This is a genomic window from Deinococcus sp. (assembly GCF_030523985.1).
Taxonomy (GTDB): Bacteria; Deinococcota; Deinococci; order Deinococcales; family Deinococcaceae; genus Deinococcus.
This window is the reverse complement of record NZ_JAUNHK010000005.1, coordinates 3843-58716: the sequence shown is the minus strand read 5'-3', so window position 1 is coordinate 58716 and position 54874 is coordinate 3843. Positions and strand designations below refer to the sequence as shown.

At 65.8% G+C, this 54874-nt stretch carries 51 protein-coding genes, 2 tRNA genes and 1 other RNA gene; 19 read left to right on the top strand and 35 right to left on the bottom strand.

Features of this window, described 5'->3' with window-relative positions:
- Positions 1-224 precede the first annotated feature (224 nt).
- The 3 genes from Q4C89_RS01940 to Q4C89_RS01930 all read right to left on the bottom strand — a co-directional run bounded on the left by Q4C89_RS01940 (position 225) and on the right by Q4C89_RS01930 (position 4100).
- Positions 225-1205, bottom strand: a complete 981-nt coding sequence (locus Q4C89_RS01940; RefSeq protein ID WP_303100922.1) for a metallophosphoesterase — start codon at positions 1203-1205, stop codon at positions 225-227.
- Positions 1206-1283: 78 nt separating this feature from the next.
- Positions 1284-2015 carry a heat shock protein transcriptional repressor HspR, fused homodimer type gene (locus Q4C89_RS01935; RefSeq protein ID WP_303100921.1) on the bottom strand — a complete coding sequence of 244 codons (732 nt, stop codon included), beginning with the start codon at positions 2013-2015 and terminating at the stop codon, positions 1284-1286.
- 162 nt (positions 2016-2177) lie between these two features.
- Complete coding sequence (locus tag Q4C89_RS01930) at positions 2178-4100, bottom strand: alpha-amylase family protein (protein WP_303100920.1); 1923 nt, start codon at positions 4098-4100, stop codon at positions 2178-2180.
- 137 nt (positions 4101-4237) lie between these two features.
- Here Q4C89_RS01930 and Q4C89_RS01925 point away from each other — a divergent pair, with 137 nt between their 5' ends.
- Entirely contained in the window at positions 4238-4726 is a 489-nt protein-coding gene (locus Q4C89_RS01925) for a hypothetical protein (RefSeq protein WP_303100919.1), read from the top strand.
- 105 nt (positions 4727-4831) lie between these two features.
- Here Q4C89_RS01925 and Q4C89_RS01920 read toward each other — a convergent pair whose 3' ends face one another.
- A complete protein-coding gene (locus tag Q4C89_RS01920) occupies positions 4832-5836 on the bottom strand; it encodes a polyprenyl synthetase family protein (RefSeq protein WP_303100918.1) in 1005 nt (334 codons plus the stop codon).
- 112 nt (positions 5837-5948) lie between these two features.
- On the opposite strand from Q4C89_RS01920, the gene Q4C89_RS01915 reads away from it, so the two are divergent.
- Positions 5949-6548 carry a hypothetical protein gene (locus Q4C89_RS01915; RefSeq protein WP_303100917.1) on the top strand — a complete coding sequence of 200 codons (600 nt, stop codon included), beginning with the start codon at positions 5949-5951 and terminating at the stop codon, positions 6546-6548.
- Positions 6549-6612: 64 nt separating this feature from the next.
- Here Q4C89_RS01915 and Q4C89_RS01910 read toward each other — a convergent pair whose 3' ends face one another.
- Positions 6613-7584 carry a phosphotriesterase gene (locus Q4C89_RS01910; protein ID WP_303100916.1) on the bottom strand — a complete coding sequence of 324 codons (972 nt, stop codon included), beginning with the start codon at positions 7582-7584 and terminating at the stop codon, positions 6613-6615.
- Positions 7585-7657: 73 nt separating this feature from the next.
- On the opposite strand from Q4C89_RS01910, the gene Q4C89_RS01905 reads away from it, so the two are divergent.
- Positions 7658-7924 (top strand): acylphosphatase, encoded by a 267-nt coding sequence (locus tag Q4C89_RS01905; protein ID WP_303100915.1) that lies wholly within the window; start codon positions 7658-7660, stop codon positions 7922-7924.
- Here Q4C89_RS01905 and nth read toward each other — a convergent pair.
- A complete protein-coding gene (nth, locus tag Q4C89_RS01900; RefSeq protein WP_303100914.1) occupies positions 7915-8688 on the bottom strand; it encodes an endonuclease III in 774 nt (257 codons plus the stop codon). The two genes, Q4C89_RS01905 and nth, sit on opposite strands and share 10 nt — an antisense overlap.
- 75 nt (positions 8689-8763) lie before the next feature.
- On the opposite strand from nth, the gene Q4C89_RS01895 reads away from it, so the two are divergent.
- Both Q4C89_RS01895 and Q4C89_RS01890 read left to right on the top strand, forming a co-directional pair.
- Entirely contained in the window at positions 8764-9498 is a 735-nt protein-coding gene (locus tag Q4C89_RS01895) for an ATP-binding cassette domain-containing protein (protein WP_303100913.1), read from the top strand.
- 34 nt (positions 9499-9532) lie between these two features.
- On the top strand, positions 9533-10765 hold the full coding sequence (locus tag Q4C89_RS01890) for an ABC transporter permease (protein WP_303100923.1): 1233 nt from the start codon (positions 9533-9535) through the stop codon (positions 10763-10765).
- A 241-nt stretch (positions 10766-11006) separates the two neighbouring features.
- On the opposite strand, the gene Q4C89_RS01885 is transcribed toward Q4C89_RS01890, so the two are convergent.
- Positions 11007-12152: an acyl-CoA dehydrogenase family protein gene (locus tag Q4C89_RS01885; protein ID WP_303100912.1), complete on the bottom strand. Its 1146-nt coding sequence runs from the start codon at positions 12150-12152 to the stop codon at positions 11007-11009.
- 106 nt (positions 12153-12258) lie between these two features.
- Here Q4C89_RS01885 and Q4C89_RS01880 point away from each other — a divergent pair.
- Positions 12259-12335 (top strand) — tRNA-His (locus Q4C89_RS01880).
- 43 nt (positions 12336-12378) lie between these two features.
- Positions 12379-12464 (top strand) — tRNA-Leu (locus Q4C89_RS01875).
- A 157-nt stretch (positions 12465-12621) separates the two neighbouring features.
- On the opposite strand, the gene ppk2 is transcribed toward Q4C89_RS01875, so the two are convergent.
- From ppk2 to Q4C89_RS01840, 7 genes are all read right to left on the bottom strand, one after another.
- Positions 12622-13794, bottom strand: coding sequence for a polyphosphate kinase 2 (gene ppk2, locus Q4C89_RS01870; RefSeq protein ID WP_303100911.1), 1173 nt, complete (start codon positions 13792-13794; stop codon positions 12622-12624).
- A gap of 119 nt (positions 13795-13913) precedes the next feature.
- Positions 13914-14180, bottom strand: a complete 267-nt coding sequence (locus Q4C89_RS01865; protein WP_303100910.1) for an M-like protein — start codon at positions 14178-14180, stop codon at positions 13914-13916.
- 137 nt (positions 14181-14317) lie between these two features.
- Positions 14318-15439 carry a DUF58 domain-containing protein gene (locus Q4C89_RS01860; protein WP_303100909.1) on the bottom strand — a complete coding sequence of 374 codons (1122 nt, stop codon included), beginning with the start codon at positions 15437-15439 and terminating at the stop codon, positions 14318-14320.
- Positions 15436-16407, bottom strand: coding sequence for a MoxR family ATPase (locus Q4C89_RS01855; RefSeq protein WP_303100908.1), 972 nt, complete (start codon positions 16405-16407; stop codon positions 15436-15438). Before Q4C89_RS01855 ends, Q4C89_RS01860 begins: the two co-directional genes overlap by 4 nt.
- A gap of 24 nt (positions 16408-16431) precedes the next feature.
- Positions 16432-17883, bottom strand: coding sequence for a DUF4129 domain-containing protein (locus Q4C89_RS01850; protein ID WP_303100907.1), 1452 nt, complete (start codon positions 17881-17883; stop codon positions 16432-16434).
- 130 nt (positions 17884-18013) lie between these two features.
- Complete coding sequence (gene rpoD / locus Q4C89_RS01845; RefSeq protein WP_303100906.1) at positions 18014-19762, bottom strand: RNA polymerase sigma factor RpoD; 1749 nt, start codon at positions 19760-19762, stop codon at positions 18014-18016.
- A gap of 119 nt (positions 19763-19881) precedes the next feature.
- On the bottom strand, positions 19882-21060 hold the full coding sequence (locus Q4C89_RS01840) for a class I SAM-dependent methyltransferase (protein ID WP_303100905.1): 1179 nt from the start codon (positions 21058-21060) through the stop codon (positions 19882-19884).
- A 331-nt stretch (positions 21061-21391) separates the two neighbouring features.
- On the opposite strand from Q4C89_RS01840, the gene Q4C89_RS01835 reads away from it, so the two are divergent.
- Entirely contained in the window at positions 21392-24871 is a 3480-nt protein-coding gene (locus tag Q4C89_RS01835) for a DNA-directed RNA polymerase subunit beta (RefSeq protein WP_303100904.1), read from the top strand.
- 117 nt (positions 24872-24988) lie between these two features.
- Entirely contained in the window at positions 24989-29611 is a 4623-nt protein-coding gene (gene rpoC, locus Q4C89_RS01830) for a DNA-directed RNA polymerase subunit beta' (RefSeq protein WP_303100903.1), read from the top strand.
- A gap of 75 nt (positions 29612-29686) precedes the next feature.
- On the opposite strand, the gene Q4C89_RS01825 is transcribed toward rpoC, so the two are convergent.
- Both Q4C89_RS01825 and Q4C89_RS01820 read right to left on the bottom strand, forming a co-directional pair.
- The gene (locus Q4C89_RS01825) at positions 29687-31318 is read right to left on the bottom strand and encodes a LysM peptidoglycan-binding domain-containing protein (protein ID WP_303100902.1); all 1632 of its coding nucleotides are present in this window, start codon (positions 31316-31318) and stop codon (positions 29687-29689) included.
- A 44-nt stretch (positions 31319-31362) separates the two neighbouring features.
- Positions 31363-31860, bottom strand: coding sequence for a hypothetical protein (locus Q4C89_RS01820; RefSeq protein ID WP_303100901.1), 498 nt, complete (start codon positions 31858-31860; stop codon positions 31363-31365).
- Between the two features lie 57 nt (positions 31861-31917).
- Between Q4C89_RS01820 and Q4C89_RS01815 the strand changes: the two genes are divergently transcribed.
- Together Q4C89_RS01815 and Q4C89_RS01810 are read left to right on the top strand one after the other, a co-directional pair.
- Positions 31918-32709 carry a hypothetical protein gene (locus Q4C89_RS01815; protein WP_303100900.1) on the top strand — a complete coding sequence of 264 codons (792 nt, stop codon included), beginning with the start codon at positions 31918-31920 and terminating at the stop codon, positions 32707-32709.
- Between the two features lie 62 nt (positions 32710-32771).
- On the top strand, positions 32772-33203 hold the full coding sequence (locus tag Q4C89_RS01810; RefSeq protein ID WP_303100899.1) for a hypothetical protein: 432 nt from the start codon (positions 32772-32774) through the stop codon (positions 33201-33203).
- Positions 33204-33273: 70 nt separating this feature from the next.
- Here the strand turns inward: Q4C89_RS01810 and pprM are convergent, their stop codons facing one another.
- Complete coding sequence (gene pprM / locus Q4C89_RS01805) at positions 33274-33540, bottom strand: DNA damage response modulator PprM (protein ID WP_303100898.1); 267 nt, start codon at positions 33538-33540, stop codon at positions 33274-33276.
- Between the two features lie 280 nt (positions 33541-33820).
- Complete coding sequence (locus Q4C89_RS01800) at positions 33821-35881, bottom strand: DNA topoisomerase subunit B (RefSeq protein ID WP_303100897.1); 2061 nt, start codon at positions 35879-35881, stop codon at positions 33821-33823.
- Between the two features lie 281 nt (positions 35882-36162).
- On the opposite strand from Q4C89_RS01800, the gene Q4C89_RS01795 reads away from it, so the two are divergent.
- Positions 36163-38802 carry a vWA domain-containing protein gene (locus Q4C89_RS01795; protein ID WP_303100896.1) on the top strand — a complete coding sequence of 880 codons (2640 nt, stop codon included), beginning with the start codon at positions 36163-36165 and terminating at the stop codon, positions 38800-38802.
- 78 nt (positions 38803-38880) lie between these two features.
- Here the strand turns inward: Q4C89_RS01795 and Q4C89_RS01790 are convergent, their stop codons facing one another.
- The gene (locus tag Q4C89_RS01790; RefSeq protein ID WP_303100895.1) at positions 38881-39294 is read right to left on the bottom strand and encodes a thioesterase family protein; all 414 of its coding nucleotides are present in this window, start codon (positions 39292-39294) and stop codon (positions 38881-38883) included.
- A complete protein-coding gene (locus Q4C89_RS01785) occupies positions 39291-39599 on the bottom strand; it encodes a ribosome-binding factor A (protein WP_303100894.1) in 309 nt (102 codons plus the stop codon). The genes Q4C89_RS01790 and Q4C89_RS01785 overlap by 4 nt, the downstream gene beginning before the upstream one ends.
- 71 nt (positions 39600-39670) lie before the next feature.
- Between Q4C89_RS01785 and Q4C89_RS01780 the strand changes: the two genes are divergently transcribed.
- Complete coding sequence (locus Q4C89_RS01780) at positions 39671-40123, top strand: DUF3197 domain-containing protein (RefSeq protein ID WP_303100893.1); 453 nt, start codon at positions 39671-39673, stop codon at positions 40121-40123.
- Between the two features lie 33 nt (positions 40124-40156).
- Here the strand turns inward: Q4C89_RS01780 and rnhA are convergent, their stop codons facing one another.
- Positions 40157-40693 carry a ribonuclease HI gene (rnhA, locus tag Q4C89_RS01775; protein ID WP_303100892.1) on the bottom strand — a complete coding sequence of 179 codons (537 nt, stop codon included), beginning with the start codon at positions 40691-40693 and terminating at the stop codon, positions 40157-40159.
- Between the two features lie 52 nt (positions 40694-40745).
- The gene (locus Q4C89_RS01770) at positions 40746-41942 is read right to left on the bottom strand and encodes an AI-2E family transporter (protein ID WP_303100891.1); all 1197 of its coding nucleotides are present in this window, start codon (positions 41940-41942) and stop codon (positions 40746-40748) included.
- A gap of 77 nt (positions 41943-42019) precedes the next feature.
- Between Q4C89_RS01770 and Q4C89_RS01765 the strand changes: the two genes are divergently transcribed.
- Positions 42020-42571, top strand: coding sequence for a DUF2721 domain-containing protein (locus tag Q4C89_RS01765; protein WP_303100890.1), 552 nt, complete (start codon positions 42020-42022; stop codon positions 42569-42571).
- Here Q4C89_RS01765 and rnpB read toward each other — a convergent pair.
- The 3 genes from rnpB to Q4C89_RS01750 all read right to left on the bottom strand — a co-directional run bounded on the left by rnpB (position 42571) and on the right by Q4C89_RS01750 (position 44227).
- Positions 42571-43010, bottom strand: an RNA gene (rnpB, locus tag Q4C89_RS01760) — RNase P RNA component class A. The genes Q4C89_RS01765 and rnpB overlap by 1 nt on opposite strands.
- Before the next feature lie 37 nt (positions 43011-43047).
- The gene (locus tag Q4C89_RS01755) at positions 43048-43836 is read right to left on the bottom strand and encodes a pseudouridine synthase (RefSeq protein WP_303100889.1); all 789 of its coding nucleotides are present in this window, start codon (positions 43834-43836) and stop codon (positions 43048-43050) included.
- A complete protein-coding gene (locus Q4C89_RS01750) occupies positions 43826-44227 on the bottom strand; it encodes a hypothetical protein (RefSeq protein ID WP_303100888.1) in 402 nt (133 codons plus the stop codon). Before Q4C89_RS01750 ends, Q4C89_RS01755 begins: the two co-directional genes overlap by 11 nt.
- A 157-nt stretch (positions 44228-44384) precedes the next feature.
- Here Q4C89_RS01750 and Q4C89_RS01745 point away from each other — a divergent pair, with 157 nt between their 5' ends.
- The 4 genes from Q4C89_RS01745 (at position 44385) to Q4C89_RS01730 (ending at position 48612) form a co-directional block, all read left to right on the top strand.
- The gene (locus Q4C89_RS01745) at positions 44385-46004 is read left to right on the top strand and encodes a PRC-barrel domain-containing protein (protein WP_303100887.1); all 1620 of its coding nucleotides are present in this window, start codon (positions 44385-44387) and stop codon (positions 46002-46004) included.
- A gap of 64 nt (positions 46005-46068) precedes the next feature.
- Positions 46069-46758, top strand: coding sequence for a Bax inhibitor-1/YccA family protein (locus Q4C89_RS01740; protein WP_303100886.1), 690 nt, complete (start codon positions 46069-46071; stop codon positions 46756-46758).
- Between the two features lie 169 nt (positions 46759-46927).
- Complete coding sequence (locus tag Q4C89_RS01735) at positions 46928-48031, top strand: sensor histidine kinase KdpD (protein ID WP_303100885.1); 1104 nt, start codon at positions 46928-46930, stop codon at positions 48029-48031.
- On the top strand, positions 48028-48612 hold the full coding sequence (locus tag Q4C89_RS01730) for a response regulator transcription factor (RefSeq protein ID WP_303100884.1): 585 nt from the start codon (positions 48028-48030) through the stop codon (positions 48610-48612). Before Q4C89_RS01735 ends, Q4C89_RS01730 begins: the two co-directional genes overlap by 4 nt.
- 73 nt (positions 48613-48685) lie before the next feature.
- Here the strand turns inward: Q4C89_RS01730 and dtd are convergent, their stop codons facing one another.
- From dtd to Q4C89_RS01715, 3 genes are all read right to left on the bottom strand, one after another.
- Entirely contained in the window at positions 48686-49123 is a 438-nt protein-coding gene (gene dtd, locus Q4C89_RS01725) for a D-aminoacyl-tRNA deacylase (protein WP_303100883.1), read from the bottom strand.
- Positions 49120-49380: a DUF1844 domain-containing protein gene (locus Q4C89_RS01720; protein WP_303100882.1), complete on the bottom strand. Its 261-nt coding sequence runs from the start codon at positions 49378-49380 to the stop codon at positions 49120-49122. The genes dtd and Q4C89_RS01720 overlap by 4 nt, the downstream gene beginning before the upstream one ends.
- A gap of 76 nt (positions 49381-49456) precedes the next feature.
- Positions 49457-50218, bottom strand: coding sequence for a LysM peptidoglycan-binding domain-containing protein (locus Q4C89_RS01715; protein WP_303100881.1), 762 nt, complete (start codon positions 50216-50218; stop codon positions 49457-49459).
- A 111-nt stretch (positions 50219-50329) separates the two neighbouring features.
- Here Q4C89_RS01715 and Q4C89_RS01710 point away from each other — a divergent pair, with 111 nt between their 5' ends.
- Positions 50330-50638 (top strand): hypothetical protein, encoded by a 309-nt coding sequence (locus tag Q4C89_RS01710; protein ID WP_303100880.1) that lies wholly within the window; start codon positions 50330-50332, stop codon positions 50636-50638.
- An 8-nt stretch (positions 50639-50646) separates the two neighbouring features.
- On the opposite strand, the gene mnhG is transcribed toward Q4C89_RS01710, so the two are convergent.
- The 7 genes from mnhG to mbhE form a co-directional block, all read right to left on the bottom strand.
- A complete protein-coding gene (gene mnhG, locus Q4C89_RS01705; protein ID WP_303100879.1) occupies positions 50647-51039 on the bottom strand; it encodes a monovalent cation/H(+) antiporter subunit G in 393 nt (130 codons plus the stop codon).
- Positions 51036-51296 (bottom strand): monovalent cation/H+ antiporter complex subunit F, encoded by a 261-nt coding sequence (locus Q4C89_RS01700; RefSeq protein WP_303100878.1) that lies wholly within the window; start codon positions 51294-51296, stop codon positions 51036-51038. The genes mnhG and Q4C89_RS01700 overlap by 4 nt, the downstream gene beginning before the upstream one ends.
- Positions 51293-51808, bottom strand: coding sequence for a Na+/H+ antiporter subunit E (locus Q4C89_RS01695; protein ID WP_303100877.1), 516 nt, complete (start codon positions 51806-51808; stop codon positions 51293-51295). The genes Q4C89_RS01700 and Q4C89_RS01695 overlap by 4 nt, the downstream gene beginning before the upstream one ends.
- Positions 51805-53388, bottom strand: coding sequence for a proton-conducting transporter membrane subunit (locus Q4C89_RS01690; protein ID WP_303100876.1), 1584 nt, complete (start codon positions 53386-53388; stop codon positions 51805-51807). The genes Q4C89_RS01695 and Q4C89_RS01690 overlap by 4 nt, the downstream gene beginning before the upstream one ends.
- Entirely contained in the window at positions 53385-53837 is a 453-nt protein-coding gene (locus Q4C89_RS01685) for an NADH-quinone oxidoreductase subunit K (protein WP_303100875.1), read from the bottom strand. Before Q4C89_RS01685 ends, Q4C89_RS01690 begins: the two co-directional genes overlap by 4 nt.
- Positions 53837-54415, bottom strand: a complete 579-nt coding sequence (locus Q4C89_RS01680; RefSeq protein ID WP_303100874.1) for a Na(+)/H(+) antiporter subunit B — start codon at positions 54413-54415, stop codon at positions 53837-53839. The genes Q4C89_RS01685 and Q4C89_RS01680 overlap by 1 nt, the downstream gene beginning before the upstream one ends.
- On the bottom strand, positions 54408-54874 hold a 467-nt coding region (mbhE, locus tag Q4C89_RS01675), incomplete at its 5' end, for a hydrogen gas-evolving membrane-bound hydrogenase subunit E (RefSeq protein WP_368493195.1). The genes Q4C89_RS01680 and mbhE, both read right to left, overlap by 8 nt.

Here is a 54874-nt window from a genome sequence, read left to right as displayed (position 1 = left end):
GTTTAGAGCATTTTGAATAAAATCTTTGTGGCCCCTTTCTGCCGAGTGGAACGGGTGAAAACCGAGGGTCATACGGATTCCGATTGAATCTGTTAGGTTCAGATTCAATCCGAGCGGATGCGAGTAGGAAAAGATACGGGTTTCGCGTTATGGCTGCACAGGCGGTGCCTTTCCGACTGTGCAGGAATTAAGCGGAATCCGTATCAGCAGGAAGAATCCTGAGTCTAGAGCACGGGCAAAAAGGACGCCGCCCCGAAAATCCCCGGAGGCAGCTTGACCACCTGCTGCACCTGCGGCTCGCCCCACTCGGGATAGCCGAGCTGGGCGATGAATCCGGCGTCGGGAAAATACGCCATGCCGCTGTCGGCCCCCACGCATAGTCCGGACGCGTAGCTGAGGGGAACCGTCGGGTCGTCTGACCGATAAAGAACGTTCTCGCACAGCAGCGCGGTGGGGGTATGCCCGTGCACGAGTTGCTGCCCGCCGTAGCGCTCCAGCAGATGGCGGGCGTTGGCGACCCCTGGGGCACCGACGAAGTTCATCCGGTCCACGAACGCGTTGGCGAAGGCTCCCCATACGCTGGGGTCACGGCTGCGCAGCATGTCGGCGGCGTGGCTGTTGACGTCTTCCAGGCTGCTGCCCAGGCTGCTGTAGAACACCGAATCGGCGTGCACCAGCAGCCAGTCGCTCGCCCGCGCCAGGAGGGGGCGCGACTGAATCCAGGTCACGTCCTCGGGCGCGAGCCGCTCCAAATCCCAGAGCTGCCCGCCGTTGCTCAGCCAGTACTCCATGAATCCCAGGCGGTCTTGGGGGTCGTGACTGCGAAAGAGCGCCGCCGCCAGAAACATGACTTCGTGGTTGCCGAGCAGCGCCGTGACTTGCCCCCCTCCTCCCCGGGCCTGCCGCTCCAGCTGCTGCACCAGCCGCAGCACGCCGACGCCGTCGGGGCCACGGTCCACATAGTCGCCCAGAAACACCAGATGGGCCCGCCCGCCCGTCCAGTTGCCTGCCCGGTCAATCAAGCCCGCCCGCATCAGCAGGGCGCGGAGCTTGTCGTGTGCGCCGTGAACGTCACCGACCACCCACAAGTCACGGGGCCGGGAAGGGTCGAAGCCCTCTCCCCCGCCTTCTTCACCGAACGGGCCTTGCCCCTCTCCAAGCGGTGGGAAGGGCGGGACATCGGTGGAGGAAAAGGCGGGAGACATAGAAGGGAGTGGCGCAAGCCAAGAGCCTGGCGGCTGGCAGTCTACAGGCCAAGCTCTTGCAGAGTTCTGACCGTCAATTCAGTCCTCGGTCTCGTCTTCGCCTGTCGGCACGTTTTCCGACCCACCCGGCGATGGCAGGGTGCGCCACTTGGTCATGCGCTCGGTGATGTCTTGCTGAAGGCGGCGCACGTTGCCCTCCAGATGAGAGCGGGAAGCATCGAGTTCGTGACGCAGGCGCATGATTTCTTCGACACCCGCGAGGTTGACGCCGAGTTCCTGGGTCAGCCGCCGGATTTCGCGCAGATGCTCGATGTCGCGCTCGGAGTACAGCCGCGTCTTGCCGCTGGAACGTCCCGGACGAATGAGCTGCTTGCGCTCGTACAGCCGCAGCGTCTGGGGGTGCATATCCACCAGCTCAGCGGCGATGGAGATGACGTAGACGGGTCGGTCACGCGGGTCGAGGGCCGCACCCGACGAAGGAAGCGCCTGGGGCCGGGCCTGTTCGCGCAGTTCGTCCTCGATGCGCTCGATTTCGGCCTCGAATTCCTGCTGCAAGTCGTCGAGCTGGTGCTGAAGGCGCATGACTTCCTCGACGCCCGCGAGGTTGACGCCGAGTTCCTGGGTCAGCCGTCGGATTTCGCGCAGATGCTCGATGTCGCGCTCGGAATACAGCCGCGTCTTGCCGCTGCTTCTCCCCGGACGAATCAGACCCTTGCGTTCGTACAGCCGCAGCGTCTGGGGATGCATGTCCACCAGTTCCGCCGCCACCGAGATGACGTACACAGGGCGATGTTTGGCGTCCGAACCCATAAGCGGAGTTGAGTATACCGCAATCAAGGTTGCTGCGCCGCTGATGGCAGGGGCTGCGCTTGCTGATGGCGGATGGCAAATGGCCTGGGGCGGGGAGCTGTCGCAAGCCTCCTTTTCCATCATCCATCAGCGAAGCGGAACCATCATCCATCATCAACGGCTCTAAGCCTCGGCCCCCACCAGCCACAGCGCCCGGAATGGGGCGAGGGTCAGCGTCGGGCGGGTAAGGTGAAAGTGACTGTCCGAGAGCAGATCACGCGCCCCGTCCCCCAACTGGTCACGCAGCACGTAGGCCGGAAACTGAATCTGGTGTTCGCTGAAGTTGTAGACCTGCACCATCACGCCCAGCGGATGCTCGCGCAGCAGCAGCAGCACGCAGGGGTCGGGACTGGGCAGCGGGCGACTCTCGATGCTGGCGTGCAGGTACGGGGTGCGGCGGCGCACGGCGAGCAGATGGCGCACCCCGGCATTCATGCGGGCGGCGGGCAGCGTGGGGTCGGCCTGAATCGCCTTTGCCAGCGCCCAGTCCATCCGTGGGCGGTGAACCCAGCGGTTGTCGGCGACGTGTTCGGGGGTGTCGGCAAAAGCGTAGTCGTTGAGCAGCGCCAACTCGTCGCCCATGTAGAGCAGCGGCACCCCGCCGAAGCCCAGCATCAGTGTGTGCAGCAGCAGCAGGCGGCCCAGGGCATCGTCTACCCGCGCCGGGTCGTCACTTTTGAGTGCCTGCTCCAGTCCGGCGAGACTGGCGGCGGTGCCGGAAATGCGGCGGTCGCCCGTCTGCGGGTTGTGCTGAAAGACCAGGCCCCGCGCAAAGCTGCCCGCAAAGTCGCCGCTGTAAAAGTCGGACAGAAAGCGCCGATGCTCTGGCCCGCTCAGGCCCACCCGCGCCGCGTCCTCGTCGGAAACGGCCCAGCCGATGTCGTCGTGGCAGCGGACGTAGCTGCCCCAGGTCGTGTTGGTCGGTTTGGGCGGAAAGGCCGCCAGCGCCGCCGCCAGCAGCCGCACGTCCCGCGAGGCGAGCGCACTCCACATCTGCACCATCAGCGAGTTGTGGTAGGCCATATCCGACACCCGCCCGTGGTGGTCACGCGAGCCGAGGTAATGAATCAGGTCGCCCGGCGCCACAATCGCCTCGGCCTTGAACGCCACCGCCGGAGCCACCACGCGGGTCGCCGCCCGCAGCGCGTGGGTGAGGTGATGAACTTCGGGCTGGTTCTGGCAGTCGGTGCCCAGCCGTTTCCACAGGAAGGCGATGGCGTCAAGGCGGAAGACCTCTACCCCCCGGTTCGCCAGCGTCAGGATGATGTCCAGATACTCGCGGAAGACGGCCGGGTTGCTCCAGTTCACGTCCCACTGGTAGCGGTTGAAGGTCGTCCAGACCCAGCCCTGCAATGCCTCGTCCCAGGTGAAGTTGCCCGGCGCGAAGTCGGGAAACACCTCGGGGAGTGTCTGCTCGAAGGCGTCGGGCTGCTCACGGTCAGGGTAGACATAGAAATAGTCGCGGTAGGCCGCTTCGCCTCCTCTAGCCCGCACCGCCCAGTCGTGCTCCTGCGCCACATGGTTGAGCACCAGATCGAGCACCAGGCTGATGCCCTGGCCGCGCAGGTCACGCGCCAGTGCCGAGAGGTCGTCGATGCTGCCGAGGTCTTCGCGCACCGCCCGGTAGTCCTGTACCGCGTAGCCGCCGTCGTTTTCGCCGTCGCGGGGGCGCAGCAGCGGCATCAGGTGCAGGTATTTGACCCCCAGGTCTTGCAGGTAGCCGACCTTTTCACCGACGCCCTTGAGGGTTCCGGCAAAGCGGTCGGCGTAGGCGACGTAGCCCACCATGTCGGGCGCTTGCAGCCAGTCGGGGCGCAGCAGCCGCGCCTCGTCCAGCCGCCGCAGGTCAGCGGGGCGGGCGTGGTAGGCGTGCAGCATGACTTCAAGGAGTTCCGCCAGCAGCGCCTCGGCCTGCTCGCCGTACACCGCCCGCAGGTTGTCGGCCAGTTCGGGGCCGTAGCGTTCCAGCCGCAGCAAAAAGGTATCGGCGTCGCGGTCGTCGTCGAAAGCGGGGCGCAGGCGTGAGACGAGTTCGGGGGTCAGCACCTCTTCAGCATACGGCGCAGGGCACGGAAGCGGTTCCAGCTTGCTTGTCCTTCCCGAAAGTGCCGAAACCCGTCCGGGTTAAGCCGCGTTAAGCCCTTGTGGAGGCCGGTCTAAGGAAGCGCCCCTAGCCTGGGTCTATGAAAAAGTTCTGGCTTTCGGCGCTCCTTTTCCTTCCCCTCACGGCCCTGGGCACGGCGCAGGCCGACGAGGTGCGTTGCAGTGGCGGCATCGGCGCACGCAGCATCGACGGTGACATCGTGGTGCCGCGTGGCGCGACCTGCACCCTCAGCGGCACGGTGGTCGACGGCAATGTCAAGGTAGAGCGTGGCGGCACCCTGGTCATGAACTCGGCACGGGTCGGCGGCAACGTCCAGTCCGAGGGGTTGCGCTCGGTCAGTGTGTCGGGAGGCAGCGTCGGCGGAAGCATTCAGCTCAAGGAAGGAGGCCGCGTGACCCTCCAGAACGTGAGGGTCAACGGTGACATTCAGCTCGAGAAGAACAGTGGGCCGGTACTCGTACGGAGCAACAATGTGGGCGGCAACCTGCAATGCCAGGGCAACAGCGGCATCAGCGGAAGCGGCAACCGGGTAGACGGGAACAAAGAAGACCAGTGCCGCTCGTTCTGAGCACCCGAACTCGGCCCTGACCAAGCAGCGGAGACGATGAGCCTTCCCATCGTCTCCGCTTTTTCTATGTGCTGCTTCCTTGTGCTGCTCAGCCCCTGGGCTGCTTCAGTGCGGCCGCTGAATCTCCCGCTGGGCCAGAGCCTCCAGCGCACGGCGGGCGGGCGAGGGCGGCAGCACGTCCAGCGCACGGATGGCGGCGGCAGCGCGGCGGCGGATTTCCTCGCGGGTCTGTTCGTCGGCGCGTTCCTGCCGGGCCAGGGTCAGCACCCGCTCCACGTCGCCGGGTTGCGCGGCGCGGCGTTCCAGAATCTCGCGCACCTCGGCGTCGTGCGGCCCGCCGAGCAGCAGCAGTGTGGGATACGTCGCCTTGCCCTCGTGCAGGTCGCCGCCCACCGGCTTGCCGATCTGGGCCTCGGTGCCGAACAGGTCGAGCAGGTCGTCTTGCATCTGAAACGCCATGCCGTACTCGTGCCCGAAGACCCGCAGCGCCTCGCACTCGGCCTCGCCCGCACCCAGCAGCAGTGCCGGAGCCTGGGCCGCGAGTTCGAGCAGCGCCGCCGTCTTGCCTTGAATGACCTGAAGGTAATTCTCGAAGGAATAGTCGGCGTAGGACGCCACCTGAAATTGCAGCACCTCGCCCTCGCAGATGACGCTGGCGGCCCGCCCGAACTCGCGGGTCAGCGCCGGACTGCGGGGCATGGTCGAGAGTTCGCCCAGCAGCCGCGCCAGCATGAAGTCGCCGCTCATGACGCTCACCACGTTGCCGAAGCGCCGGAACGCCGTTTCCTGACCGCGCCGCTTGTCCGAGTCGTCGATCAGGTCGTCGTGCAGCAGGCTGGCCGAGTGCAGCAGTTCCACACACACGCTCAGGCGCAGCACGTCGTTCCAGTGGGGGTCATCCGGCAAGGTGCCGAGTGATTGCGCCGCCAGCAGCGTGACGAGGGGCCGCACCCGCTTGCCACCCGCCGCCGCGAGGTCTTCCCCGATGATGGCGATAAATTCCACGTCCGAGCGCAGCACCTCGCGCAACTGGGCCTCGAACGCGGCGTCGGGCACCGCCAGCCCAGTCAGGGGCAGGTCTGGAACGCTCGGGGAAAACACGCCAGTCATGGGGGCAAGTATAGGAGGGCAGGGGAAGCGCCGTGCGGGGCAAATGTTGGCTGACCCTGGCAGTCTTTCTGTCCCTCGCGCCGCACCCCGCGAACATGGTAAAAAACAGGGTATGGAAAGCGTCGTCGCCCTTTTTCCCGAACCCGCGCAGGCCCGGCAAGCCCTGAACGCCCTGCAGGCACGCGGCTTTGCCCGTGAACACCTTGGTTTTGCTCTGGCCGACGTGGTCGCTGAAAACGAAATTGCCAGTGCCACGGGCGTTAGCCCCGAAGCCGGAGCGCCCGGCGGTGCGGGGACGGCCATCAAGGGCACGGTCTACGGCACACTCATCGGCGTCGCGCTGCTGATTCCGGTGTGGATTCTGTTGCGCCTGATTCCCGAAACCCAGATCTACAGCGACGGCGCACTGATGGCGATGCTGTTCGGGGCCATCGGCGGCGGCGGCATGGGCTTCCTGTTCGGGGCACTGGCAGGCAGCGACCACGGCGACCACGTCAAGCTGCTGCGTCAGATGGGCGTGCCTGCGGCCCAGGCCGAGCGCATTCAGGCCAGCGTGCGCGGCGGTCACACCATGGTGATTGCCCGTGACCCCAGCGGCAGCCGCACCGACGAAGCCCTCAGCATCATGCGCCGCAGCGGGGCCGTGCGCCTTGAGGACGTGGAAGGCGGCGGCAAGCTCCAGAGCGAACGCACCGGACAGGGCGGTCACTGAGCTTTTCGACAGCAGGAGCGGCACCGGGAAACATCTCCGGTGCCGCTTCCTTTTGCTGTTCGTTCTACCCGAACAACCGTGCCGGGTTGCCCACCGTCATCTGCTCTATCTGCTCGGCCGTGATGCCCCGCCTGTGCAACTCGGGCAGGATGTCAGCAGACAGGTGCAGCGGGTGCCAGTCCTTGACGGCGGGCAAGATGACCTCCGGCATGGGCAGCGGGCGCCCCAGCCAGTGCCAGATGCTGTCGTGCGAGAGCAGCAACCGACCGGCATGACCTTCAGCCAGCAGCGTGGTCAGGACTTCCAGCCGCTCGGCGTCGGTGGGGGTGCCGACCAGACCCTGAAGTCCCAGACGGTCAAAAGCGATGCTGACCCCGTAGCGCAGTGTGGCGCGGTGGTAGGCCGGATCGGTGTTGCCGTCCATGTGCCCAATCATGACGCGTTCGGGGTCGGCCCCCAGCGAGGTCAGCAGTTCGGCCTGCTGTGGCCCCTGCTGGCCTTCCTGCGTGTGGGTGATGATGGGTACCCCGGTTTCACGCTGCACCCTGGCTCCGGCCCGGAAAAACATCTGCTCGTAGGGGGTGATGGCGTCACGGCTGCTCGCCAGCTTGATGACCCCGGCGCGGATACCTGTTCCGGCGATGCCCTGGGTCACTTCGGTCTTCATCATCTCGTAGATTTCCGACTCGGCGTCACCCAGTGAGGCCCGGAACTTGAAGTAGGTCGTCGCCCCCTCGCCCTCGTAGTAAAAGCCCGTCGCACACAGAATCTGTAGCCCCGTTGCCTCACTGACTTCGCGCAGGAAAGCCGGATTGCGCCCGCATTCGTTCGGCGTGGCGTCCACCACCGTTCGGATGCCCCGCGAGAGCAGCGCCCGCGCCGTCTCCGTGCAGGCCGCGAGCGCCGCCGCGTGGTCGAAGCCCCCGAGCGTCACGTCGCCCGCGTAACCTGGGTAACCGAAAATCACGTGTTCGTGGGGCAAAGTCATGCCGAGTTCTGTCGCCGCGACTGGCCCCGTCACCGTCTGTGCCGTCATGTGTGCGCCTCCTGTGGTCTGCTTTGTGGATACCGCCATGCTAGCGCGTGGAGCGGGCCGCTAAGCTGCCTCCATGCGACTGACTGCACTTGTTTCCGGAACCGTTCAGGGCGTGGGCTACCGCCTGTACGCCCAGCGCCACGCCCGTGACCTGGGGCTGCATGGCTACGCCGAAAACCTCAGCGACGGCAAGGTCGAAGTGGTGGCCGAAGGCGACGAGGCGGCGCTGGAACGGCTGCTGCACTGGCTGCGGCGCGGCCCGCCCCATGCCCGCGTGCAGAACGTGGACACCCAGTACAGCGAGGCAACGGGCCTGCGCGAATTTCACATCTACGGCTGAGCCTCGCCCAGTTCGAACAGGGCCGCACTGGGGCAGAACTCACGCAGCACGCACTCTCCGCACAGGGGCCGCTGGCTGCGGCAGGTGTCGCGCCCATGCCGCACACCAGAAATGTGCAGCGCGTAGCGTGTCTCCCAGTCGGGCGGCACGGCCTCGCCGTACCAGCGCTCGACCTTGTGGCTGTTCCAGTTGACCGGGACAAGTTCCAGCCGCTTGGCGACGCGTTCCATGTTGCCGTCTACCGGCATGGCAGGGCGGATGAGGTCAAAGAGCAGCACCAGCGCCACCGTTTTGTGGCCTACCCCCGGCAGCGCAGCGAGGGCAGCGCGGGCCTGTTCGTGGCCTTCCGGTGTCTGCGGAAAGTCGCGCAAAAAGCGCAAGCTGAGTTCGCCCCGCGCTTCTTCGAGGTGCGCCAGCACGCCATAAATGTAGTCGGCCTTCATGCGTGACAGCCCGCCGCCCGCCGACTTCAGCGTGGTGGCGATTCCGTCGGGGCCGTCCATCAGAGCGGCCTCCCAGTGCGGGTAGACGGTGGTCAGCACTTCCCACTGGCGCTGGGCCACGCGGCGGGTATTTTGCTGCGCCAGGATGGTGCGAATGACCCCCCCCAGCGGTTCGGGAAAGCGGCGCGGTGCGGGCAGGTCGGGGGCGTAGGTTTCCCGCAGGCGGCGCAGGTATTCGGGAAACCAGGCGGGCGGCGGCACCTGCTCGGTCAGGGCGGGCGGGGTCTTGGGACGGGAAGCAGACCGGGAACGCGAAGGCACGGGACAGCGTAAGCCAAACTGACGCTGACCAATCCTGTATTTCCTCTCCATCCCACCCGCGTCAAAGGAAGTTCTATGCTCCATGTCCAGAATCTGTCCAAGTCCTACGGCACGTTTCAGGCGTTGCGGGACGTGAGTTTTTCGACCCCTGGCGGTGAAGTGTTCGGGCTGCTCGGCCCCAACGGTGCGGGCAAAACCACCCTGCTGCGCATTCTGGCGACGCTGCTGGCCCCCACGTCAGGCCGCGTCACAGTCAACGGTCTCGACACATTGCAGCAGGCCGAGGCCGTGCGCCGCTGCATCGGCGTGGTCAACGGGGGCATGGGCCTGCCGCAGTACCTCACCGGGCGCGAGGTGCTGCGTTCGTTCGCGGCGTTCTACGGCCTGACCCACGCGCAGACCGAGGCCCGTATCGCCGAACTCGACGCCCGACTGGACCTGGGCCGCACGCTGGACACGCGGGCCGGAGAGTATTCGACGGGCATGAAGCAAAAAGTCGTCATCGCCCGCGCCGTCATCCACGACCCCGCCGTGCTCGTGCTGGATGAGGCGGCAAGCGGACTGGATATTTTTGCGCGGCGCACGCTGCTCGACTTTGTGGCGCAGACCCGCGCTCCGGGCCGCCTGACGCTGTATTCCACCCATGTCATGAGCGAGGCCGAGGAAGTCTGCGACCGGGTCGCCATCTTGCACCAGGGGCAACTGGTCGCGCTGGACAGCATTCCTGCCATTTTGCAGCGCACAGGCGAGCGCAACCTCGAACGGGCCTTTTTCGCCCTGCTGCGCGGAGGCGAGGACCATGCGGTCTGAGGGGCGCTCTGAGCGCGGTGGCCTGCGCCCCGGCATGCTCTGGCAGGTGGCGCAGCGTGACTTGCTCTCGACGCTGCGTGACCGCCGCACCCTCGCCAACACCATCCTGATTCCGCTGCTGGTGCTGCCGCTGCTGACCCTGGGCATGCCGCTGCTGCTGGGCAAACTGATGGGCGGGCAGGTTTCCGAGCGGCAAAAAGTGGGCGTGGTCGGCACGCTGCCCGCCGAACTGCGTCAGATCCTCACCCAGAACCGTGCACTTGGGCCAGAGGAACAGGTACAGGGCGTAGAACTCGTCCCGGTCACCGACCCGCTGAAGGCCGTGCAAAGTGGCGAGGTGGAGGCCGTTATTCGCGTGCCGCAGCCGCTTCCTACGGCGGCGGGCGCGGCGCAGGGCCGATTGGAGCTGTACGCCAAACTGGGCAACCTCAAGAGCCAGTCGGGAGCTTATGCCAAGGTCAGGAGCGCGGTGCAGAGCTACAACCGCGACCTGACCCGACGGGCACTGGTCGGCGCGGGCCTGAGCGAAACCGTGCTGGAACCCGTGCAGGTCAGGGCCGTGGACGCCAGCCCTCCCCAGGAAAAGCGGGCCGGAATGCTGGCCTTTCTGGTACCGATGCTGATGCTGAGTTTTCTGCTCAACGGCGGCATGGCAACGGCGCTCGACTCGACAGCGGGCGAGAAGGAACGCGGCACCCTCGAAAGCCTGCTGGTCACACCTGTACGCCGGGGCGAAGTGGTCGCAGGCAAGCTACTCGCCACCACACTGATGTCGCTGGCGACCGGATTTTTCAGCTTGCTGGGCTTCCTGGCAACCGGGCTGGTGGCGGCCCGCCTGTCACAGCGCAGTGTGGTAGAAGCCGAAGCGATGCAGGCGATGGGCGGGCAACTGACCCTCACGCTGGGTTCACTGGCGGCGATGGCGCTGGTCGTCATGAGTGTGGCCCTGCTGATTTCGGCGGTGCTGATTGCCCTCAGCATCTACGCCCGCTCGTACAAGGAAGCGCAGACCTACGTCTCACCGCTCTCGCTGCTCATCGTCTTTCCGGCGGTGATGCTGCAATTTTCCGACTTCTTGAAAATGGGGGACTGGCTCTACGCCCTGCCGCTGTTCGGCAGCATGGTCGCCATTCTGGACGTGGTGAAGGGCCAGATCACGCTGGGGCATACGCTGGCGGCGGTGGCGGGTAACCTGCTGGGCACCGCCGTGCTGGGCTGGCTGGCTTGGCGCTCGTTTGGGCGTGAAGAAGTGATTTTCAGGAATTGATACGACTTTGAAAAATAGTTTGGGCGTCCAAGCTATTTTTCCGAACGGACTTGCAAAGCTGCGCAGCAGAGTGAGCAGAAGAAGCTACGGGACTGAACTATTCTTCGGAGATGTCGGAAAAGCACCGCCATCTCCTTCGCGCCGTTCAGTCCCGTATGACAGAGTTCCAAGCTTGACGGCGCACATTCGGTTTCCTTTCCCGAATGTGCGCCGCGCCCTTCAGGGCCACCCAAAACCGCTTTCAGGCCCTCAACAGGTCGCCCGCGATAATCACCTTCTGAATTTCACTGGTGCCCTCGTAGATTCTCAGCAGGCGCTGGTCACGGTAGAACCGCTCGAAGGGGGCGTCCTTGACGTAGCCCATGCCGCCCGCGACCTGCACGGCCTTGTCGGCCACCTGCGAGAGCATCTCGGTGGCGTGGTACTTGGCGACACTCGCCATGCGCTTGACGTCCTGGCCTTCGTCCACCATCCAGGCCACTTTCTGCCACAGCACCCGGCTGGTCTGAATGGCGATTTCCATCTCGGCCAGCATGAACTGCACCGCCTGAAACTCGGCGATGGGTTTGCCGAACTGTTCGCGGGTCTGGGCATGCTGCACGCTCAGGTCCAGCAGACGCTGCATGGCCCCGGTGGAGCGGGCGGCGATGCCCACACGCCCGTTGGTCAGAATGCCCAGCGCCTCACGGTAGCCCCGGTGCTCCGGCCCCAGCAGGTTGGCGGCAGGAATCTCGGCGTCTTCGAAGATGACTTCGGCAGACAGCGCGCCTTTTTGACCCATCTTCTCGTCGATTTTGCCGATGCTCACGCCGGGGGTGCTCTGCGGCTCGACCAGAAAAGCACTCATGCCGCGTGTCCCCTGCGACGGGTCGGTGATGGCGATGACGGTCAGCAGCCCGGCAATCGGCGCATTGGAGATGTAGTGCTTGGTGCCGTTCAGGACGTACACGTCGCCTTTTTTGACGGCCCTGGTACGGATGTTGCCCGCGTCGCTGCCGCTGCTCGGCTCGGTGATGGCGAAGCCCGCGATGCACTCGCCCGCCGCCATCGCAGGCAGGAAACGCCTTTTTTGCTCCTCGTTGCCGAGCTTGACCAGCCCGCTGGTGCCGATGCTGGCGTGGGCCGAAATCATGCCGCCGAAGCCCATGTGCCCTTGCCCCATCGCTTCGTACACGGCGCAGCGGCCCAGAGCGCTCAGTCCCACGCCGCCGTACTCCTCGGGAATGCTCAGGCCGAAGAGGCCCAGGTCGGCGGCTTCCTTGACCAGTTCGGGCGGAATACGGTTGGTGTCCTCAATCTCGTGGGCACGGTCTTCCACGCGAGTCAGCATGAAATCACGGATGGTCGCCTGCATCTCCCGCAGGTCATCGGGCAAATTGAAATTCATGGTGACTGTTACGTTACGCCTTTTTCAGACCGGTGTCAGGCCGGGCAGCCTGAACATTGACACATTCCGAACTCTCCCCTAAACTGCTTGAGCCTGAACGGGCATGGTGGAATTAGCTCAGTCGGTTAGAGCGCCGCTCTGTGGAAGCGGAGGCCGTGGGTTCAAGTCCCATATTCCACCCCACTGTCCCCACTTCGGTGGGGCTTTTTTCCGTTCAGGCCACCACGCGAAGGTGGCGGAATTGGTAGACGCACTAGACTTAGGATCTAGTTCCCGTAGGGAGTGAGGGTTCAAGTCCCTTCTTTCGCACCAGTGCAGGAGAGCAGCAGCGTCGAGACAAACTCTGGCGCTGCTGCTCTTTTGGCACTGAATTTCAGTACCTCGAAGTTCAGCTTTAAGTGAACCAAGCGGAGTAAGTACCGAAAAAAGGACGTCGAACCGAGAACGGAGCTTTCTCGATTCGACGTCCTTAAGACCCGACGGGACGTTCGCCGCGCTCGAAGACCACGTTGGCACGGCCCACAATCAGCGGGTCAATGCGCCCGATGTTCTCGGGATCCTTGTTGGTGTAGGGCAGGCGGTGCAGCACATAGCGCATGGCGTTCAGCCGCGCCCGCTTCTTGTCGTCGGACTTGACCACCGTCCAGGGACAATCGGCGGTGTCGGTGTGGAAGAACATCGCTTCTTTGGCCTGGGTGTACTCTTCCCACTTGTCCAGCGAGGCGAGGTCCATCGGCGAGAGCTTCCACTGCTTGAGGGGATGGGCTTGGCGCTCCTTGAAGCGGCGGCGCTGCTCCTCGCGGCTCACCGAGAACCAGAACTTGATGACGTGGATGCCGCTGCGCACCAGATTGCGCTCGAACTCGGGGCACTGGCGCATGAATTCGGTGTATTCGGCGTCACTGCAAAAGCCCATCACCCGCTCGACCCCGGCGCGGTTGTACCACGAGCGGTCGAACAGCACGATTTCGCCGCGTGTGGGGAGGTGCTGCACATACCGCTGGAAGTACCACTGGCCCAGTTCTTCCTCGGTGGGTTTGGACAGCGCCACGATGCGTGCACCACGCGGATTCATGTGCTCCATGAAGCGTTTGATGGTGCCGCCCTTGCCCGCCGCGTCCCGGCCTTCAAAAATCAGGACGACGCGCTGCCCGGTGTCCTTGACCCACGCCTGCAACTTGAGCAGTTCGACCTGAAGGCGGTACTTTTCGTGCTCGTAGGTTTCGCGGCTCATGCGGTACTTGTAGGGGTAGGCCCCGTAGCCCCCATCCGCCGCGAGAATGGTGTCGAGGTTCTCGCTGGGCGTCTGGTCCCGGCTCACCAGCCGCTGACGGCGCAGGGCGCGGGAGAGCGCCTTTTGCTCGTCGGGCGAGAAGGACGACAGCAAGGTGTCGGCCAGTTCGTCGAGTTCGACGGCAGGTTCGGCGTGCAGGATGTCCGACAGGGCGCTGAGTTTGGCGGCCTGCCGCGCCTGAAGCCGCTCGGACACGCTGAGGGCTTCGGTTTCTGCGGGGGTGTCGCCCACCACGCTCTCGGCCTCGGTCATCCGGCGGGGGCGGCGGCGCGAAGCTGCGGGGGTCTGTTCCACTTCATCGTTCGTGACGGGCGGCTGCGAGGACGGACGCGAACTACGCTTGGTCATGGTTCTCCTTGAGGAAATGCGCTTGACGAAAAGTGTTCAACACCGCATTGAGAATAGCCAAAAAGAACTTCGGCCACCCTGAACGCCGGGAAGCCGAAGTGGAAAAATGAAAGTGGTCCTTACTGCTCGCCAGCAGCCTTGTCGTCGCTGTCGTCGCGCTCGGCGTCGCCCATGTTGGTGCTGGGCGGGTCGGAGGCGTCCATGCTCTGGGCGCTGGTCACGTCCACCTTGTCCACGCCTTCCTTGTCGGCCATGGCGGCGGACTTGGCCTCGGCGGCGACGGTGGCGTTCAGGTCACGCTTCTCGTCGGTGCGGCCCATGAACTGCAAGTCCACGTTGCTGATTTCGTCCTCGGTCTTGACCGTCTTGGTGTCGTTGTCGCTCATGCGCCTACGCTAGCAAGTCGCGGGCGGGCATGGGCTGAAGCTGTCCTTTATGTCACGCCGGGAGTTGCGCCGCTTTGAGGATGGATGATGGATTCACTGCGATGATGGGACGAGCTGTTGTTCCGGCGGTTAGCCGTTTACGCCCCCAGCCGCAGCACGCTCTGGTTGCCGCGCAGCACGAAGACCAGGATGCCAGCCCCGGCCAGCACGCCCGCTTGCCGTTCCAGTTCGCGCACCGTGTCGGGGGCGGCGGCCCACTGGCGGCGCGGGTTTTCGCCGGGTTCCAGATAAAAGCCCTCGGGCAGCGCCACGATGGTCACGCGGCTGGCAGTGGCCCTGGCCCGCATTGCCTGTTCGACCAATTGCGGCCCGCCCAGCGCCGTGAGAATGACGAGGTTGCTGCCACTGCGCGGAGGCAAAATCAGTGGTGGAGAGGGGTCGGCCCTGACCCGCGCCAGCCGGAGCAGCGCCGCCTGGGTCGCTTCTTCACCGCGCCCGCTGGGGGTCTGCTGACCCGCTGTGGCGACCGCAACAGGGAGGCCCAGTTTCAGCCCCTCCTGAATCAGGCTGCTGGCGAGGCGCACCGCGCTTTCCAGATACACGTCGTTGCCGCCCGACGTATCCAGATAGACGAGCAGGTTGCTCGCCGCCGTCTTCTCCAGTTCGCGCACCATCAGTTGCCCCGTGCGGGCCGAGAGTCGCCAGTGAATGCGCCCCGGCGAGTCGCCGCGCTGGTAGTCCCGCGCTCCCCGCAGGCTGAGCGGGTCTTCCAGGCCCAGCGTGCGCGACAGAGTGCCTTCCGACAGCAGGGGCCGCAAAAGGTCGGGCAACTTCAGGTCGTGGGTGCCGGGAAACACGTCCAGATGCGCCGGAAAGTCCAGCCGCACCGAACGCCAGAACAGGCCCAGCGGGTCGGCCCAGCGCAGCGTGACGCCCGGCCAATCGAACTCGCCCCAGCGATTAAGCATCAAGTTGGTGCGATGTTCGCTCTGGCGCTCGCCCAGCACCTCGCCCGCGAACACGACGGCGGCACGCGGCACCACCGACCCCGGCGGCGGGTCTTCGACCACGTAGCGCAGCGGCAGGCGACTGCGAATGCTCAGGCGCACCGTCAGCGGTATGTCGTGCCCGCTGAATCCGGCGCGGGGCAGTTCGCGTTTCAGCGTCACCTGGGGCGGCTGGCGGTACAGCCCCCACAGCAGCGCGGCGAGCAGCGCCAGCAGCCCCACCCACAGCAGGGCGGTCAGAGGCAGGGTCATAGAACGGCGGCAGCTTCGACGGGCACCGGCACGGCCTGAAGCACCTCCGCCACCACGTCTCCCGGCCCCAGCCCCTGCATCCGCGCCTCGATACCCAGCGAGAGGCGGTGGGTGAGCACGCCGGGCGCGGCCTGCTGCACGTCGTCGGGGGTGACGAAGGTGCGGCCCGCTGTCCAGGCCAGCGCCTGTGCCACCGCTTGCAGCGCGAGGCTGGCGCGGGGGCCACCGCCGAGCGCGACCTGGGGATGCTGCCGCGTGCGGGAGGCCAGAGACGCGATATAGCGCCGCAGGTCGGGGCTGACCGTCACCTCACGCACGGCGGCCTGCGCCGCCAGCAGCTCGGCGGGCGTGGCGACGGCGCTCAGTTGGCCCAGCGGGTGAATCCCTTGCAGGCGCGAGAGCATCTCGACTTCCTGTTCCAGCGACGGATATCCCACCGAGAGCCGCAGCAAAAAGCGGTCAAGTTGCGCTTCGGGCAGGCGGTAAGTCCCCTCGTGTTCCACCGGGTTCTGCGTCGCAATGACGATGAAGGGTTGCGGCAGACGGTGGGTCACGCCCGACTCGCTGACCTGCCCTTCGCCCATTGCCTCCAGCAGCGCCGACTGGGTTTTGGGGGTGGCGCGGTTGATTTCGTCGGCCAGCAGGATGCCCGTGAAAATCGGCCCCGGCACGAATTCGAATTCGCCCGTGGCAGGCCGGAACACGCTGACCCCGGTCACGTCCCCCGGCAGCAGGTCGGGCGTGAACTGCACGCGGGCAAAGTCCAGGCCCAGGCTGACCGAGAGGGCACGGGCCAGCATGGTTTTGCCGGTGCCGGGGGCGTCTTCGAGCAGAACGTGTCCCCCGGCGAGGATGGCAGCGAGGGCCAGCCGGGTCACGTCTTCCTTGCCGACCAGCACGCGGGCGACGTTGGCGATGATGTGGGCGGCAAAAGGCTGGGTGGCGGTAAGGGTGGGGGTTTGGGTCATAGGATTCCTTGTGGATGTCAGGCTCTAAGCGTCTGAGGGCTTCAACCCTGCTGAAGTGACGGACAACTGGGACAGACGGGTACAGATTTGCTCGGCGGCAGCTTCGGCACTATCGGCGTCTTCGTCGGTGACACGCCCGCCGTAGCGCACGGGCTGATAGGCGCGGGTAAGGGTTTGCAGGGCGTCCGCCAGCGCCGGAAACTCGGCCCCCAGGCGGGCGGCATAGGCGGCGGGCGTCTCGGCGAGGGTACGGGCGTGTCCGGCGTCGTGCAGGGCGGCTTCGGCGCGGCGGTAGGCCAACCGGACGCGGTGCAGCGCGGGAGCGGGCGTGTTTTCACCCGGCAGCAGCGCCTCCGCTTCGGCCCGTGCTTCGCGGCGGGTACGGCTTTTCCACAGCGCGGCATAGAGGAGCACCAGGGCCAGCGCCAGCAGTCCCACCCACAGCCAGCCGGAGAAGTTGGCCAGTCCGGTGCCGTCCAGTTCCCGCGTCTCGGGTGCGCGCTCGAACTTGAAGATGTTTTCCAGCACGTTCTGGGCCGAATCCTGCGGGGCCGTTTCCCCACCCACCCCCTGGGACTGGCGCTGAGACATCAGGGCGCTGAGCAGCACCAGCCCCCCAGTCAGCCCCAGGCCCAGCGCTGCCAGCAGTTCGGGCAGGGTCAGCCGCCGCCCGGCCTGCTGTCCACGTCCCAACAGGACGCCCGCCGCCACCACCAGCAGCAGTCCGCCCAGCAGAGCAAAGTCCAGGGGGGGCAAGGTCAGGCGGCTTTGGTCTACCGTGAGAACCAGCGGAACGGAACGGGGAGCGTCTGCCGGGGGAGGAGGAGGCTTGTCCGCCGCATTGGACACGTCGCGACTGGCTTGTTCTGGCGGAGGCGCGGCGCTCTGCGTGTCCGGCGCAAGGAGTGTTCCGGCATGAAGGTGACTTTGCGGCAGCAGCAGCCCCAGGCCCAGCACCGCCGCCGCCCCCAGCGCCGTGGCCTGCCACATCGGGCGGTGGAGGGGAGCGCGGCGGGTCGCGTAGCGGTCATCGGCCCCTTCCCGGCCCAGCAAACCGCCCTGCGCCGCCAGCAGCAGCCCGACCTGCGGAGCCAGCAGCCCTGGCAACAGCGCCAGCAGCACGCCCCGGCGCTTGCCGTCTTCCGCCAGGTTCAGGCCCAGATTGAGCAGCAGCACCAGCACCAGTTGCAGCAGGTAGGTCAGGGCCAGGCCCATCAGTGCGGACGGCCCCGCCTGCCACGCGCCGGGCAGTTGGGTCAGCATGCCCAGGCCCAGCAGCAGCATAAAAATCATCAGCCGCGCCGAGGCCCACTCGGGCCAGCGCAATCCCAGCAGGGTCACGGCGCACAGGCCCAGGCCGACCCACAGCGGCAGCACACCCGCCAGGCTCAGCGGCAACAGGGCCAGCAGCGCCCGCCGCCAGGTTAGCGGCGTGGGAAGGTCACCCGCGAGCGGGGGCGCAGGCGAGGTCGTCATGCGGCTCCTGTCAAACAGTCATTCATAGGTGCTTCAGGGTACGCGAGCGCGGCAGGGAAAGTTGCAAGAAAAACCGCCCCCACCACGTAGGAAGGGGCAGCTTGAACGGGAGGATTGTGTGAAAGAAAGCTCAGTCGAGGAAGTCCCGCAGTTTGCGGGTGCGGCTCTCGTGGTACTTGAGCTTGCGCAGCGCCTTGTTCTCAATCTGGCGAATGCGTTCGCGGGTCACGTTGAAGCGCTGACCGACTTCTTCGAGGGTGTGTTCGCGCCCGTCCACCAGTCCCTTGCGGAACTTCAGCACCATCGCCTCGCGCTCGGTGAGCTTGCCCAGTGCCTTTTCGAGTTCCTCGGAGAGCAGCGTCTTGGCGGCGTTGTCCACCGGGGAATCGAGATTCTCGTCGGGGATGAAGTCGCCGTAGAAGCTGTCTTTTTCGTCGCCGATCGGCGTTTCGAGCGAGACGGGTTCCTGGCTGACCTTCTGCACTTCCTCGACCTTGGTCGCGTCCCAGCCCGGCCCCATCGCTTCGGCGATTTCCTCGTGGGTCGCTTCGCGCGAGAGTTCTTGCTGAAGCTGCCGCGCCGTGCGGGTCAGTTTGTTGATGGTCTCGACCATGTGCACCGGAATACGGATGGTGCGGGCCTGGTCGGCAATGGCGCGGTTGATGGCCTGACGAATCCACCACGTCGCGTAGGTGGAGAACTTGTAGCGGCGGCGGTACTCGAACTTCTCGACGGCGCGAATCAGGCCCTGGTTGCCTTCCTGAATCAGGTCGAGGAAGCCCAGGCCGCGCCCGGTGTACTTCTTGGCGATGGAGACGACCAGACGCAAGTTGGCCTCGATCAGCCCCTGGCGGGCGGCGGCTCCGTCCTCGGTCTGACGCATCAGGCGGCGGCGCGAACGGTCGTCGAGCGACTCGTCCTCTTCGAGCTGCTTTTTGGCTTCTTCGCCTTCTTCGATACGGCGGGCGAGCGCGATTTCCTCTTCGAGGGTCAGCAGCGACACGCGACCGATTTCGTGGAGGTACTGGCGCACCGGGTCGTTGGACACGGCGCGGGGCATATCGTCGAAGTATTTTTCCTCGTCATCGTCGGACTGGGGCTGGGCCGCACCCGGCACCGCTTCCTCGTCGAGTTCGTCGCCTTCCAGTTCGTCGTCGTCCTCGTCGAGGTCCTGGACTTCGATGTTTTGCCCACCCAGGAAAAGCTGCATGTCCTCGAAGGCGTCGGGGCTTTCGGGGTCGAGGCCGTGCGCTTCAAGGGCCGCCGCCAGCGCCGTGGCGATGTCCTCACTGGCGAGAATGCCCGCCGCCTTGCCCGCCTTGAGGAGTTCCTGAATGGCGGGGTGCTGGTAGTAGGGCTTGTCCGCCGGAACGGCGACGGCTGGGGCCGCCGCTTTGGGCGCGGCCGCTTTGGCGGGTTTGGTCGCCGCTTTCTTGCCGGGCTTGGGGGCCGCTTCTGCTGGGGCGGCTTCGCCAGCGTCAGGTTCAGACTTTTTGGCGGCAGTCTTGCGGGCCGGAGCCTTCTTGGCGGCGGGAGCGGCGTCCTCGGCCTCCACGTCTGGGGCGACTTCCGCCTTCGGGGCGGCTTTGGCCTTCTTGGGCTTGGGCGCGGCAGCCTTGGCGGGCGCAGCGTCGGCGGAAACCTCGGCTACATCGGCTTTCTTGGCTGCGGGCTTGCGCGGCGCGGCTTTCTTGACCTCGGGCTTGGTCTCCGCCGGGGCAGGCGTCGCCGGGGTCACGGTTGCAGCGGGGGCAGCGCCAGCGTCCGTCACCTTGCGGCGGGTACGGGGACGGTCGGGGGTCGTGATTTTGCTTTCGGCGGGCGTTTCTTCGGCCACTTTGGCCTTGGGACGAACGCGGGGTTTAACAGGTTCAGCCATGAGGACTCCTGGAGATGATAAAGGCGGAGAGGGGGACAGTGGCCTTAAACGGGTCAGTCTAGCAAAGCGGCCAGGGCATCACCCCAAGTACGCGGTACGAGCGGCGAACGTTCCCGGCGTCAGGCTCCGGCCCGCACCAGTTCCAGCACCTTGAAGCCCTGCACGCGCACCACCTCGCGCACCGTGCCCAGGGCCGAGAGCGCCGTCTCATAGGGCAACGGCTCGTTGGCGACCAGATACAGTTTGCCGCCCGGCACCAGATGGCGGCCCGCTGCGGCGATAAATTCGCGGGCCACGTCCAGCACCACGCCGCGCCCGACATGAAAGGGCGGGTTGGTCAGCACCACGTCGAATGGCCGTTCGCCCAACGCCGCGCCCACGTCGGAATGCAGCACTTCACCGCTCAGGCCACCCGCCGCCAGGGTCTGCTCGCTGCTGCGAACACTTTGCAGGTCGCCGTCCACCAGCGTCACCTGCGCCCCCCGGCTGGCGGCCCAGGCTCCGATCAGGCCCGCGCCGCAGCCGAGGTCAAGGACGCGCTGCCCGCTCAGGTCGAGGTCGGCAAGCTCGGTCAGGAGAATGCTGGTGGCCTTGTCGGGCTTGGCGGCGCTGAAGACGCCGGGCAGCCCCACGACTTTGACCCCGAACGCCTCATAGGTTTCGGCCTCGGGCTGAGGCGGCGTGGGGCCGGGGCGACGAACCAGTTTGGCGACCCGCATACCGCCGTCACGGGCGACGACCTCTCCGGCTCCGAAGGCCGCGCCCGCCTGCCGCACGTAGCGGTCAAAGCCCTTGTCGCGGTCCCCGGCGAGGTACAGCGTGCCGCCCGGAGGCGTGCAGGCGTGCGCCCAGGCCACCTGCGCCTGCGCGTAGGCGTTGCCCCGGTCCCCAGCCAGCACCAGGGCCACCGTGCGGGCACGTTCAGGCCAGTGGGAGGAGAGGTCATCGCCAGGGGCCGCCGCCTGGGCGTCCAGTCCCGCTTCCTTCAGCACCTCCAGCGCCGCCGCCGAACCCTCCACCGCCCGCAGGGTCACACCTGGCAGACTGGCGAGCAGCCCCCCCTGCGCGGTCAGGTCCAGCACGTCGCCTTTGACGCGGTCTTTGCGCATGGTCTGGGCCAGCAGTTCCTGGGCCGCGTCCACCCCCGGAAAGCCGCGCACGCCGGGCTTGGTCAGGGCGCTCAGGCCACGCAGCCTCTCGGAAAGCTGGGCCGGACGCACGGTGCTGTAGGGCAGGGCCTGCGCCTGCGCCCCAGTGCCCGCTTCTGCGCCTCTGCGCTCGGAGACGGGCCGCACCATCCGAATCTTCTGGCCTCCCGGTCGCGGAGCACCGCCCGTCGCCCGCGACCCGCCTTCCGGCCTGTCTTTTCCTGGTTTTTTGCCGCCTGTCATCGCCTTACCGTTTATCACATTTGCCCGGCACCGTTTCTTGACGTGGCTTTGACGATGGCTCTATACTCTGGGTTCGCCAACCACGATGGGTTGGAACAGGGGTTCTTTGAAGGTCGAACTTCAACATTAGGCCAGTTTTCTATAGGGACGCAAGAGCGAATGCTTGCGGTCCCAGTCGCGCTTTTGGGCCTGGACAAAGGCAGCGAACTCGATATTTTCCAGCGTGCGAGAGGTGTGCATGACCCTGAGTAAGACTCCCCCCCGCATCGAGCGGTTCGGTGAAATCACCGAAGTCATTCCGCTCCCCAACCTGACCGAAGTTCAGGTCAACTCGTTCAAGGCCTTCTTGCAACACGACAAGGCCCCCGACCAGCGCGAAGACGTGGGCCTGCAAAGTGCCTTCCGCGAGGTCTTCCCCATCGACGAGTCCGAAAAGGGCCGCTCGACGGGCATGGTGCTCGACTTTATCGAGTACCGCCTCGGCGAACCCGAGTACAGCCCCGAAGAGTGCCGTGAAAAAGACCTGACCTACGAGGCACCGCTGTACGTCAAGCTCGAACTGATTCACAAGGACACGGGCGTCATCAAGGGCTTCAAGCCCGACAGCCCGCCCGAAAGCTGGGTCTTCCTGGGCAACCTGCCCCTGATGACCGCCGACGGCTCCTTCGTGATCAACGGCGCAGACCGCGTGGTGATTTCGCAGATTCACCGCTCGCCCGGCGTGTACTTCACCAGCTCGTACAAGGGCATCAAGAAGATGTACACCGCCGCCATCATTCCCATGCCCAAGCGTGGCCCCTGGATCGAACTGGAATTTGCGGGCGACGTGCTGGAAATGAAGGTCAACAAGCGCAAGTTCCCCGTCAGCCTGCTGCTGCGCGTGCTGGGCATGGACGACGCCCAGATTCGCTCGCTGTTCACCGAGTTCACCCCCGACGTGGAACCCGGCGAAGACAAGAGCGCGGGCATGAGCGCCGACGAAGCGCTGCTGCGCCTGTTTACCGTGCTGCGCCCCGGCGACCCGCCCAAGCGCGACAAGGCGATTCAGTACCTCTTCGGGCTGCTGGCCGACCCCCGCCGCTACGACCTGGGCGAACCGGGCCGCTTCAAGATGAACACCAAGCTGGGCGTGCAGCGTCAGGAGCGCACCCTGCTCAAGTTCGAGGACGGCAAGTTCAGCGACGCCGGACTGGTGGACACCATCCGCTACCTGATGGCGCTGCAACAGGGCCTCGAAACGGTCCCGATGGTGGACGAGGACGGCGTGCTGACCGACGTGCCCGTGGCCGAAGACGACATTGACCACCTCGGCAACCGCCGCGTGCGTACCGTGGGCGAACTGCTCGCTGACCAACTGCGCGTGGGCATGGGCCGCATGGCGCGTGGCGTGCGCGAACGCATGTTGCTGGGCAACCCCGACGCCGCCACCCCCACCAAACTGGTCAACAACCGCCCCATCGTGGCGGCCATGCGCGAGTTTTTCGGACGCTCGCAGCTCTCGCAGTTCAAGGACCAGACCAACCCCCTGTCCGACCTGCGCCACAAGCGCCGTATTTCGGCCCTGGGGCCGGGCGGTCTGACCCGCGAACGCGCCGGCTTCGACGTGCGCGACGTGCACCGTACCCATTACGGCCGCATCTGCCCCATCGAAACGCCCGAAGGCGCGAACATCGGTCTGATTTCCTCGCTGTCCTCGTATGCGAAGGTCAACGACCTCGGCTTCATCATGGCCCCCTACCGCAAGGTCGAGAACGGTGTGGTCAGCGAAAACGTCGAGTACATGACGGCGGACATCGAAGACCGTTACACCATCGCGCAGGCCAACAGCCCGCTCAACGACGACAGCACCTTCGCCGAAGAGCGCGTGCTGGCCCGCCGCAAGGGTGACCCGCTGCTGTACGACCCCAGCGAAGTCGAGTACATGGACGTGTCGCCCAAGCAGATCGTGTCCATCAACACCTCGCTGATTCCCTTCCTGGAACACGATGACGCCAACCGCGCACTCATGGGATCGAACATGCAGTCGCAGGCCGTGCCGCTCGTCCGCGCCGACTCCCCCGCCGTGGGCACCGGGGTCGAGCGCCGCGTGGTCACCGACTCGGGCACCAGCGTGGTGAGCGACGTCAAGGGCCGCGTGACCTACGTGGACGCCCGCGCCATTCAGGTGACGCTGACTGAAGACCACCGCCACCTGGGCCTGAATGCGGGCAACGTTCGCACCTTCGAACTCATCCGCTTTACCCGTTCCAACCAGGGCACCAACCTCGACCAGCACCCCATCGTCTCCATCGGTGACGAAGTGCAAGTCGGTCAGGTCATCGCCGACGGCCCCGCCTCCGAGCGCGGACGCCTCGCGTTGGGCCAGAACATCACCATCGCCATCATGCCGTTCGACGGCTTCAACTTCGAAGACGCCATCTGCATCAACGAAGGGCTGGTGCGGCAGGACTTCTATACCTCCGTCCACATTGAGAAGGACGAAATCGAAGCCCGCGACACCAAGCTCGGCCCGGAGAAAATCACCCGCGACATTCCCGGTCTGTCCGAAGCCGCGCTGCGCGACCTCGACGAAGACGGCATCGTGCGCGTGGGGGCCGAAGTCAAGCCCGGCGACATCCTGGTCGGCAAGACTTCCTTCAAGGGCGAATCCGAACCCACCCCCGAAGAGCGGCTGCTGCGCTCCATCTTCGGTGAGAAGGCCCGTGAAGTGAAAGACACCTCGTTGCGCGTGCAGTCGGGTCAGGGCGGCATCGTCGTCAAGACCGTGCGCTTCCGCCGTGGCGACGAAGGCGTGGATCTCAAGCCCGGCGTGCGTGAAATGGTGCGCGTGTACGTGGCCCAGAAGCGTCAGCTTCAGGTGGGCGACAAGGTGGCGAACCGCCACGGCAACAAGGGCGTCGTGTCCAAGATCATGCGTCCCGAAGACATGCCCTACCTCGAAGACGGCACCCCCGTGGACATCGTGTTCAACCCCCTCGGTGTGCCCTCGCGCATGAACCTGGGTCAGATTCTGGAAACCCACCTCGGCGAAGTGGCCCGCCTGACGGGTCAGAAGTTCGAAACCCCCGTGTTCGACTCGGTGACCGAAGCGACCATCAAGGAAATGCTCGAAGTCGCCGCCGCCGAGAGACTGCAAAAGCGCAAGGACGAAGGCTTCGAACTCGACAAGCGCGAGCAGGAAGTGCTGGACCGTGCGGGCAAGCTCGGCGTAATTGACGCCCCCAACGGCGACTACGAACGCGCCCAGATGCAGCTTTCGCGCACCGGCAAGAGCATCCTGTACGACGGACGCACCGGCGAACCCATCAGCGGCCCCGTCGTGGTCGGCATCATGTACGTGATGAAGCTCTACCACATGGTGGAAGACAAGCTGCACGCCCGCTCGACTGGCCCCTACTCGCTCATTACCCAGCAGCCGCTCGGTGGTAAGGCGCAGTTCGGCGGTCAGCGCTTCGGGGAAATGGAAGTGTGGGCGCTCGAAGCCTACGGCGCGGCGCACGTGCTGCAGGAAATGCTCACCATCAAGTCCGACGACATCGACGGACGCGACGCCGCCTACCAGAGCATCGTCAAGGGCGAAGAGGTGTCGGGCAGCACCATCCCCGAATCCTTCAAGGTGCTCGTCAAGGAACTCCACTCGCTGGGTCTGGATGTGGAAGTGCTCGACAGCAACGACAAGAACGTGGACATCTTCGAAGGGATGATGCCAAAACGATGATGGTTGATCGTTGATGGTTGATAGACCAGCCTAAGCTGTTTGCTTAAGCGGCAGTTTCCATCAACGATCAGCGAAGCGAAACCATCAACCATCACCAACTTCTCCGAAGGAGAACGAATGAAAGATTTCAACAAAGTCCGCATCGCCATCGCCAGCCCGGAGAAGATCCGCGAGTGGTCGTTCGGTGAGGTCGAAAAGCCTGAAACCATCAACTACCGCACCCTGAAGCCCGAGCGCGAGGGCCTCTTCGACGAGCGCATCTTCGGGCCCATCAAGGACTACGAGTGCGCCTGCGGCAAGTACAAGCGCCAGCGCTACGAGGGCAAGGTCTGCGAACGCTGCGGCGTCGAAGTGACCAGCAGCAAAGTGCGCCGCTACCGCATGGGCCACATTGACTTGGCGACCCCTGCCGCGCACATCTGGTACGTCAAGGACAGCCCCAGCAAAATCGGCACGCTGCTTGACCTTTCGGCGGGCCAGCTCGAAAAGGTGCTGTACTTCAGCAGCTTTATCGTCACCAAGCCGTTCAACGCCCAGAAGGACGGACGCCCCCTCAAGCGCGGCGAACTGCTCAGCGACGACGAGTACCGTGAACTGCGTTTCGGTCGCCAGGAGACCTATACCATCCCCAACAGCGTCGAGGACGTGGAAATCCGTGACGGCGAATACGTGACCCGTGGGCAGGTGCTCGGCGGCAACGTGGTGTCCAAGATGGACGGTCTGGCGCAGTACCGTTTCCCCCGCCGCGCTGTCATCGCCTACGCCGAAGGGGTCGAGGCCAGCCTGCCGCTCCCCGTGGACGCGCTGGTGCAGCAGGAGAGCTTCCGCGCCGGTGAAATCCTGGCGGAACTGGAAGAAGACGTGCAACTCACCGCGCCCGTCGCCGGAACCGTGTTCATGCACGAAATGGGCGAAGACTCGGTGATGGTCGAGCTGCGCGAAGGCGTGGAAGGCGAAGACGCCGATCCCATGCAGGGTGAAGTGCTGGCCCGCGTGTACGTGCCGCACGGCATGAACGTGCAGGTTGCCGAAGGCGAAATCGTGGAAGCCGGCGCGGTGCTGGCCGAAGCTGCTGCGGGCGCACGCCTGCGCGTCAGCCGCGACAGCAACCTCAGCGGCGTCACCTTCCCCAAGAAGAAGGGCGACACCACCGTGACCGCCCACTGGACGCGCCGCGTGGAATACCCCATCGACCCCACCATGCACGTGCTGGTCGGGGACGGCAGCGAGGTCAAGAAGGGCCAGCGCGTCATCGGTGCGATTGACAAGGAAGAAGAAGTCATCGCTGAAGCCGACGGCGTGATTACCCTGCACCAGCCCGCCAGCATCCTGGTGAGCAAGGCCAAGGTCTACGCCTACGAGGATGAACCTGACGTGGTCAACGGCGACCGCGTGGAGCCGGGCGACGAACTCGCCGACAGCGGCAACCTGCGCTCGGAAATCTCGGGCCGCATCGAACTCGACCTCGTGCGTAAGCAGGTGCGCGTCATCGAGTCCTACGACTTCGAAGCCAAGATGGGTGCCGAAGCCGTCAAGGAACTGCTCGACGAACTCAACCTCGACGAACTCGAAGCCGAACTCGGCGAGCAGATGAAGGACAACAGCCGCCACAAGCGTGCCAAAGCCCGCAAGCGTCTGGAAGTCACCCGCGCCTTTAAGGCCAGCGGCAACAACCCCTCGTGGATGATTCTCAACACCGTTCCGGTGATGCCCCCAGACCTGCGCCCGATGGTGCAGGTGGACGGTGGACGTTTCGCCACGTCCGACCTGAACGACCTGTACCGCCGCCTGATCAACCGCAACAACCGTCTCAAGAAGCTGATCGGTCAGGGAGCACCCGACATGATCATCCGCAACGAGAAGCGCATGCTTCAGGAAGCGGTGGACGCGCTGATCGACAACGGACGCCGTGGCAGCCCCGTCACCAACCCTGGCTCGGATCGCAGCCTGCGTTCGCTGACCGACCTGCTGGGCGGCAAGCAGGGCCGGTTCCGCCAGAACCTGCTGGGTAAGCGCGTGGACTACTCGGGCCGCTCGGTCATCGTGGTCGGCCCGCAGCTCAAGCTGCACCAGTGCGGGGTGCCCAAGCGTATGGCGCTGGAACTGTTCAAGCCGTTCCTGTTCAAGGTGCTGGAAGAAAAGGGCGAAGTCACCAACATCAAGCAGGCCCGCAAGATGCTGGAGCGTTACCGCGACACCCGCGACAGCGTCTGGGACGCGCTGGAAGAAGTGATCGAAGACAAGGTCGTGCTGCTCAACCGTGCGCCCACGCTGCACCGTCTGGGCATCCAGGCCTTTGAGCCGGTGCTGGTCGAAGGTCAGTCCATCCAGCTGCACCCCTTGGTCTGTGAAGCCTTCAACGCCGACTTCGACGGTGACCAGATGGCGATTCACGTCCCCCTGAGCGCCCAGGCCCAGGCCGAAGCCCGCATCCAGATGCTCTCGGCGCACAACCTGCTGTCGCCCGCCAACGGCGAGCCGAACGTCAAGCCCAGCCGCGACATCATTCTCGGCATCTTCACGCTGACCCAGCTGCGCCGCGACAACCTCGGCGCGGGCACCGAGTACGCCAGCGAAGCCGAAGCCCTCGCCGCCTACGACGAAGGCAAGCTGATGCTCAACAGCCCCATCCTGGTGAACGGCGTCGAGACCAGCCCCGGTCGCCTGCGCTACACCTTCTCCAACCCCGACGAAGCGCTGCACGCCGTCGAGCAGGGCGAAATCGACCACCAGGACCACGTCCGCATCCGTCTGGGCGGTCAGGTGTTTGAGACCAGCGCGGGCCGCGTGCAGTTCCGCCGCATGGTGCAAGAAGCCCTCGGCGCCCAGGCCCACTTGGTCGACACTCTGGTAGACCTCGAAACCACCTACGAGAAGGACGCCCTCAAGGACATGATCATGGCGTGCTTCAAGCACCTCGGCATCGAAGCGACCGCCGGGCTGCTCGACGCGCTCAAGGACGGGGGCTTCAAGCTCTCGACCACCTCGGGCATCACCATCGGCATCGACGACATCGTGCTGCCGCCCAACAAGCCCGAGCTGCTGGCCGAGGCCGACCAGATGCTCGCCGAAATCGAGCAGAACTTCGAGTTCGGCTTCATGACCGAAGAAGAGCGCTACAAGCAGGTCGTGCAGCTGTGGAACAACACCACCGACGCCGTGAAGGACGCGGTGTTCGAGAACTTCTCGAAGAACTACCCCTTCAACCCGCTGTGGATCATGAGTCAGTCGGGTGCGCGTGGTAACCCGCAGCAGATTCGTCAGCTCGCCGGGATGCGCGGCCTGATGGCCCGCCCGGACGGCAGCACCATCGAAGTGCCGATTCGCGCCAGCTTCCGCGAAGGTCTGACCGTGTTGGAGTACTTCATCTCGACCCACGGGGCGCGTAAGGGTGGTGCAGACACCGCTCTGCGTACCGCCGACTCGGGCTACCTGACCCGTAAGCTGGTGGACGTGGCCCACGAAGTCGTCGTGCGCGACGTGGACTGCGGCAGCAGCGACTACACCGCGATTCCGCTGGGGGCCACCGACGAGCGCACGGGCGAATGGCGCAGCCGCAAGGGCAGCGAAATCGAAACCAGCATCTATGGCCGCACCCTGACCGCCGATGTCGAACTCAGCGATGGCCGCGTGATTGCCGAGGGCGAAATGCTCTCGATGGAAGACGTGAAGGCCATCACCAAGGACGCCAAAGCGATTGGTGAGGTCTACGTCCGCACTCCGCTGAACTGTAAGGTCAAGGCGGGCGTGTGCCAGAAGTGCTACGGCTACGACCTCTCGCAGGCCAAGCCCGTCAGCATGGGTGAAGCCGTGGGCGTGGTGGCTGCCGAGTCCATCGGGGAACCCGGCACGCAGCTCACCATGCGTACCTTCCACACCGGGGGCATCGCAGGCGGCGGCGACATCACCATGGGTCTGCCCCGCGTGATCGAACTGTTCGAAGCCCGCAAACCCAAGACGCAGGCCGTGGTCGCTGACCGCGACGGCGTGGTGCGTATCGAGGAAGAAGAAGAGCGTTACCTCGTCCGCATCGAGGCCGACGACGACGCCTACTCCTCCAAGACCGCCACCAAAATCGGTAAGGCGCTGCGTATGGTCGTCAAGGACGGCGACCGCGTGGAAGCTGGACAGCCGCTGACCCGTGGCGCGATCAACCCACACGACCTGCTGCTGTACAAGGACACCGACGCCGCCCAGCGTTACCTGGTGGAAGAAGTGCAGCGCGTGTACCGCTCGCAGGGCGTGAAGGTTCACGACAAGCACATCGAGGTCATCGTGCGCCAGATGCTGCGCTGGGTCGAAGTCACCGACGGCGGCGACACCACGCTGCTCGAAGGCCAGACCGTCGAGCGCTGGGAAGTGGACGCCGCCAACAGTGGCCTGCAGGACGGCCAGACCCCCGCGAGCTGGAAGCCCGTGCTGCTCGGCATCACCAAGAGCAGCCTGACCACCAAGTCGTGGCTGTCGGCCGCCTCCTTCCAGCACACCACCCACGTGCTGACCGAGGCCAGCATGAAGGGCCAGGTGGACGACCTGATCGGCCTGAAGGAAAACGTCATTCTGGGCAAGCTGATTCCCGCCGGTACGGGCCTCCAGACCGTGCGCGAGATGCAGGTGTCCGACGAGCGGACGCTGGAGAAGTACGGCGAAGGCAGCAACAGCTCCGATGCCGTGACCGGCGGCCAGCGGTACGACGACACCCGCCCCGGCAGCAGCATCAACCCCGGCTACGGTGACTGAGCCACTCAGGGTTTAAAGCCTACAAAGAACCTCCCCACTCGGAAACGGGCGGGGAGGTTTCTTTTGGCTTGAACTTCAGCGGGCGTAACGCTTGCCGGTGTAATCGGCAAAGACGCCGATACCGTAGCTGACGCGGCGCACGCTGTTCAGCACGGCAGTTCCGTTCCAGGCGAGGCCCGCGCTGGAGCCACCGTCGAGCAGCAGGGCGTCACGGGCACCCAGGGCACGCATCACCTGTCCCATCTGCCCGGCGCTCAGCTTGGCGTGGGTGGTCACCAGCAGCAGGTCACGCGGCCCGCTCAGGCCGATGGCGCTGCGGGCGGCCTGCCCAAACACGGCGGGGTCACGAAAGACCGAGCTGTAGCGGCTTTGCACCACGCCTCCCCGCAGAATCTGTGGCCCGGTGGCGATGACGGTTTCCATACCCGCCCAACTGCTGTCCAGCACGCGCCCGAGAACGCCCGTGCCACCCTGCCGGATGGTGGCGCGGTTGTCGGGCGTAATCGCCAGCGCCGAGGGGATGCGCCCCCAGGTCAGCAGCCGTCCCTGCATCACGATGTCGCCTGCCGGGGCATAGGTGCCGGGATGGAAATAGCTGCCGTTGACCACGGCCCGCGCCCCACTGCGGGCAGCCAGCGTGCTGACGGTGGCACCGGAGCCGAAGCTCTGGCCCGCACGCGGCAGCACGGGCGTGACCAGTACGTTGCGCCAGCGCAGGTCTACCCGCACCACCTGCACCGGAATGCCCAGCGGGGTCACCTCGCGCAGCGTGACAGGCGCGGCGACGGGACGCGGCGGCACGGGCACCGCCACCCGCTGCGGCACCAGCACCCGCATCCCTGGAACGACGTGGCGCACACTGCCCAGACCGTTGAGTTGCCGCAACTGTTCCGGCGTAATGCGGTAGGTCTGCGCCAGTGAAGCCGCCGTGTCGCGCAGCCCGACGCGCACGTAGCGGTACACCAGCCGCGCCTCGGTGCCGGGGGGCAAGGGTGCGGGACGCGACGCCACAACGCTGCCTGCACGCGGAATCTTCAGCCGCTGCCCGACCCGAATCACGGTGCCGGAAATCCCGTTGGCCGCCTGAAGCGCCCCCACGCTTACCCCGTAGCGCTGGGCGAGGCGGCCCAGAGTGTCACCGGAGCGCACTGTATGGAGGGCGGGCGCTTTGGGGACGGGAGGCGCTTTCACAGGCGCAGGACGGGCCACCGGCTTGGTCGCCACTGGGCCACGCAAGTTGAGCACCTGCCCCACGTAGATGGTCGTCCCCGACAGACCGTTGAGCCGCTGCAACTGCTCGACCCGCAGGCCCACCTTACGGCCCACCTTGGCGAGCGTGTCACCGGGCTGCACGCGGTAAGTGGTTGGCGCGGTCTTGGTGACGGGTTTGCTGGTGACAGGTTTGGCAGGAGCAGCTTTCGCCTGGGCCTTTGGCGCGGGGGCAGATTTGACACTGGCGGGCTTGGCCGGAATCGCCTTGACCGAAGTGGCGGGTTTTCTGGGCGGGGGCGTCAGCCGCAACACCTGCCCCACCTCGATGGTGGTGGTCTTGAGACCGTTGTATTGCTGCAACTGCGCCACGCTCAGGCCGTGTGCGCGGGCGATACGGTAGAGCGTCTGCCCACGCCCCACCTGAACGGTCTGGGGGGCAGCGGCGAGGGCTGCGCTGGGCAATAAAAGCAGGAAGGAAAGGAAATAACGTTGCATTCGCCCTGCCACTTCAGCACGCCAGCGTCAGCAGTGGATGAGGGTCAGCGGCCCGGCGTGCTGCCGGGAAAAGTCGCCACGAATCCGGCCATGTACGCGCAACCGTACAGAAATAGGGTCGCCACCGGAAGCAGCCGCAGCAAACGCGACTGCGAGAATGCGCCGGAGGTCGCCAATTTGCCTGACAGCAGCACTTCGAGCACCACCAGCGTCAGCAGCGCGAAACCCGAGTACAGCAGGTGCATTCCTTCCTGGGTCGGGTCGAAAGGAAGACCGTATTTGGTTTTGCCGCCGCCGATATCCACGGCGCTCGGCACCTTGGCCCCGCTCAGCGCCAGCAGTGTACCCGTCAGCGCCGGAATGATGAGGCCCAACCAAGTCAGCCGGAGCCAGACCAGGAAGCCAGGGGACACCCGCCCGGTCCAGGCCACCCCCAGGCTCCAGCCGAACAGCACCAGCGTCAGCAGCGCAAAAGGCGTGGGAAAAAGAGGCAGGGGAAAGCCGACAATTTGAAAATTGTGGATGAGCCGCAAAACTTCCATGTCTCTACAGCATAACCAGCCCGAGGTGATGCGGCGCTTTCCGCTACCCTACAGGACATGGATTCCCTTGGCCCTCTATTTGGACAGTATGGCTGGCTGCTGGGCCTGTTCAGTGTCCTGAACATCCTGTGTCTGGTTCACGCCGTCGTCACCCGCCAGGGAGCACTGTGGATAGTGTTGCTGGCGCTCAACCTGTTTCTGGGCGGGTTTCTCGCCACCCTCTTTTACACCATCATGGTGCTGGTTCCTGGCCTTCAGGGCAGCCGCCGCGCCGCGACCCAGGCCGTGCAGCGCGGCGTTGAGGCCATCAAGCCGCTGGACGTGCGACTGCGTGAGGCCCAGCAAGCCCTGGCAGAAAGCGACACCCTCGCCAACCGCAGCGAGGTGGCGAACCTGCAAGCCCGCGCCGGACGCCTGGACGAGGCGCAGGCCACCCTGGAGCCGCTGCTGCGCGGCATCTACGCCGACGACCCGGTGGTGCTGCTGAGTGCGGCCCGTCTCGACCTGGCCCGACAGCGTCCCGCCGAGGCCGAAGCGCGGCTGAGCCGGGTGGACCTCAAGACCAGCGCCGCCACCCGCACCCAGACGCTCACGCTGTTGGCCCAGGCCCAGGAGCAGCAGGGCAAGCCCGAAGCCGACGCCACCTACCAGGAAGCCAGCCGGGGCGCGACCACCGAAGAACCCCGTGCCCGCCACGCCGCCTACCTGCTGCGCCAAGGCCGCACCGACGAAGCCAGCACTGTCCTCGCCGCGCTGGAAAAGGCCGAGCGGCAGGCCAGTCCCCTCTACCGCAAGCAGGAGCGCGAGTGGTTCCAGATGGCGGCAGAACTGCGGCGCGAACTGCGCTGAAGCTCAATGCCCGCTCAAGGCCAATCGTCATCCGACCGACCCGCCGACAGCTAACGTGACCTATGCGAATCCTTCAGATGGCTATGGTGGCGGGGCTTTCTCTGGTGGGCGTGGCGAGTGCCGGGGGGCAAGCGGCCTTGTCTCCGGCAATTCTGGCGGGCCAATGGTCGGGAGCGGTGGTAGAACCGGCAGCCGACCTTCACTACGACATGGTGGCCCAGATTGCCCCACGTACCGACACACAGGGCCGCTTTGCCCAGGTGCGTTACACCAACGACGTCGGCTGCGACGTGGAATGGTTCCTGATTGGGCAGACCGCCCGCACCCTGAGTGTGCAGGAAAAGGTGCTGGATGGCCCCTGTGTGGACGTGAAACTCGAACTTTCGCTTGACCGCAGTGGCCCCCGCCCGGTGCTGAGGGTGGTCAGCCATGACGACGCGGAAGGCAACACCCTACCCGAAATCACCCTGCAAGCCGAGCTTGTGCGCCGCTGAGTACTGGGCCGGACAACAGCCAAAGCAAAAGCCCCCACCTTATCCGGGCGGGGGCTTTTGGGTGATGCGATTACCAGCGGTCGTCGCGGCGGGGACGGGGGCTGCTGTTGTAGGCCGGGGCCGGGGCAGCTTTGGTCACCACGATGTTCTTGGCCTGGGGGCCTTTGCCGTTCTGACCGGGTTCAATTTCGAACTCGACTTCGTCACCCTCGTTGAGCTTGCGGAAGCCCGAGGAGTTGATGGCGCTGTAGTGCGCGAACACGTCGGCACTGCCTTCCGTCTCAATAAATCCGAAGCCCTTCTCTGCGTTGAACCACTTCACTCTTCCAGTTGCCATCTCAAATCTCCTTGCTCTCACCAACAAAAGGCCACATGCCGCTTGTGCTCTTCTTCTCCGGCATGTCCCTTCAAGTTCTCTGCTGGCGTTGAACGAAAGGAAGCATAGGGGTCAGCGGCGGCGTCAAACGGGACATGGCACACACTTTCCCTACAGTTGGACAAAGTCTAAAGGTCGCCGGGGCACTCTGCCTCAGGCAGAATCGGCCAACGGAACGGCCTAACCAACACAAAAACCGCCCACTTCCTCGAAAGAAAGGGGGCGGCGCAGCTTCCGTGCCTCAGACGCTGATTTCCGCAAACCGCGCATTCTCGCGAATGAAGTCCTTGCGCGGGGCGACTTCCGACCCCATCAGGGCGTCGAAAATCTCGTTGGCGATGATCAGGTCGTCGATGCTCACGCGCTTGAGCACGCGGGTTTCGGGGTTCATGGTCGTTTCCCAGAGCTGGTCGGCGTTCATCTCGCCCAGCCCCTTGAAGCGCTGAATCTCGTACTTCTTGCCTGCTTTGTTGGCTTCGGCGACGTGTTCTTTGAGTTCTTCGTTGGTGAAGAGGTACACGCCCTTGTTGTTCTTGGTCTGGGCGCCCACCGTAATTTTGTAGAGCGGCGGCTGAGCGATGTAGAGGTGCCCCTGCTCGACCACCGGGCGCATGAAGCGGAAGAAGAACGTCAGCAGCAGCGTGGTGATGTGCCCGCCGTCCATGTCGGCGTCGGTCATGATGACGATTTTGTGGTAGCGCAGGTTTTCGAGATCGAAGCGCATTTCCTCGCCCTTGCCGTCGAAGCCCGCGCCGATGGCCCCGATGAGCGACCGGATTTCGGCGTTCTTGAGAATCTTGTTCAGCTCGGCCTTTTCGACGTTCAAAATCTTGCCGCGCAGTGGCAAAATCGCCTGGAAGCGGCGTTCGCGTCCGCCCTTGGCGCTGCCGCCTGCCGAGTTGCCTTCCACGATGAACAGTTCGGATTCGGCGGGGTCCTGGCTGGAGCAGTCGGCCAGCTTGCCGGGCAGGTCGTCGTTTTCCAGCGGGTTGGAGCGGCGCACGATGTCGCGGGCCTTGCGGGCAGCGTCACGGGCGCGGGCAGCTTCGGCAGCCTTTTCGACGATGGTCTTGCCGATTTTGGGATTCTCTTCGAGGAACTGCGCGAACTTCTCGCCCACGATGGCGTTGACCGCCGTCTGCGCCTCGGAGTTGAGCAGCTTGACCTTGGCCTGCGACTCGAACTGCGGGTCGCCCACCTTGACGCTCACCACGCAGTAAATGCCTTCGAGCAGGTCGTCGCCGCTGGGCACCGGGTTCCCGGCCTTGATGAGGTTCTTGGACGCGGCGTACTTGTTCAGCACGCGGGTGTAGGCCGTCTTGAACCCGGTCAGCGGCGTGCCGCCGTCGCGGGTGCGAATCATGTTGGCGTAGGTCAGGATGTTGTCGCTGGCGTAGGTGTTGGCGTGGATAAACGCGACTTCCACCTCCACCTCGGCGTGAGTACCGCGCATCACGACGGGCTGGTCGTAGAGCAGCTTGGTGTCGTCGGTGACCAGGGCGCGGGCAAAGTTGGCGATGCCGCCCTTCTCGTGGAAGATTTCTTCCTTGACCTCGCCACCGTGCAACTCGGTGCGCTCGTCACGAATGACGATTTTCAGGCCCGTCAGGTAGGCCAGTTCGCGCAAGCGGTTGCGAATGCGGGTGTAGTCGAACTGGTTGTCGAACTCTTTGAAGATGGCGGGGTCGGGGTGAAAGCTGACCTTGGTGGACCACTTCACGTCCCCCGGGGTAGCCCCCAGCACTTCGAGCGGCTGCACCAGCACGCCCTTCTCGAAGCGGACGTGGTGCAGTTGGCCGTGCTTGTTCACGGTCACGTCGAGGTAGGTGGACAGCGCGTTGACCACCGTGCTGCCCACGCCGTGCAGACCGCCGGACACCTTGTACGCGCCCTGACCGAACTTGCCGCCCGCGTGCAGCTCCGAGAAAATCACTTCGATGGCGGGGCGGCCCTTGGACTTCATGATGTCCACGGGAATGCCACGTCCGTTGTCGGTGACGGTGGCGGCGCCGTCGGCGTGCAACACGATCTGAATTTCGTTGGCGAAGCCCGCCAACCCCTCGTCGATGCCGTTGTCGATAATTTCGGTCAGCAGCTGGTGGTAGCCGTCGATGCCCGTGCCGCCCTGCACGTACATGCCGGGGCGTTTGCGAACAGCGTCCATGCCCTCCAGCACACTGATCTGGTCGGCGTTGTAGTCGTCGGCATTGCCCGCCGCGTGGCTGAAACTCGTGGTCTGGGCCTCATCCTGGGGCTGGTTCTGGTGCGTCTGGCCCTGGAATTCGTCGTCACTGTGGGTCATGGTTCTCCTCAAAAAGCCGCCCACGCGGGGCGGAGCCAGCCTGAATCCTGGCAACGTGAGAGCTTATGCCTTTGTTGCCGGAAACGGAAAGTCCCCGGCCTTGACCCCCAATATAGCGTGAGACATGAAAATTATCAATTCTATTACGCCATATACATAACACTGTCGGGGGGTTTGTGATGCCGGAATGTCGGTGTGGTGAGGCTTTTCGCGGCCCCCGCCGAGCCTTTGCCCGCCCCCCCCTTTCACCCCTCGCGCCGACAGGTCAGAATGAGAAGGCGATGCGCCACCCTAACCTGACCAAGACCCTCACGGGCCGCCTGCTGCTGGTGGGTGGCTTTAGCCTCCTGGGCCTGAGTGCCGCGCAGGGGACGGCTCCCCTGACCCTCACGCGGCCCGCTCCGACCAGCTCCAATCCGTTTGCCACCATCACCACCTGCAAGCTGCCCAGCGGCCCCATTCCCACGCAGAGCCGCGCCGTGTTCGTGCTCGACACCAGCGGCAGCATGCGCGGTATCGGTGACGGCAAAGCCGACATCTTCAACGAGGTCAAGGGCAAGGTCGAGCGCTACGTGGACACCGCCCGCCCGGACGAAGTCCAGATCATTACCTTCGACAGCGGCGTGCGGGCCGAGCGCAACTACAGCCTGCCCGCCCAGGAGAGCCAGCTTCGCAGCGACCTGCGTAACCTCAAGGCCGACGGCAACAACACTTACCTCTACCGCTCCATGCACGCGGCCCTGAGTCCGCTGGCCGCCAGCGACCGCTACGTGACCAGCGTCTTCGTGCTGACCGACGGCATCGACAACGACCCCCAGCCGCGCTACTCCGCCGAGAGTGCGCTGTCGTCGTTTCAGGCCCGTGGCAAACTCGACACCCTGGCCTACGTCGCGCTGGGCAGCACCATTCCCACCGACGCCAAGAATGCCCTGGCCGCCAGCGACTACGCTTCGGGCATCACCTTGCCTCCCGGAGAGGTGCCCGACCTGGTCGAGCTGACCGGCGGTATCGGCATGGCGACGGTGACCGACCCCAGCCGGGTGCCAGCGCCTTTTGCCGACGGCACGCCTCTGGCCCTGGCCTCTCAGAACGAGCAGGTGACGCTGGCGCAGCCCGCCGTGGTTGCCGGAACCACCCAGTTGAACATTCCCAAGGACCTGCCTGCGGGCAGTACCGCCCTGCTGTGCGCTCCCCCGCCGACCGAACCGAACGTGGTCGGCCCGCGTACCCGGCGCGTGCTGCTGAAACTGCGCGTGGGGGAAACGCCCCCGGCGACGACGACCAGCACCACGACCAATACGGGGACAAGCACAGGCACGCCCACCCCCACCACGCCGCCCGCTACGGTCACGACCCGCACCACCACGACCCAGACGACCACCCCGGCGGTCAGTGTGGATGGGGCAGCCTACCTGACGTGGCTCAACCCTGGAGCCGACACCCGACTGGGCCAGGGCGACGAAACCGTGCTGCGCTACCGCGCTTCGCCGGACATGAACCTCGACGGCAGCGAGTTGCTGCTGCCCGCCGGATTGCAGGGCTTCGAGACGGTGCTGGAGCGGCAGTCCGGCGCACGCGACTTTGCGCTGCGGGTGCGACGCACGGCCAGTTCGGCTCCCGACGCCACCCTCGCGGCGGCGCTGCCCAGCGGCCTACTGACGCCGCGCCTGCTGCTCTCGAGCGGTCAGGTCATCAGCCTCGTTCCCGTGCAAGTGGGCGGCCTGAGCACGACGGCAGGGCGAGAAACCACGCTCCCCGTCTCCCCCATTCCCGCCGCGCCGGGCACCACGCAGGTGACGCTGGCACCGGGCACTCAGGCTTCCGGCACGCAAGTCACCACGTCGCAGACCACCACGCAGACGGCTCCGGCAAACGGCACTGGGATGAACGGCACTGGGGCGACCGGAACCCAGGGCGCTGGCGTCCAACCCAACGGAACCCAGCCGGGCGCGGCCCAGACTGCTACGGGCCAAAACAATGCGGCGCAAACCGGCGCAGCCCAAACGAACGGCACCCAGGGCACCGACGCCCAGACTTCGGCAACCCAGACCACCACGCAAACCACCACGACCCAGACCACCCCCGCCACCGAGCGCCGCAGCGGGTTCCCCTGGTGGCTGCTGCTGTTGCCCTTGCTGCTGCTGTTGGGCCTGCTCGCCTTTGGGCTGTGGCGCAGGCGCGGTGCAAAGGCCGGGACGGGGAGCATGGCAGCGGCGGCGGTCAAGGGCAACCGCCCACCGCCCGCGCCCAAGAAGGTGGTTGCGGCCGCTCCGGTGGCCGTGCCTGCTCAGGTGCCCGCTGCTGCTGCCCCCGCCCCGACCCGCGTGGAAGGCGTCCATTACCGCGACGACCGCACGCTGGCCCTGATTGGCCTGGACGGCGAAGTGCGCGGCATGCCCAGCCCGCTGAGTGGCCCCTTCGACCTGGGGCAGGTCTCGCGGGTGGCCGAACTGCGCGGTCTGCGGGCCGAGCAACTCCACGAAGGGCTGCAACTGGTGCAGATTCCCGAAGACCTCATCGTCAGCCACGACACCAAACTGCTCAGCAGCGGCGACCTGATTGCGCCCGGCACCCTGCTCAGCGTGATTCCGGCGGCGTCGAACGGCACGGCGGCGCGGCCTTCGCTGGGGTCGCTGACGGGCCTGGGCCGCCCGCTGATGCTGCGGGCCAACGGCGCCCATCTGGAAATCACCGGGCCCTACGGCGACCACCTGCTCAACCTCACCCCCGGCATCCTCGACCTGGGCGAACTGCTCGAAGCGCCTGCCCTGCGCGGCCTGCGCCTTAGCACCCGTGGCTACCGCATTCTGCTGACCGACGTGCCCGCAGGTCTGAGCGTCGCGCCCTCGGGCGAACACACGCCCCTCAAGCCAGGGATGTACCTGCCGGAGCGCATCGGCCTGCTGCTGCGCGGTCTGTAAGCGCTGAACGAAACCCTGCTTGGCAACCGAAGGAAAGGGCGACCCGTGAGTTGAAAACGGGCCGCCCTTTTTTTGGCCTTAGGCCAGCGCCGCCAGCACGTCTTCGGGCAGACGGGCGGGGCGGTAGCTGTGGTCGGTGGCGATGTGATGCGTCTCGCCCGTCGCCAGCAGTTCGCGGCCTTCGGGGTCAATGCGGTGCAGTTCGTAGGCGAATTTGAGGGTTCGGCTGCGAACCTCGCTGACGCGGGTGGTGAGTTCCAGCAAGTCGTCGTAGCGGGCGGCGCGGCGGTAGCGCACCTGCAAGTCGCTGAGCATCAGGTAGTAGCCCCGCGCTTCCAGATCGCGGTAGGGCAGGCCCAGCGCGTGCATCAGGTCGGTGCGGCCTACCTCGAACCACACCGGATAGCCCGCGTGGTGGGCCACACCCATCGCGTCGGTTTCGGCGTAGCGCACGCGCAGGCGGGTCTGGCTGGTTTTTCCGGTGCCCGTCACAGCAGCCCCCCCATGCCGGGAAAACGCCCGTCGTCGGCCGAGTGGAATTCCAGCGTGGGGGTGCGCCGCATTCTCACGTGCTCGGCGACTTCGCGTTGCAATCGGCCCCGTGCGTGCGTCAGGGCCTCCAGCAGTGCGGGCATGTCGGCCCCAATCGCACTGACGTAGACGCGGGCCAGACCATAGTCGGGCGTGACCTGCACCCGCTCCACCGTCACGATCAGCGGCACGCGGGGGTCGCGCAATTCGGAAATGGCGCTGCTGAGAACGCGGGTCAACTGGGCCTGCACCTGTTCGGGCTTCATAGACGGTCATCGTACCCCCCGGCGAGGCGGGCGGGGCTGTTTTCGGGGCGGCGGGGGGCTATGCTGAGGCCATGAAGATTGCTGACCCGCTCGGCACGCCCGGCGCTCCCCAGGACACCTGGCAGGCCATGCAGCGCCGTCTGGACGAGGCCGACCAGAAGCAGCCGGACATGCAGCGTGCTCGCCTGATTCTGGTCACCGACCGCCAGGGGGACCGCCTGCACGCCGGATACGCCGCCCTGGTCACGCTGGGCCAAGGCGAAGGCGAAACGGCGGTGCTGTCTGCGCCTGCGTTTGGCCCCCGCTACGGCGAGGCGGGCCAGCAGGCGCTCACCGAACTGGTGCGCTGGGCCGAGCAGGCCGGACTGGCAACCCGCGAAACCGTGCTGAGCAGCGGCGACTATCAGCGCGTGCTGGCTGAACCCGACGCGCAGGAAGTCGCCGCCCTGATTGCCGCCAGCAACCCCGCCGACCCCGCCATCTACACTACCCCGCTGCCCAAACCGGAAGACGGTTGGAGCTAGGGCCGAGCACCCCGCCTTTTGCGGCAGCTGGTCTTACCTGAGCTTCTTGCGCTCCAGCACAGCGAGTTCGTCCACCCGCTCGTTTTCGCCGTGTCCGGCGTGGCCCTTGACCCACAAAAAAGTCAGGGAGTGAACCTTGGCAAGGGCGATGAGTTCTTCCCAGAGGTCCTGGTTTTTGACGGGCTCCTTGCTGGCGGTTTTCCAGCCGTTGCGCTGCCAGTTCAGAATCCAGCCGTCCGTGAAGGCTTTGCGGAGATACTGGCTGTCGGTCACCACCCGAATCTGACAGGGGCGCTTGAGGGTTCGCAGTCCTTCCAGAAGCCCGCGCAGTTCCATGCGGTTGTTGGTGGTGTTTTCCTCGTTGCCGCTCAGCACCAGTTCGCGGTCGCCATAGCGCAGGATGGTCGCCCAGCCGCCATGCCCCCGCGCCGTGTCGCAAGCGCCGTCGCTGTACAGCTCGACCAACTGCCCCGTGACGGGCACCTCCGGCTGAATGCCCGCACGAATGGGCAGCAGGTCACGGGACGGGTCGGCTTTTTTGCGGGGCGGGCGTGGGCCGGGGGGCGTCATAGGCGGGAACTGTAGGGAGTCGGGCGAGGGGTGTCAACCCTGGCGGATGCTTTCAGGATTTCCGGTTAGGCGCAGGGGGCGGCACCTGATCGGCCTTTTCCAGATCCACCACTGCCGGGTCAAGCGGCACCGCCCAGTCGCCGTCACCCTGGTAGGCCGGGGTGGGGAACCAGTAGCGCCGCAGCCAGCGCCCGACCAGCGAGGCCGTGGGAATGGCGAGCAGCGCCCCCGGCAGGCCCGCCAGCCCGCCCCCGATGATGATGGCGATCAGAATGCCCGCCGCGCTCATGTTGACGCTGCGGCCCATCACCATCGGCGCAATCACGTTCCAGGCCAACTGGTTCAGAATGAAATACAGCGCCGCCACCAGCAGCAGCGTGGTGTTGCCCTGCGGAATGGCTTGCAGCAGCGCGGGAATGGCCGAGAGCACCATGCCTACCAGCGGCACCAGGTTCAGCAGGCCCGTCAGCAGCCCCAGGGCCAGCGCGTTGGGGACGCCCAGCAGCAGCAGCCCCGCCCCGGCGATGGCACTGATGACCAGCAGCAGCAGCAGTTGCCCCCGGATGTAGTTGCCGAACGACTCGCTGATGTCCTCGGAAACGGCGAGCAGGCGCGGTTGCCAGGTTTTGGGAAACAGGCGCAGGATGCCCCGCCCGAAACGCCCGTGGTCGAGCATGAAAAAGACCGCCAGCGTGAGCACCAACCCGGCCTGCCCCAGCCAGTTCATGACCCCGCTGACCTGTCCGTACAGCATGGAATCCGGCCCCAGCACGCGCCCGATCAGGGGGCCGATGTTCTGGCTCAGGGCGTCCAGTTGCTCACGGACGTACTGGGTGAGCTGCGCCTGGGTCTGCGAAATCTGCGGGTTGTCGCCCGGCTGCTGGCCCCTGTCGAGCAGGTTTTGCAGCAACCCTGGCAGGTTTTGCAGCAGCCCCGGCAGGTTTCCCAGGAAACTGACCACCTGGGACGCCACTGTCCAGAACAGCAGGCCCATGATGCCCAGCAGCGCCAGCATGATCAGGATGGTGCCGAAAGGCCGCGTGATGCGGTGTTTTTCCATCTTGACCAGCAGCGGGTTGACGGTATACGACAGGGCGTAGGCCATCGCAATCAGCGACAGCGGCCCCGCGATGTGCCGCGCCGCCATCAGCAGCAGTACCGCCGCCACCGTGTACACCAGCAGGCGCACGTAGGAGCGGCTCCAGAGGAAGGAAAGCAGTTGCGGCACGGTCTGAGGAGCGGTTGCCATCTCGCCTCAGAGTACGCCTGTCTGGTCAGGTGAGGCGCAGTGGTCTGAGCAGCGGCGGGGCCGTTAGGCTAGGGAAGATGGCCGACTCGATGACCTCGCTGCTGACCGCCATGATTACGCCCGCCGTGCTGATCGGCGGCGCGGGCACCCTCATCATGAGCACCAGCACCCGTGTGGGCCGCGCCACCGACCGGGTGCGGAGCCTGACCGCCCGCTTCAAGGAACTCGTCTCCGAAGAGGGCCAGAGCGAACCGATGGCCCGTGAGGAAAAGCGGCTGATTATGCGGCAGTTGCCCCGACTCTCACGCCGCACCCGCTTTTTGATGCGTGCCCTGCAAGCCTTTTACCTGGCGGTGGCGCTCCTGGTGGTGACCAGCATTCTGCTCGGGCTGGACGGCCTGTTCGGCATCGATACCGGGAGTCTGCCGCTGGTCATGGCCCTGGCTGGCAGCGGTGCGCTGGCCTACGGCGCCACCCTGCTGAGCTACGAAGCCCGCTTCAGTGCCGCGACCACCAAGGAAGAAATGAGTTTTCTGGAAGACTTGGGGCAGCACTACGCCGCGCTCTACGAAGAGGGCGCAGAGCCACAGGAAAAAGAAAAAGCCCCAGCCGCAAAGCTGGAGCCGTAAGGCACGGGGAAACGGTAAGCCGGGTTCTGTCTGCCCCAGGGAAGCTGCGGCAGCCTGGTCATCTCTCTGGGACGCCTGTTGCCAGGGCGCCTCTAGCGACCATCCTGACGGTCAGCGGGCGGGCCGCCCTACCGTACTGTCGGGTCTTGCACCGGATGGGGTTTACCAGACGCTCCCTGTCTCCAGGGAACCTGGTGCGCTCTTACCGCACCGTTTCACCCTGACCATCGCGCACCCGCGCCGGGGCCGTGTGGGATGGCGGTCTGGTTTCTGTGGCACTTTCCTTCGACTTCGCCGCTTTCCGCCTGCCCTTGGCGCACACGCGGGCGCTCGACTCGCCGACCAGCCGTTAGCTGGCATCCTTGCCCTGCGGTGCCCGGACTTTCCTCACCCTTCCTGCCCGAAAAAGCAGGTCAGGCGCGACCAGGAGTTTCCCCGCGCCCCCGATGGTAGCAGGTCTTCAGGCGTACTGGGCTTTAGCCGTACTGGGTGCCCCAGCGGTCTTGCGCGTCCTCCCAGGCGGCCTGCCACTCGGCGCGGGGGATTTTTTCGGGGTGCAGCAGCAGGTCGAGGTCGCGGCGGCTCAGTTCGCGGAACTCGCCGGGGCGCAGGTCGCCCAGCCACAGCCCGCCCACGCGGTAGCGCACCAGCCGCCCTACCGGATGACCCAGTGCTTCCAGCATGCGGCGCACTTGACGGTTGCGGCCTTCGCCCAGCACCACATACGCCCCGTCTATCCCGTACACGTCGCCAGCGGGCGCGGCGCTGAGGGCCTGGGCGGGGCCGTCGTCCATCGCCATACCGCGTACCAGCACGTCCAGTTCGGCCTGGGTGGGCGGCTCACGGCCTTCTGTCCAGGCGCGGTAAGCCTTTTCGTGGCCGTAGCGCGGGTGGGTCAGGGTGAGGGTCAGGTCGCCGTCGTTGGTAAGCAGCAGCAGCCCTTCCGAGTCCTTGTCGAGTCGCCCCACCGGATGCAGTCCCGGCACGTCGGGCATGGCGTCCAGCACGTTGCGCCGCCCGTATTCGTCGTGCGCGGTGGTGACATAGCCGACAGGTTTGTACAGCGCGTAGGTCACGCTTTCGGGCCGGGTCAGTTCGACCAGCCGACCATCCACGCGCACCTCGTCGGCCTCGGACACGCTCTGGCCCAGCGTGGCGACCTGCCCGCCCACCGTGACCCGCCCGGCGCGAATCAGGTCTTCGGCGGCGCGGCGCGAGGCGATTCCGGCGCGGGCCAGCCGCTTGTGCAGTCGTTCAGTGGTCATTTGGTTCCTCCCGTGTGTCTGCCCCTCTGACCGATTTGCCCAGCGGCACCGCCAGCAGGGCCAGCAGCGCAGCCAGTCCCAGCCAGCCGACCAGCACCCATAGCATGGTGCCCACCCCACCCAGACTGGAGCCGAAACGCAGCGCGGCGGGAAGCAGGGTCGCGACCAGCAGCAGGTTGCCGCCCACCAGCCCGCCTACTTTGGCCCCGTCGGGCGCGGCACTCGCCGCCACCTGAAAGCCGCCCCAGGCGAGCAGCAGTCCGCCCGCGCCGCGCAGCAGCCACAGCGGAGAAACCCCCAGGCGCGTGGCAGCGTCGGCGGGAAAAAAGTAAAGGAGCAGCCCCAGCGGCACCAGGAGCAGGGCGGTCAGCCAGAAGGCAGCGCGTAACACGCGGGCCAGTGTAGAGCCTGCCCGCCCCTGCCTGCCGCCAGCGTTGCTAAAGGTTCCCGCAGCACCGGGCCGTGTCGCCCCCCCCGCCCGGCTTTCTAGACTGCGGACGAAGGGCCACCGGGCTACGCGCCGGGAACCCCACTTCGGAGGAACTGAAATGTTGAAAGGCAAAGAACTGCTGGGCCGTCCCATCGTCGCCGTGAGCAATGGAGAACAGGTCGAAAACGTGCACGACGTGGTGTTCGACCACCAGGCCAACCGCGTGCTGGCGCTGCTGGTCGAGGAAGGCGGCTGGCTGCACGCGGCCAAGGCCGTGCCCTTTGGCCGGATACAGTCGTTCGGCGAAAAGGCCGTCATGATTGCCACGCCTGCCGACGTGGTCAGCACCAAGCAGGACCCCGAACTCAAGGCGGCGCTGGCGGGCAAAAGCAACCTGATCGGCCTGACCCTGCTCACCGAGGACGGGCACACCCTCGGCAAGATTTCGGACGTGTATTTCGACGAGCGCACCGGGCAGGTCGAGGGCTACGAGGCCACCGGGGGCTTTTTTGCCGACATGACCAGCGGGCGCACCTTCATTCCCGCGCCGGGCAGCATTCAGATCGGCAAGGACAGCGCCATCGTCCCGGCTGCGGTGGCCGCCGCCATGCGCGAACAGACCCCCGGCGGCATTCGCGGGGCGTTTCAGGTGGCCGGACAGAGCCTGACCGGAGCGGTGCAGACCGCCGCAGGTAGCGTGCGCGGAGCCGTACAGGACGCGGGCCAGAGCGTGCGCGAAACCTACGAAAACCTGGCCGACGCTGGCCGCGAGCGCCAGCAGGAAGTCCTGGTCGGCAAAGTGGCGGGCCGTGATGTGCTGACCGACACGGGCCGCGTGCTGGTGAAGGAAGGCGAGACGGTCACCCAGGCCCACTTTGCCGACGCCGAGCGTGAAGGCAAGCTGGCGGCCCTCGCCGCAGCCGTCACGGGCGGCACGGTGCAGGCCGCTGTGGACCAACTGCGCTCCAAGGTGCAGAGCAGCGCCGCCGACTTGCAAGAAGCCAGCGCCGAGAAGCAGCGGGACTTCGTGGTGGGCAAAGTCGCGGGCGACGACGTGCGTACCCCCGGCGGCGTCCTGATCGTGGCGAAGGGCGCGACCATCAGCGACATGCAGGCCAGCTACGCCGAGCGTGAAGGGGTGCTGCCTGCCCTCGTCGCCGCCGCTGGTCAGGGCAGCGTGGGCCAGGGCGTGCGCGGCCTGCTCAGTGACCCCGGCCCCACACCCGTCGGGGCCTCGGTGGGCCGCCGGGTACTGGAAGACGTGCGCTCGCCCGTGGGTGGGCTGCTGGCAGTGCAGGGCCAGATCGTGACCCCCACGATTGCCGAGCGTGCCCGTGAGCTGGGCATTGAAGACCGCCTGTATGCGGCGACCCAGACCCCGGCGGCGGGCGTAGGTGAAGACCTGCGCGAAGGGGCCACCGAAGTACGTGACCAGTTGGCAGACGGCCTATCCAGCATCGCCCAGGGCACCGAGCAACTGCTGGGCCGCGCCAAAGCCTGGCTGGGCGACAAGCGCGAGGAAGTCGAAACGGCGCTGAGCCGCCAGGAGCAGGAAGCGCATCAGGCCCGCATTCGTGACGCGCTGGGTCGCCCGGTGCGCCGCGCCGTGCTGACCACCACCGACCGCGTGATTCTTCACCCTGGCGAGTACGTGACCCACGCCGCCCTCGACGAAGCCCGCGCCGCTGGCGTCCTCGACCTCTTGCTCGATAGCGTGGAAGATACCGGCCCCGTCTGAATTGTCTAAGCACTCCAGGCAGGAGCGGGAACTTTTGCCCGCCTCCTGCCGTAGTGGAGAACGTATGCAGAATATTGCCGTCACTCAACAGCGCACGGCGGATGTCGTCCGCACGTTTATGGCCCGCACCTACTCGTGGATGTCGGCGGGACTGGCCCTCACCGCAGGCGTGGCCTACCTGACCGCCCAGAACGGTGCCCTCGCCGCCCAGGTCATGGACCTGCGTCTGCCGCTGATGCTGGCGCAACTTGCCCTGGTGTTCGTCCTGAGCCTGTTCGCCCAGCGCCTCAGCAGCGCCGTCGCCGGAATCCTGTTCATCGCCTACGCCGCCCTCACGGGCCTGACCTTCAGCGCCCTGCTGTTCGCCTACTCGCCCACCGCCGTCATCACCGCCTTTGCGACCACCGCCGGAACCTTCGGCCTGATGAGCGTCGCCGGGTTTGTCATCAAGAAAGACCTCAGCGCGATGGGCCGCTTCTTCATGTTCGCCGTGATTGGCCTGCTGGTCGCCATGATCGTGAACCTGTTCGTCGCCAGCAGCGCCCTGACCCTGGGCATCAGCATCGTCGGCGTGCTGCTGTTCGCGGGCCTGACCGCCTACGACACCCAGATGCTGCGTAACCTCGCCCTCAGCGGCATCAGCGGCGAACAGGCCGAGCGGGCCGCCATCAACGGCGCTCTGGCCCTCTACCTCGACTTCATCAACATGTTCCTGTTTATCCTGCGTCTGTTCAGCGGCTCCTCGCGTGACTGATTGACCGCCGAGTTTCTCGCCAGCGTCCCACACGGGGCGCTTTTTTTGGCCCGCACCCCCCCCGACTGCCCACCCGCCGGACGCAGCTTTGGGGGATTGACAAAACGGCGCTTCGGGAGCAGCACCGGGCGTGACGGTTCTGTTAGAAGACGTTCCTTACAGTGTCTGCATGACCCTGCGCACTTCTGTCCTGTCGCCTGCCCCAGAGGGTTCAGGCCGGGGCAAGCGTGGCCGAGACAGGCAAAACCTTTCGCTGCGTACCCTACGTTCTCAGTTCACCCTGGTCATCGCACTTCTGGCGTTTTTGCCCAACTTGGTGCTGACCCTCATCTCATCGGCCCAACTGACCTGGGTCACCTTTCTGTGGATGCTGGCGGTGGCCCTGCTCTCCACCATCATCGGCTATGTGCTGAGCGGCGCCCTGCTTCAGCCGCTTCACCGTCTGGAAGTCGAGGTGGGCGAGGGAGATTTCGACCAGTTTCACCGCGACGACCCCCGTGAAATTCGCGCCCTGCGAAAGGCGTTTGGGAGCCTGCTGACGCGTCTCAGAACCGAGCAGATGCGGCGGAGTGCCTTCATGGCGACGCTGGTTCACGACCTCAAGACGCCCCTGATCGCCACCGGGCACCTCACCCAGGCCCTCACCGAACTGCCCCTGCCCGAGAGCGAACGCCGCGAGGTGGGGCGGCAGATTCAGGCCGAAACTGCTCGATTGCTGGCGCTGGTGCAGCAGATGGCCGACGCCCACCGCTACGAGCGCGACCAGATTCGGCTCGACTGTGCGCCCACCGACCTGCGCGAACTGCTCGACCGGGTGGCCCGCCGCCTGACCCCGCAGGCCGAGGCCCGGCAACTGCGGTTGGAGGTGTGTGGCGAAGGCCGGGCCGAGGTGGACGCCGCCGCCCTTGAACGCGCCATCGGCAACCTGACCGAGAACGCCGTGCGCTACGCCCGCCACACCGTCACTTTGCAGATTCAGGGCCACACCGTCACCGTGCAGGACGACGGCCCTGGCCTCAGCGCTCCTTTCGAGGAACTGGCGCAGCCTTTCAGCGCCCAGCCCACCACGATTGCCGGACAGCAGTACACGGCGGGCACAGCGGGCCTGGGGCTGTTCATCGCCCACCGCATTGCCCTGGCGCATGGCGGCGAACTGAATTACAGCCGCACCCCCCACGCCGCCTGCGGGCCGCCCGCCGCCTCACCCGCTGCCCACCCTGACCCTGCTCTCTACACCACGTTCACCCTTGTCCTCCCGGAGGTCAACCCATGAGAATCGTAATTGCCGACGACCATCCCCTCTTTCGTATGGGCCTGAAATACGCCCTCATCCAGCAGGGCTTCGACGTGGTGGCCGAGGCTGCCGACGGCCCGACGGCCCTCGACGCGTGCCGCACCTATCAGCCCGACGCAGCGCTGCTGGACGTGAAGATGCCCGGCATGACCGGCATCGAGGTCTGTGACCGCCTGCGCCTGACCGCGCCCCGCGTGGTGAGCATCCTGATTACGACTTTCGCTGAACCCGCCATCGTGCAGGCGGCCCGCGCCGCTGGGGCCAAGGGCTATGTCAGCAAGGAAACCGACCCCGAAAGCCTGGCCCGGCAACTGCGCGACATCGTGGCGCACCCCGACGTAGACCGCCTGCCGCAAGTGGACGTCCCGCGCCTGACCCCACGCGAGTCCGAGGTGTTGCCGCTGCTGGCACAGGGCTTTTCCAACAAAGAAATTGCCCACAACCTCGGCGTCAGCCCCGACACGGTCAAGGACCACCTTGCCCGGCTATATGCCAAGCTCAATGCCGGAGACCGCACCGAGGCTGTGAGCCGTGCCCGCAGCATCGGTCTGTTGAGCTAATACGGGTTTCGCGTTATGGATGCACAGGCGTTGCCTTTCCGACTGTGCAGGAATTAAGCGGAATCCGTATTAGCTACATCTCCAGCGAAATCGTCACCGGGCCGTCGTTGACCAGCTCAATCTGCATGTGCGCCCCGAAGACGCCCTCACCGACCTGTACTCCCAGCGCCCGCAACGCCTCATTGAAAGCGCCATACAGTTCGCGTCCCAGTTCTGGGGCCGCCGCGCCTCCATAGCTCGGGCGATTGCCTCGGCTGGCATCGGCAAATAGGGTGAACTGGCTGATGCTCAGTACCCCTCCGCGCACGTCCAGCAGTGAGCGGTTCATCTTGCCTGCCTCGTCGTTGAAAATTCTCAACTTGACGATTTTGGCAGCCAGGGCCTGAGCGGTCGCCGCCGTGTCACTAGGGGCGACCCCGAGCAAAACCAGCAGACCCGGCCCGGTTTCCCCGGTCAGGCGGCCTTCCACATGGCAACTGGCCCGCGTGACCCGCTGCAAAACCGCTTTCATGCCTGGGCCAGCCGCTCGCGTAGAGAAGCCACTGCGCCCGAGAGCAGTTCGGCTTCGGTGAGGTCGAGGTTGCCCCGTGTCTTTTCAGCCAGCATCAGCAGCAGCCCCAGGCTCCGCTCGGCGGTTTGACGGGCACGCTGCTCGGTCAATAGACCGTCGCGGGCCGCCGAGGCCGTCGCTGCGTTGAGGTCGCCCAGCGCCGCCTCCGCAGTCGCTTGCAAGCTGTTGACCAGACCGACAAATTCAGGATGAGCCATGCCAGCGATGCTAGCAGCCGTAACCATAAAGAACCCGCCCCCCATCCAGGGAAGCGGGCGAAGGCTCAGGAAAGGCTCAGCCGGGGATACGGATCTTCTGACCGGGGTGGATCAGGTCGGGGTTGCTGATGTTGTTGTAGTGGGCGATTTTCTTGTACTGCATGGCGTCGCCGTAGTACTTCTCGGCAATCTTGCTGAGGCTGTCGCCCGCCTTGACGGTGTACACGGTGTCGCCGGTTTCCTCGTCCTTGTCCTTGGCGAGGTCCTTGACGCCCGCCGCCACGCGCAGGCCGCTCACGTCCACGCCGCTCACGCCTTCGACGTCACGGGCAATCTTCTCGGCGAGGCGCAGTTCGTGGTCGTTGTCCACGACGCCGCGCAGGATGACGCTCTTGCCGCTCTGAAGCACGTCAATGGGGTCGTCGGCCAGTTCGCCGTTGCTCCGAATGGCCTGATGCACAGCCTTGGCGATGCGGCTGCTGTCCTCAATCTCTACGTCGCCTGCGCTCTGCTGGACGATGTCGGGCATCTGAATAGGCGTTGCGGGGATGTCCTGCACCTGGGCCGCTGGAGCGGGGGTGGGGGCCGCCTGGGGCTGGGTGGTGGGAGCAGCGGTCTGCTGGAGAATCGTCACGCCGCTGGTGTCAATGTTCTTGACACCGTTGATGCCACCCGCCACCGCATTAATGAGACCGATGATGGATTGACGGGGCGCTTCACCCGTCACCTTGACCGTGCCACGGCTTTCCTGAACATTCAAGCCGAGAGGAGACAGCACCGGGTTGGCGCTGAAAGCTTCTTTGACGCGGTCTGCCGTATTTTTTCCAAAGGGCCACATGCCCAGACCTTATCCCCTTTCGTGGGCTTTATCACGTTTTTTTAAGGTTTGGCCAGGAATGTCCCTGCACGGACGACGCCCCTAGACCGCCTCAAACGGCATACTCACGGCATGAACGGTTCCGTTTCCCTTTCTTCCGAAGACCGCGCCCGTCTCGACCAGGTGTTCATGCAGGTCGTGCTGGACGTACAGGCCCAGGTGCAGCAGCAAAAGCCGCCGCAGGGAGGAAACCTCGCAGCCATGTTTCACAAGGAAACGGTCAGCGAGGCGCTCCAGGGCTGCGCCATGCTGATTGCGGGCTGGAATCAGGGCCAGGTGGACGGCCCCGGCGTCACCCGCGCGGCGAAGGCGCTCCGGGCGCTGGAACTGCCCGAACTGGCCGAGCGCGTGGAGAAGTTGCGGGGCATTGCCGAAGAGTAATTTCGTCCTCAGCCCTCTTCCGCCTGCATCGCCCGTACCGCGTCACGGTCGGCCTGGGCGACTTCCTCGGCCTTGCCCAGTGCGCCCCAGTCGTCCACGCCGTCCGGCAGCACCGGCACCAGCCCGCGCAGATAGGCCGCCTGGGCGATGAGGTAGGCAGTGAGCGGCGTGGTCAGGAACTGAAAGAGCAGGACCGCGATGAGCCGGGTCAGCGCCGCCGAATCCTGAAACGACAGGGCCACCCCCAGAAAGATGCCCGCCGAGCCGAGCGTGACCAGCTTGGAGCTGGCGTGCAGGCGCGAGTACAGGTCGGGAAAGCGCACCACCCCGATGGCCGCCGTCAGCACGAAGAAGGCCCCGATAAGGATAGGAATGTCGCGCCAGGGGTTGAAATCGGTCACCGCATCACCCGCCCGGTGAGCAGGTAGCGGGTCAGGGCCACCGTGCTCAGGAAGCCCAGCAAGCTCAGCACCAGCGCGGCGTCCAGCATCACCAGCAGGTGGGTGCGAACCGCCATCAGGACGAACAGCACCACCAGATTCACGCTCAGAAAGTCGAACGCCATGATGCGGTCGCCCCAGCTCGGGCCGCGCAACACGCGGTAAGTCACCAGCAGCACCGACAGTGTGACGATGCCCAGCGCAATATCAATCATCATGCCAGTTCCTCCATCGGCCGCCAAGGCCGCCTGACCGAGTCGGCGGGCAAGAACCGCAACAGTTCACGCTCGACCCGCAAAATACTTTCCCGCGCCGCATCCAGGTCAGGTAGGCCCACCGCGTGGGCATAAAGGGTGCGGCGGTCGGCACTCAAGCCCATCGCCACCGTGCCCGGCATCAGCGTGATGACGGCGGCGAGCAGGGTCAGGCTCAGCTCACTTCGCAGGCGCAGCGGCACAGTCACGATGACCGGACTGAGCCGGGGTTCACGCCGCAGCGCCATCAGCGCCACCTGCACGTTGGCGACGGTCAGTTCCCGAACGAAAAAGACCAGAAAGCCCAGGAAGCCCCGGCTGCGTTCCACGTACTCTTCGGCCCCCAGCGCGTGCGGAAAGAGCCGCAGAATCAGAAAGCCCACCAGAAAACCGACCGCCAGTTCGCGGCTGCTGACCTCGCCCGAAAAGAGCGCCCAGACCACCGCCAGCAACAGATTGAGGGCAAACCCTCTCATTTCTTCTCCTTTTTCTGCACGTCGCTGCCGGTGGGGGGCGGCGGAATCACGATCGGCTCGTTCCCCAGCACGCCGCGAATGTAGCGTCCGTGGTCGATGAGTTCCTGCGAGGTCTGCCCGGCAAAGTGCAGCAGTGGCCCCGCGCCCAGCGCCAGCCCAGCCACCAGCACCGAGGCGAGATAGGCGGGCAGGCGCTGAAACAGCGGGACACGCCGCACCGGTTCTTCACGCGGGTGCTTGCCCCAGAAAAAGCCGCGCCAGATGTTCAGCAGGGCGTAGAGCGTCACCAGACTCGACAGCAGCGCCGAGACCACCGCCAGCAGCGCCAGCGGGCTGCCCTGCGCCAGTCCGGCCCGCACCAGCGCGTACTTGGCGACGAATCCGCCCGTCGGGGGCAGGCCGGAGAGCGTCAGGGCGCACAGCAGGTAGCAGCCCGCCAGCAGTGGCAGGAATTCCAAAAAGCCGCGTGACTTGACCTCGCGCTGACCGCTCGCCCGCTCGGCCACGCCCGCCAGCAGGAACATGGCGAGGGTCGCCAGCACACTCACGGCGAGGTAGGCGACGGTGGCCCGCAGCGCCTCGGGGGTACCCAAACCCAGCCCGAAGGCGAGATAGCCCACGCTTCCCACCACCGTAAACGACAGAATGCGCCGCCACTCGCGCTGACTGACCGCGCCGAGAGCGCCGTAGAGCATGGTCACCGCCCCCAGCCCCAGCATCAGCGCGCCGGGCAACTCGCTTTCCTGCTGAAAGACGGTCGTAAAGACGCGCAACATGGCGTAGACGCCCACCTTGGTCAGCACGGCGGCGAAGAACGCACCACTGGCGGCAGGCAGGGCCGGGTAGGTGCCGGGCAGCCAGAAGCCCAGCGGAAACAGCGCTCCCTTGGCGGCGAACACGATGAGCAGCAGCACACTGACGGCCGTGACTGTCGCGTTCGGCCCCAGTTCGGCGCTGCGCTGGGCGAGGTGGGCGAAATTGAGGGTGCCGAGCGTGCCGTAGGCCAGTCCGCAGGCCGACACCAGCAGCGCCGAGGCCACCAGATTCATCACGATGTAGCGGAAGCCCTCGCGCAGTTGCTCACGGGTTGAACCCAGCACCGCCAGCGCATAACTGGCGACCAGCATCACCTCGAAGGCCACGAACAGGTTGAAGAGGTCGCCGGTCAGGAACGACAGTTGCACGCCCGTCAGCAGCAGCAGCAGCAGGGCGAAGGCGTGGTGGCGTTCGCGCACCCGGTCTTCGTCGGCGGCCATGAACCAAGCGGCGAACACCCCCGACACCGCCCCCAGCACGCTCATGTACGCGCCGAGGCGGTCGGCGGTCATCACGATGCCGAAAGGAGCCGCCCAGCCGCCCAGGGCACTCACCAGCACGCTGCCGTCCGAAGTGGCGACGAGCAGCAGCAGCGAAAACAGCAGGGTCAGCAGGGTGCCGCCCATCAGCAGGGCGACCTTGAGGGGACGACGCCAGGGCGAGAGCAGCAGCAGCCCCAGCCCCAGCGGCGTCAGGATGGGCGCGAGGGGCAGCCAGGAATACAGCACGCCCGCCGCCCCCGTGGTCACGGTTTCGGCACTCATGAACGGCCTCCTTTGCCGGAAGGAATGCGGGGCGGGGGGGGCAGTTCCTCCCAGTCGGGGCGGTCGGGACTCTGGTGCTCCGGGTCGGCGTACATGCCGTCCTGGGCGTCGGCGTCACGGGCGAGGTTGTCCCCGAAGGCTTCCACGTCGTCGTGGCCCGCCACCTGATAGGCCCGCAGAGCGACGGTGAGCAGCAGCGCCGTCGTCGCAAAGCCGATGACGATGGCGGTCAAAATCAGCGCCTGCGGCAGGGGGTCCACATACGGCCCCGGCAGCGTCAGCAGCGGCGGAGATTTGTTTTCCAGGCCCGCCACCGTCAGGATGGCGAGGTTGACGCCGTAGCCGATAAACGCCAGGCCCAGCACCACCCGCACGATGGAGCGCGACAGCAGCAAGAACACGCCCGCCGCCACCAGAATGCCGATAATCAGGGCAAAAAGTGAGGCCATCAGTCGTCTCCTTCCACCCGTTCGGTGGGCCGCACGTCGGTCAGGGACTCGGCAATCAGCATGGCGCTGCCCACCACCACGCCGAACACGCCGATGTCGAAGAGCATGGCGGTGGCCCACTCGAACTCGCCGGTCAGGGGCGTGGTCAGGTAGCCGAAATCGGTCTTGAGAAAAGGTTTGCCCAGCAGGTACGGCACCAGTCCGGTCGTGAAGGACAGCGCCGCTCCCCAGGGAATCAGGCGGGCGGGGTCTATTCGCAGCGCCGACTCGCCTGTGGCGATGCGGTGCAGAATCAGGGCGCAGGCGGTCATCAGGCCCGCGATGAAGCCGCCTCCCGGCGCGTTATGCCCGCGCCACAGCAGCAGCAGCGCGAACACCATCACCAGCGCGAAAGCGGCGCGGCTCACACTCCGCAGGATGGGGTCGCCGCTCAGCGGGGGCGGAGTGGGGGCGTCGTGTCCGGCCGTCGGCGCGGGCTTGCGGTCACGCGCCGGGGTGCGGCCCGAAGTCTGTGCCGAGGTCTGGGCTGCCTGGGCGGTCATGCCGGGCGCACGTTTGGTCTTTTTCTTCTTACTCATTCTTTTCCCCCGGCTGATGACTTGCCTCCGGCTGGGCCGAGTGGGTGGACGCAGCGCCGGGAGCCTCCAGATAAATCACCGAGTACGGCGGAATCTTTTCGCCTTCGGGCAGGATGGGTGCTCCCTCGGGCGAGACGCCCAGCGGCGCGGTGCGGGTCTTGCCGGGCTTGCCGAGGCGCACCAGACTGGACACCGCCAGCGCGACCATCGCCACCACCAGCCCCTCACCCAGCGTATCGAAGCCCCGGAAGTCCACCAGCAGCACGTTCACGGCGTTCTTGCCGCCGCCGCCCGCGTACGAATTGACCAGATACCAGGGTGAGATGGGCGGAGCCAGAAAGCGCAGGCTGGACAGCACCAGCAGCGTGATGCCCAGGCCCGCGCCCCCTGCCAGCAGCGCGTCGAGCAGGAGGCGGCCCCGCGTGCGCGGCAGGTCACGCACCCCCGGCAGGTAGCGGA

Excerpts from the sequence above, each read along its gene's own strand:
- Q4C89_RS01780 (WP_303100893.1), top strand. The coding sequence starts at position 39,671 with ATGAAGATTGCTGACCCGCTCGGCACGCCCGGCGCTCCCCAGGACACC.
- Q4C89_RS01785 (WP_303100894.1), bottom strand. The coding sequence starts at position 39,599 with ATGAAGCCCGAACAGGTGCAGGCCCAGTTGACCCGCGTTCTCAGCAGC.
- Q4C89_RS01850 (WP_303100907.1), bottom strand. The coding sequence starts at position 17,883 with ATGACGACCTCGCCTGCGCCCCCGCTCGCGGGTGACCTTCCCACGCCG.
- ppk2 (WP_303100911.1), bottom strand. The coding sequence starts at position 13,794 with ATGACCAAGCGTAGTTCGCGTCCGTCCTCGCAGCCGCCCGTCACGAAC.
- Q4C89_RS01935 (WP_303100921.1), bottom strand. The coding sequence starts at position 2,015 with ATGGGTTCGGACGCCAAACATCGCCCTGTGTACGTCATCTCGGTGGCG.
- Q4C89_RS01860 (WP_303100909.1), bottom strand. The coding sequence starts at position 15,439 with ATGACCCTGCCTCTGACCGCCCTGCTGTGGGTGGGGCTGCTGGCGCTG.
- Q4C89_RS01695 (WP_303100877.1), bottom strand. The coding sequence starts at position 51,808 with ATGAGAGGGTTTGCCCTCAATCTGTTGCTGGCGGTGGTCTGGGCGCTC.
- Q4C89_RS01885 (WP_303100912.1), bottom strand. The coding sequence starts at position 12,152 with ATGAATTTCAATTTGCCCGATGACCTGCGGGAGATGCAGGCGACCATC.
- Q4C89_RS01835 (WP_303100904.1), top strand. The coding sequence starts at position 21,392 with ATGACCCTGAGTAAGACTCCCCCCCGCATCGAGCGGTTCGGTGAAATC.
- Q4C89_RS01895 (WP_303100913.1), top strand. The coding sequence starts at position 8,764 with ATGCTCCATGTCCAGAATCTGTCCAAGTCCTACGGCACGTTTCAGGCG.
- Q4C89_RS01890 (WP_303100923.1), top strand. The coding sequence starts at position 9,533 with ATGCTCTGGCAGGTGGCGCAGCGTGACTTGCTCTCGACGCTGCGTGAC.
- Q4C89_RS01770 (WP_303100891.1), bottom strand. The coding sequence starts at position 41,942 with ATGGCAACCGCTCCTCAGACCGTGCCGCAACTGCTTTCCTTCCTCTGG.
- dtd (WP_303100883.1), bottom strand. The coding sequence starts at position 49,123 with ATGAAAGCGGTTTTGCAGCGGGTCACGCGGGCCAGTTGCCATGTGGAA.
- Q4C89_RS01730 (WP_303100884.1), top strand. The coding sequence starts at position 48,028 with ATGAGAATCGTAATTGCCGACGACCATCCCCTCTTTCGTATGGGCCTG.
- Q4C89_RS01905 (WP_303100915.1), top strand. The coding sequence starts at position 7,658 with ATGCGACTGACTGCACTTGTTTCCGGAACCGTTCAGGGCGTGGGCTAC.
- Q4C89_RS01740 (WP_303100886.1), top strand. The coding sequence starts at position 46,069 with ATGCAGAATATTGCCGTCACTCAACAGCGCACGGCGGATGTCGTCCGC.
- Q4C89_RS01840 (WP_303100905.1), bottom strand. The coding sequence starts at position 21,060 with ATGGTGCGGCCCGTCTCCGAGCGCAGAGGCGCAGAAGCGGGCACTGGG.
- Q4C89_RS01925 (WP_303100919.1), top strand. The coding sequence starts at position 4,238 with ATGAAAAAGTTCTGGCTTTCGGCGCTCCTTTTCCTTCCCCTCACGGCC.
- Q4C89_RS01710 (WP_303100880.1), top strand. The coding sequence starts at position 50,330 with ATGAACGGTTCCGTTTCCCTTTCTTCCGAAGACCGCGCCCGTCTCGAC.
- Q4C89_RS01810 (WP_303100899.1), top strand. The coding sequence starts at position 32,772 with ATGCGAATCCTTCAGATGGCTATGGTGGCGGGGCTTTCTCTGGTGGGC.
- Q4C89_RS01815 (WP_303100900.1), top strand. The coding sequence starts at position 31,918 with ATGGATTCCCTTGGCCCTCTATTTGGACAGTATGGCTGGCTGCTGGGC.
- Q4C89_RS01765 (WP_303100890.1), top strand. The coding sequence starts at position 42,020 with ATGGCCGACTCGATGACCTCGCTGCTGACCGCCATGATTACGCCCGCC.
- Q4C89_RS01825 (WP_303100902.1), bottom strand. The coding sequence starts at position 31,318 with ATGCAACGTTATTTCCTTTCCTTCCTGCTTTTATTGCCCAGCGCAGCC.
- rnhA (WP_303100892.1), bottom strand. The coding sequence starts at position 40,693 with ATGACGCCCCCCGGCCCACGCCCGCCCCGCAAAAAAGCCGACCCGTCC.
- Q4C89_RS01920 (WP_303100918.1), bottom strand. The coding sequence starts at position 5,836 with ATGACTGGCGTGTTTTCCCCGAGCGTTCCAGACCTGCCCCTGACTGGG.
- Q4C89_RS01940 (WP_303100922.1), bottom strand. The coding sequence starts at position 1,205 with ATGTCTCCCGCCTTTTCCTCCACCGATGTCCCGCCCTTCCCACCGCTT.
- Q4C89_RS01720 (WP_303100882.1), bottom strand. The coding sequence starts at position 49,380 with ATGGCTCATCCTGAATTTGTCGGTCTGGTCAACAGCTTGCAAGCGACT.
- Q4C89_RS01855 (WP_303100908.1), bottom strand. The coding sequence starts at position 16,407 with ATGACCCAAACCCCCACCCTTACCGCCACCCAGCCTTTTGCCGCCCAC.
- Q4C89_RS01800 (WP_303100897.1), bottom strand. The coding sequence starts at position 35,881 with ATGACCCACAGTGACGACGAATTCCAGGGCCAGACGCACCAGAACCAG.
- Q4C89_RS01680 (WP_303100874.1), bottom strand. The coding sequence starts at position 54,415 with ATGAGTAAGAAGAAAAAGACCAAACGTGCGCCCGGCATGACCGCCCAG.
- Q4C89_RS01715 (WP_303100881.1), bottom strand. The coding sequence starts at position 50,218 with ATGTGGCCCTTTGGAAAAAATACGGCAGACCGCGTCAAAGAAGCTTTC.
- Q4C89_RS01685 (WP_303100875.1), bottom strand. The coding sequence starts at position 53,837 with ATGGCCTCACTTTTTGCCCTGATTATCGGCATTCTGGTGGCGGCGGGC.
- Q4C89_RS01735 (WP_303100885.1), top strand. The coding sequence starts at position 46,928 with ATGACCCTGCGCACTTCTGTCCTGTCGCCTGCCCCAGAGGGTTCAGGC.
- Q4C89_RS01795 (WP_303100896.1), top strand. The coding sequence starts at position 36,163 with ATGCGCCACCCTAACCTGACCAAGACCCTCACGGGCCGCCTGCTGCTG.
- Q4C89_RS01915 (WP_303100917.1), top strand. The coding sequence starts at position 5,949 with ATGGAAAGCGTCGTCGCCCTTTTTCCCGAACCCGCGCAGGCCCGGCAA.
- Q4C89_RS01755 (WP_303100889.1), bottom strand. The coding sequence starts at position 43,836 with ATGACCACTGAACGACTGCACAAGCGGCTGGCCCGCGCCGGAATCGCC.
- rpoC (WP_303100903.1), top strand. The coding sequence starts at position 24,989 with ATGAAAGATTTCAACAAAGTCCGCATCGCCATCGCCAGCCCGGAGAAG.
- pprM (WP_303100898.1), bottom strand. The coding sequence starts at position 33,540 with ATGGCAACTGGAAGAGTGAAGTGGTTCAACGCAGAGAAGGGCTTCGGA.
- Q4C89_RS01700 (WP_303100878.1), bottom strand. The coding sequence starts at position 51,296 with ATGATGATTGATATTGCGCTGGGCATCGTCACACTGTCGGTGCTGCTG.
- Q4C89_RS01865 (WP_303100910.1), bottom strand. The coding sequence starts at position 14,180 with ATGAGCGACAACGACACCAAGACGGTCAAGACCGAGGACGAAATCAGC.
- Q4C89_RS01745 (WP_303100887.1), top strand. The coding sequence starts at position 44,385 with ATGTTGAAAGGCAAAGAACTGCTGGGCCGTCCCATCGTCGCCGTGAGC.
- Q4C89_RS01910 (WP_303100916.1), bottom strand. The coding sequence starts at position 7,584 with ATGACGGCACAGACGGTGACGGGGCCAGTCGCGGCGACAGAACTCGGC.
- rpoD (WP_303100906.1), bottom strand. The coding sequence starts at position 19,762 with ATGGCTGAACCTGTTAAACCCCGCGTTCGTCCCAAGGCCAAAGTGGCC.
- Q4C89_RS01690 (WP_303100876.1), bottom strand. The coding sequence starts at position 53,388 with ATGAGTGCCGAAACCGTGACCACGGGGGCGGCGGGCGTGCTGTATTCC.
- Q4C89_RS01820 (WP_303100901.1), bottom strand. The coding sequence starts at position 31,860 with ATGGAAGTTTTGCGGCTCATCCACAATTTTCAAATTGTCGGCTTTCCC.